Here is a 57,256-nt window from a genome sequence, read left to right as displayed (position 1 = left end):
GTGGTGCAGGCGCTCGGCAACAACTACGGCTCGCTCGGCTCCCCGCCCTTCATCGAGCTGGACGGCGACGACCGCAGCGGCGGCTCGGTCGGCGGCGAGACCATGCGCATCGATCTCGGCCGCCCCGAACAGTTCCGCCGGGTGCTGATCTTCGCCCTCATCTACGAGGGCGTGCCGAACTGGGCCGCCGCCGACGGCGTGGTCACGCTCGTCCCCACCAGCGGCCCGCAGATCGAGGTGCTGCTCGACTCCCCGGTGAACGGCGCCCGCTCCTGCGCCATCGCGCTGATCGGCAATACCGGCGGCCGGATCTCGGTGCGCCGCGAGGTGAACTACATCAGCGGGGCCCAGCAGGCGCTGGACGAGGCGTACGGCTGGGGGATGCAGTGGCGCGAGGCGCGGAAGTAACCCGGTCGTCGCGCTGCGCCGCCCGCACGAACAGCACGAAGAACACCGCGAGCAGCACCGCCCGCCCCCAGACCCCGAACTGCACCACGTTCTCCAGCGGCTCGACCCCCTCGCCGGTGCCGAGCGCGTAGAAGTAGCGGAAGACGCCGACCCCGATCGCCACATCCGCCACCAGGTACGCGCCGACCAGCCACCACGGCACCACCAGCAGCACCAGGAAGGGGATGAGCCAGAGCGTGTACTGCGGGCTGTGCACCTTGTGGAAGAGCAGGAAACCGCAGAGCATGGCGCCGCTCACGCCGATCCACGGGTACACCCCGGTACTCCGCCCGCGCCGCCACCCCAGCCACAGCGCCAGCGCGAACGACACCAGGATCAGCAGCGGCGAGGCGATCGAGACGGTGTGCTGGAAGTTCTCCTCGCCCGCTTCGCTCGCCGGATAGAGCGGGCGCAGCCCCCAGTACCAGAGCGAGTTCGTGGTGATGTCGGCGCGGCGCAGCTGCTGGAAGGCGAAGGACGCCCGCCAGCCCTCGAACCCGGCCAGTGCGAACGGCAGGTTCACCAGGATTACCGTGCCCGCCGCGGCGGCGCCGGTGAGCAGCGCGCCGCGCACATCGCGTTTCCCGTCCGGCTCGGCGCCGCCGGTGAGCACGTACGCCATGAGCGGGAGCACGAAGATCCCCGGATAGAGCTTGAGACAGAAGCCGAGCCCGAGCAGCACCGCCGCCGCCACCCCGCGGGTACGCAGCGACCAGCGCGGCACCGCCACCACGTACACCGCCGCCACCGCGGCGCAGACCACCGGCAGCTCCCAGTTGTGGAATGCGTAGAGCACCAGCGGAGTGCCGATCGCCCACAGCAGCGCGGCGCCGCCGGCGAGCCGGGCCAGCATCCACGCCGTGAGCAGCGCGAACGGCGCGAGCAGCAGCGCCGACCAGCGCAGGAATTCGGCATCGCTGTGCGCCGGGAGCGCGCCCAGCCACATGAGCACCCCGCTCAGCACCGGGTACTCGACGACGCCGCCGATCAGCGCGCCGTCCGGGGTGATCGTTCCGTCGATGTACGGGAAGACGTGGTTGTCGATATCCCGGCCGAGCCAGAGGAACTGGATGTCGGAATAGCAGACGTCGGCGTCCTTGGCCATGTCGAAGACCGCGCTGCGGCCGTCCGGGTGGAACGGGGCGCCCGCGCACCTGGCCTTGTTCAGGTAGCCGAGTATCAGGGTGAGGGCGCAGAGGAGCAGCACCGCCGTCGCGAGCGCCGCACGGCGGGTGACCCGGCGCTCGTTCGGCATGGGGCCCACCCTAGAGGAGGGGGTCCGTGGGGACGGGGTCGTCCCCACGGACCCCCATCGCGCCGCGACCGGGGCTCACCGGCTCCGAGTTCGCCTTCGCCAAGGCGTTAAGCGCGCGTACGGCACTGCGCCGGGGCGCTACCGCAGGCGGGGCATCGATTTCGCCGGTCAGGGGCCGGTCGGGTAGCCTTGCCGGGTTGCTGACGCAACGACCCTCCTGCCACGGAACGTCCGTGGCCGATTCGAGTCCACAGGAGGTGAATGGTCCGTGCGTCAATATGAAGTGATGGTCATCCTCGATCCGAGCCTGGATGAGCGCACCGTCGGTCCGTCGCTGGAAAATCTGCTCAGCGTCGTCCGCACCGATGGCGGCAAGATCGACAAGGTCGATATCTGGGGCCGCCGCCGGCTCGCCTACGAGATCAGCAAGCAGGCCGAGGGCATCTACGCCATCGTCGACCTCACCGCCGAACCGGCGACCGTGAGCGAGCTCGACCGCCAGCTCGGCCTGAACGAGACGGTGCTGCGCACCAAGGTGCTGCGCCACGGCAAGAAGTAATCGCGCCGCTGCCCCTTCGGAATGCGTCGGTGCCTGTCTCTAGGCTCTAGCGCAACCGAGCGAGCAATCGCTGATCCCCCCTCTCCAGGAGGAACCACAATGGCAGGCGACACGGTCATCACCGTCATCGGAAACCTGACGGCCGACCCCGAACTCCGATTCACACCCGCGGGCCAGGCGGTGGCGAACTTCACCGTGGCCTCCACCCCCCGCGTGTTCGACCGCAATTCGAACGAGTGGAAGGACGGCGAGGCCCTCTTCCTGCGCTGCAATATCTGGCGGGAGGCCGCGGAAAACGTCGCCGAGAGCCTCACCAGGGGCGCGCGGGTGATCGTCAGCGGCCGGCTCAAGCAGCGCTCCTACGAAACCCGCGAGGGTGAGAAGCGCACCGTGGTCGAGCTGGAGGTCGACGAGGTCGGCCCGTCGCTGCGGTATGCCACGGCCAAGGTCAACAAGACCAGCCGCGGCGGTGGCGGGGGCGGCGGTTTCGGCGGTGGCTCCGGCGGGGGCGGCGGATACAACGCGAACAGCGGGGGCGGCGGCAACCGGGGTGGCGGCGGCGGTGGCACCAACAGCGCCGACGACGATCCCTGGGGCAGCGCGCCCGCGGCAGGCTCCTCCTTCGGGGGCGGCGGCCGCAATGACGACGAACCGCCGTTCTGACGAACGGCTTCCCGGCCCTGGCGATCAGGGCCACATGAAAACGGAGTAGAAGACCATGCCGAAAGCGCCCGCGCGCGAAAAGGTGCTGAAGAAGAAAGCGTGCCAGTTCTGCAAGGAGAGCAAGACCGGCACCGTGCACATCGACTACAAGGACACGACGCTGCTGCGCAAGTACGTCAGTGATCGCGGCAAGATCCGCGCGCGCCGGGTGACCGGCAACTGCGTCCAGCACCAGCGCGATGTCGCGGTCGCCGTCAAGAACTCGCGTGAGGTGGCGCTGCTTCCTTACGTGTCCACCGCTCGCTGAGAAGGAGGCACGCAGATGAAGTTGATTCTTACCGCTGACGTGGACAACCTCGGTGCCCCCGGCGACACCGTGGAGGTCAAGGACGGATACGGCCGCAACTACCTGCTGCCCCGCGGCCTGGCGATCGTTGCCAGCCGCGGCGCGCAGAAGCAGGTCGAGGGCATCCGCCGGGCGCAGGATGCCCGCCGGGTGCGCGACCTCGGCCACGCCAACGAGCTGAAGCAGGCCCTTGAGGGGCTGACCGGGGTCTCCCTGTCGGTCAAGACCGCGGGCTCCGGCAAGCTCTTCGGCTCGGTCACCCAGTCCGACGTGGCCTCGGCCATCAAGACCGCCGGTGGCCCGGTGATCGACAAGCGCAGCATCGAGCTGCCGAAGTCGCACATCAAGAGCACCGGCAAGCACGACATCGTGGTGCACCTGCACCCCGACGTGGCGGCCAAGCTCGGCGTCGAGGTCGTCGCCGCGAGCTGATTCGCACTCTCGGACAGGCCGTTCCCGGAGCATCTCCGGGAACGGCCTCTCCGTGCGCGCGCCCGGTCATGCATGCGGGGGCGCCGGCGCGAATCCCGCCACACTTCCCGGTTGCGGCCGATTAGCCTCACCCCCGGTGCTACCGCGCGGAACCTTCCCGGTGCCGTCACCTGCACACACTCCCCACTGTGGGACAGCCCTGTGGATTACCGGAAAAACCGACCGGCACTGCTGTGATTCAGGTCATGTTTCTTCCATGTCCCGTTCACTCAACACGCCCGGCTGTTCATCTCCCCCGACACGCCGCAGTAAATTTGATCCACACCTGTGAGACCTCGTAAATAGCCGTTCATCTGGGCATTTTCGCGCTGTGACCTGCGTTTTCCCCAAGTTATCCCCAGGGGCTGCACATCGATTGGTTAACAGTCCCCACGTTATCCACAGGTACATCCCCAAGTCGGTTTGGCAGGGGTCCGCGGGCTCCCCTAGGTTCATCGCCGCGGCCGTTTCCGGCGGCGGCGTCCGGGTGGCGGCACGGCGGTAACTGACGTTCCGGTTCCGGCGGCGGCGTTCCGGATCCGCCCCGGCGCGCCGAGCCACGACCTGTCGTACCCACGCGGTAGAACCGAGGCAGTCGCGGACCAGCAGGTGGTTTCACGGGCCGCGCTCGTGCGGAGAGAGGACGGTCGAGTCAGGTGGCAGTCGTCGACGACCGCGGGCACGCCGAGTACCCGCCGGATGCCCCCGGCGAGGATTTCGGCAGGCAGCCGCCGCACGACATGGCGGCCGAGCAGTCGGTGCTCGGCGGCATGCTGCTGAGTAAGGACGCCATCGCCGACGTGGTCGAGGTGATCCGCCCCGGCGATTTCTACCGCCCCGCGCACCAGGCCATCTACGACGCCGTGCTCGACCTCTACGGCCGCGGCGAGCCCGCCGATCCGGTCACCGTCTCCGCCGCCCTCGACCGCCGCGGCGAGCTCAAGCGCATCGGCGGCCCGCCCTACCTGGTCACCCTCACCCAGACCGTACCCACCGCCGCCAACGCCGGCTACTACGCCGAGATCGTCGCCGAGAAGGCCGTGCTGCGCCGCCTCGTCGAGGCGGGCACCAGGATCGTCCAGTACGGCTACGCCGGCGCCGACGGCCAGGACGTCGCCGAGGTCGTCGACCGGGCCCAGGCCGAGGTCTACGAGGTCACCGAGCGGCGCACCACCGAGGACTTCCTGCCGCTGGAGGAGCTGCTCCAGCCCACCATGGACGAGATCGACTCCATCGCCAGCCGCGGTGGCATCTCGCTCGGCGTGCCCACCGGGTTCTCCGAGCTCGACGAGGTGACCAATGGGCTGCACCCGGGGCAGATGATCATCGTCGCGGCCCGTCCGGGCGTCGGCAAGGCGCTTGCCCTCGACACCCCCCTGCCGACACCGACCGGCTGGACCACCATGGGCGAGGTGCGCGCGGGCGACCTGCTGCTGGACGCCGACGGGAGGCCGACCAGGGTGGTCGCCGCGACCGAGGTGCTGCACGGCAGGCCCTGCTACGAGGTCGAGTTCTCCGACGGCACCGTGCTGGTCGCCGACGAACAGCACCAGTGGCTCACCGACACCCGTGCCTCGCGCCGCTCCCGCCGCACCCCGGCCGCGGTGCGCACCACCGCCCAGATCGCCGCCACCCTCCGCTGCGAGACCGCCGACCGCCGGATCAACCACTCCATCCGCACCACCCGCCCCCTCGACCTCCCCGCCGCCGACCTCCCCGTGCCCCCGTACACCCTCGGGGCCTGGCTCGGCGACGGCTCGCCCGACAGCGCCACTCGCACCAGCGCCGACCCGGAGATCGCGGTGCGGATCGAGGGTGAGGGGTTGGTGCGCACCTGCGGCGGCCGGGCCCGCTTCGTCTCGGCGCCGGTCGCGGCTCCGGCCTGCCCGCAGCGCGGTGGCCCGTCCATCGGCCTCCGGCTGTGCCAGGGCTGCCGCCGGGCGGTCGGCTCGGTCCAGGCTCGGCTGCGGACTCTCGGTGTGCTGAACGCCAAGCACATTCCCGGCCCGTACCTGCGCGGGTCCGAGGCGCAGCGGCGGGCGCTGCTGGCCGGCCTGCTCGATACCAACGGCACGGTGACATCCGGCGGTTCGGTGCAGTTCAGCGCGGTCGACGAGCGGCTCGCCGCCGATGTGCGAGAGCTCGTGGTGAGCCTCGGCTACCGGGTGCGGCTGAGCACCGGAAGGGCCGACGGCCGCACCGAGCAGAGCAGCACCGCCTCCATCCTCACCTTCGCCACCGACGACGAGGTGTTCGGCCTGCACCGGAAGGCGCTGCTGCACAAGCAGCGCCGGGCCGTGGCGAGCAGCACGCGCTCCGAGTGCCGCTACATCGTGGACGTCCGCCCGATCCCGAGCGTCCCCGTGCGCTGCGTCGAGGTCGACAACACCGAGCACCTGTACCTGGCAGGCCGCGCCATGGTGCCGACGCACAACTCCACCCTCGGCATGGATTTCATGCGCAGCTGCTCGATCAAGAACGGGCTGGCCAGCGTGATCTTCTCGCTGGAGATGAGCCGCACCGAGATCGTCATGCGGCTGCTCTCCGCCGAGGCGAAGATCAAGCTGGGCGATATGCGCTCCGGGCGGATGAGCGACGACGACTGGACCAAGCTGGCCAGGCGGATGAGCGAGATCAGCGAGGCGCCGCTCTTCGTGGACGACTCGCCGAACCTCACCATGATGGAGATCAGGGCCAAGGCGCGGCGGCTCAAGCAGCGGCACGATCTCAAGCTCGTGGTCGTCGACTACCTGCAGCTGATGACCTCGGGCAAGAAGGTGGAGTCCAGGCAGCAGGAGGTCTCCGACTTCTCCCGGAATCTCAAGCTCCTCGCCAAGGAGCTGGAGGTGCCGGTGGTGGCGATCAGCCAGCTGAACCGTGGTCCGGAGCAGCGCACCGACAAGCGCCCCATGGTGTCTGACCTGCGCGAATCGGGGTGCCTGCCAGCCTCGGCCCGGGTGTTGCGCGCGGATACCGGTGCGGAAAGCACGCTGGGTGAGCTGCTCGAGTCCGGAGAGCAGCCTTTGGTCTGGTCGCTGGACGAGCGGATGCGCATGGTGGCGCGGCCCATGGTGAAGGTGTTCCCCAGCGGGCGCAAGGAGGTGTTCCGGCTGCGTCTCGCGTCGGGACGCGAGGTCGAGGCCACCGGCAACCACCCTTTCCTCACCGTGGACGGATGGATCCCGCTGGACCGGCTCGGGGTGGGCGATCGGCTGGCCACGCCACGCCTGGTGCCGGAGCCGGTACACACCGAGCGCATGCCCGACGCCGAGGTGGTCCTGCTCGCGCACATGATCGGCGACGGTTCGTGCGTGCGCAGGCAGCCGGTGCGGTACGCCAGCATCGATGAAGAGAACCTCGCCGCGGTCAGCACGGCGGCCGAGCACTTCGGTGTCGCCGCGGTGCGCGACGACTACCCCGCCGCCCGGGTCACCACGCTTCGATTGCGTGCCCCGTATCGGCTCACCCGCGGGAAGCGGAACCCGATCGCGGAATGGCTCGACGGCCTCGGGCTATTCGGGTTGCGCAGCTATGAGAAGTTCGTACCCGCGCGGATCTTCGCGCTGCCGACCGAGCAAGTCGCGCTCTTCCTGCGGCATCTGTGGGCCACCGACGGCTCTGTACGTTGGGACGAGAAGGGCAACCAGGCCCGCGTCTACTACGCCTCGACCAGCAGGCGGCTCGTCGACGACGTTGCGCAGCTGCTGCTGCGGGTCGGTGTGCACGGCCGCATCAAGCAGGTACGCAAGCCGGACTATCGGCCGTGCTGGCATCTCACCGTCGATGGTTCGGAGAACCAGACGATCTTCCTCCGCGATGTCGGCGTCCACGGTGCCCGCGGCGTTGCTGCGGAGCGCACGCTCGAGCAGCTGGCGCCGCTGGCCCGCAACACCAACGTCGACACGGTGCCGAAGGAGATCTGGTCGCAGGTAAAGACGCTGCTCGCTACGAAGGAGATGACCCACCGCGAGTTCGCCTCCGCGATGAACTCGCGGTTCTGCGGCTCCACCATGTGGAAGCGCTCGCCCAGCCGCTCCCGGCTCGCCCGGGTCGCGAACGTGCTGCAGGACGCCGACATCGAGATGTTCGCGACCAACGACGTGTTCTGGGATCGCGTCGTCGACATCACCAGCCTCGGCGAGCAGGACGTCTTCGACGGCACGGTGCCCGGCACACACAACTTCGTGGCGAACGGCGTCGCGCTGCACAACTCGCTGGAGCAGGACGCCGACATGGTGATCCTGCTGCACCGCCCCGACGCCTTCGAGCGCGACGACCCGCGCGGCGGCGAGGCGGACCTGATCCTCGGCAAGCACCGCAACGGCCCGACCGCGACCATCACGGTGGCGCACCAGCTGCACCTGAGCCGGTTCGTGGATATGGCCAGGGGCTAGAGCTCCTCCGCCAGCCCGACCACGATCCCCTCCGGCCCGCGCAGGTAGCAGAGGCGGAAGAGCTGCTCATAGCGCTCGATGGTGCCGACGAGTTCGGCGCCGCGGGCGCTGAGCCGGGCGACGGTGTCGTCGATGTCGTCGACGGCGAACATGATGCGGCGGAGGCCGAGCGTGTTGGTCGGCGCGTCGACGGGGGTGCTGCGCCGGGCGGCCGGGGCGTGGAACTGCGCGAGTTCGACCTTGCCGTGCCCGTCGGGGGTGCGCAGCGTGGCGACCTCCTGCCGGACGTCGTCGAGCCCGATGATCCGCTCCACCCAGCGCCCCTCGGCGGGGCCGCGGTTCGCCAGCTCCATCCCCAGTTCGACGAAGAAGCCGATGACGGCGTCGAGATCTTCGACCACGATGAGCACGTTGTCCATGCGTTGGATCGCCATCCGGAGAAAATATCGCCCGGCGATGTCGAGAACGCGCGGGCCGCTCCGTCCCAGGGGTACACGAACCGAACGAAGGAGCACGACATGGCCAAGTACCTGCTGCTGAAGCACTACCGCGGCGCCCCCGCCTCGGTGCACGACGTGCCCATGGACCGGTGGACGCCGGAGGAGATCACGGCGCACGTGCGGTACATGGAGGATTTCGCGGCCCGGCTGGAGCGCGACGGCGAGTACGTGGATTCGCAGTCGCTCACCGCGACCGGTACCTGGGTGCGCTCGGACGGGCCGGGCAGGCCGCCGGTCACCGACGGCCCGTTCGCCGAGACCAAGGATCTGATCGCGGGCTGGATGATCATCGACGTGGACTCCTACGACCGCGCGCTGGAGCTGGCGGGCGAGCTCTCCGCGGCGCCGGGCAAAGACGGCATCCCGATCCAGGAGTGGCTGGAGATCCGGCCGCTGATGACCGCGCACGGCCCCACCGCGGAGTGATGACCGAGCTCCGCGAGCTGATCCCCGGTGTGCTGGCGGCGCTGGTGCACCGGGGAGCGGATTTCGCGACGGCCGAGGACGCGGTGCAGGAGGCGCTCATCCGCGCGCTCGGCACCTGGCAGGCCAAGCCGCCCGCCGACCCGAAGGGCTGGCTCATCACCACGGCATGGCGCTGCTTCCTCGACCTCGCCCGCTCGGACGCCGCCCGGCGCAACCGGGAGGTCATGGTGTTCGACGAGCCGGAGCCGGGGCCCGCGGCGAGCACCGACGAGACGCTGCGGCTCTACTTCCTGTGCGCGCACCCGAAGCTGACCCCGGCCTCGGCGGTGGCGCTCACGCTGCGCGCGGTCGGCGGCCTCACCACCGCGCAGATCGCGCGGGCGTACCTGGTGCCGGAGGCGACCATGGCGCAGCGGATCAGCCGCGCCAAGCGCACGGTCAGCGGGGTCCGGCTGGACAGCCCCGGCGATCTCGGCACCGTGCTCCGGGTGCTGTACCTGGTGTTCAACGAGGGGTACAGCGGCGATGTCGACCTCGCGGCGGAGGCCATCCGGCTGGCGCGGCAGCTCGCCGCGATCAGCGACGATCCCGAGGTCGCCGGGCTGCTGGCGCTGTTCCTGCTGCATCACGCGCGGCGACCGGCCCGCACCAGCCCGGACGGCAGCCTGGTCCCGCTCGCCGAGCAGGACCGGAGCCGCTGGCAGCGCCCGCTGATCGCCGAGGGGATCGATATCCTGCAGGCCGCACTGGCTCGCGACCGGCTCGGCGAATTCCAGGCTCAGGCCGCCATCGCGGCGCTGCACGCGGACGCGCAGACCGCAGGCGAGACCGACTGGGTGCAGATCGTCGAGTGGTACGACGAGCTGGTCCGGCTCACCGGCAGCCCGGTGGTGCGGCTGAACCGCGCGGTCGCGCTCGGTGCGGCGGACGGCCCGCGGGCCGGGCTGGCCGCGCTCGCCGAGCTGGATCCCGCGCTTCCCCGCTACCTCGCCTCCGCCGCCTACCTGCACGAGCGGGCAGGCGACCTCGCCACCGCCGTGCGGCTGTACGTCGAGGCCGCCGGCGCCGCGCACATCCTGGCCGAGCGCGACCACCTCACCCGCCGGGCCGCCGAGCTACGCGGACGGCTATGACCCGGCGCGCCCGCCGTAGGTCGCGATCTTGTACTCGGTGGCGGCCAGCGAGAGGGTGAGCTCGCGGATGCGGCGGCGGATGGTGTCGCGGTGCTCGAGCAGCATGTCGAGCCGCTCCGGCACCGTGTCCTCGCCGGTGTCGACCAGCCGGACGTAGTGCTGCAGGTCGCGCATGGGCATGCCGGAGAGCCGCATCCGGGTGATGAAGACCAGCCTGCGGATGGCCTCGGCGTCGTAGCGGCGATAGCCGGCGCTGTCCCGGCCGACCTCGACCAGCCCGGCGCGCTCGTAGTAGCGCAGCGTGTGCGGCGAGATGTCGAGCAGCTCGGCCACCTCCGCGATGGACAGCGGCTGCGCGGGCTCGCTCGCCTCGGCCAGGCGGTGCAGCACCTCGATCGAGGCCGCGGCGTCGTCCTCGTCGCCGAGCATGCTCAGCGCCCGGTCCATGAGTTCGTCGGTCGCCATCGGTTCAGTTTAGAACGGGCGGACGGCGGGAGCGGCGTCGGCGAAATCGGCGCTGCGGGCGGTCTCGGCCCAGCGCTCGACCTCGGCGAGGTCGCGACGGTACCCCGCGGTGAGCCGTTCCACGGCCTCCCCGCCGAGCGGCAGCCGCAGCGGCACCTCCTCGCTGTGCGCGAGCCGCACGATGATGGCCGCGGCCTGTGCCGGATCACCCTCCTGTGCGCCGTCCACCCCGGCCATATCGGCGCGCATCGCGGCGAGCGCGTCCCGGTACTCGGCCGCCACCTCGGTGAACTCGAGCTCGGCGTTGAAGGCGGTGCGGAAGCGGCTCGGCTCCACCAGCAGCACCCTGATCCCGAACGGCGCGACCTCGGCGGCGAGCGCCTCGGACCAGCCCTCCAGCGCGAACTTGGAGGCGCTGTAGGCGGAGACACCGGGGAACGAGATCCGCCCGCCCTGGCTGCTCATCTGCACGATGGTGCCGCCGCGCCGCGCGCGCAGCGCAGGCAGCGCGGCGCGGACCAGCGCGGCGGGGCCGAAGAGATGCAGGTCCATGAGGTCGCGCAGCTGCGCGTCGCCGACCTCCTCGACGGCGCCGATCAGCCCGCGGCCCGCGTTGTTCACCAGCACGTCGAGCCGGCCGAACCGCTCGAGGGCGGCGTCGACCAGGGTGGCCGCGGCGGCGGTGTCGCGGGCATCGTGCCGGACCGGAAGCAGGGCGTCGCCCGCCAGGTCGGCGATGCTGTCCGGGTTGCGCACCGCCGCCACCACGGTGTCGCCCGCGGCCAGCGCGGCCTCGGCGAGCGCCCGCCCGAAGCCCTTGGAAGCACCGGTGATGATCCAGTTCAGTGTCGTCATGGCGGCGACGCTACGGATTCGAGCGCGCTCGAACGCAAACACCGGCCAGCAGAACTGAAACGTGTTACATTTCCGCTCCAGCCGGTTCACCGCCGACCCGGCACGGCGCTGCGGGAGGCCGGAATGGAGTCCATCCGAACGAGCAGGGCGCGCTCGCTCGCCGTGGTGACCGGGGCCTATGTGCTCGCCGTCGCGGTGGCGGCGGCCTGGCTGGTGGCCGGGCCGGACACCGGCATGCTCTGGCTGGACACGCTCATCGCGGACATCCTGGCCACCCTGGTGATCTTCGCCTGCAGCCGCGCCGTCGGAAATTCCAGCTGCTACGACCCGTACTGGTCGGTCATCCCGCCACTGCTGCTGCTCTACTGGTGGCTGGAGACGCCGGGGGCCGACACCGTGCGGTGCGCGCTGATCGCGCTGGTGGTGGTCGTGTGGGCGGTGCGGCTGACGGCGAACTGGGTGCTCTCGTTCCCGGGGCTCCGGCACGAGGACTGGCGCTACCCGCAGCTGCGGGAGCGGGCGGGGCGCGGGGAGTTCCTCGCCGATCTCTTCCCCATCCACCTGATTCCCACGGTGATCGTCTTCGCCGGAATGCTGCCGGTGTACGTGGCGGTCACCGCGAACGGGGACGATCTGGCCTGGCTCACCGGGGCGGCCGTGGTGGTCGGGCTGGCGGCGGTGTGGCTGGAGCTGGCGGCCGACACCCAGCTGCGGCGGTTCGCCCGGGATAGGCAGCCGGGCGACGTCATGGATCGCGGGCTGTGGGGGTGGTCGCGGCATCCGAACTACTTCGGCGAGTTCGGGTTCTGGGTGGCGATGGCGCTCTTCGGGATCGCGGCGGCGCCGAGCCAGTTCTGGTGGCTCTGGCTCGGGGCCGCGGCCATGCTGGCCATGTTCCTCGGCGCGAGCATTCCGATGATGGAGCAGCGCAGCCTGGAGCGCAGGCCGGAGTACGGCGCGGTGGTGGAGCGGGTTCCGCGCTTCGTGCCACGGCCGCCGCGCCGGGGCTGACGGTGACCGAAACGGGCGGCGCACGCGCCGGGCGCCGGGTGCTGATCGCCGGGCTCGGGGACAGCGGCGTGCTCACCGCCATCCGGCTGGCCCGGCACTTCGAGGTGGTCGGCGTCTCGGCGGCGCCGGGGCTGGTGAGCGGGCAGGAGCTGGGCTTCCGGCTCACCCGGCCGCGGGAGTGGGCGCGCGACTACTGGATTCCGTTCGACCGGTTCCGCGGGCTGGACCGGGTGCGCACGGTGCATGGCACGCTGACCGGCGCCGATCTGGCGGCGCGAACCGTGACGCTCCGGGATGCCGATGGGGCCGGAAAGCAGGAGCCGTACGACATCCTGGTGATCAGCACCGGTGTGCGCAACGGCTTCTGGCGGGTACCGGAGCTGCGCTCGGATACCGAGGTGGCGCAGCAGCTCCGGGCGGCCCACGAGCAACTGCGCGCGGCACGCAGGATCGCGGTGGTCGGCGGCGGCGCCGCCGCGGTCGGCACCGCCGCCAACCTGGCCCGCACCTGGCCGGAGAAGCGGATCGCGCTCTACTTCCCGCGCGACCGGGCACTCACCGCGCACCACCCGCGCATCTGGGACCGGCTGCGCCACACCCTCACCGCGCTCGGGGTGGAGCTGCACCCCGGCCACCGCGCGGACGAACCCGCCGACGCCATCACCACCGCTCCCGTGCGCTGGCAGACCGGCCAGCCCGACAGCACCGCGGACGCGGTGCTCTGGACCGTCGGCCGCACCACCCCGAACACCGGCTGGCTCCCCGCCACCCTGCTCGACGAGCACGGATTCGTCCGCACCACACCGGAACTGCGCGTCCCCGGCCACCCCGGCGTCTTCGCCATCGGCGACGTCGCCGCCACCGACCCGCTGCGCGGCTCCGCCCGCAATCGGGCCGACGGGCTGCTCGCCCGCAATATCCGCGCCGAGATCGCGGGCCGCGAACTGCGGAGCTACCGCCCACCCCGACGGCGCTGGGGCTCGGTGCTCGGCCCGCAGCCCGATGGCCTCGACGTCTTCGCACCGAACGGGCGGCCGTTCCACTTCCCCGGCTGGTCGCTCGACCGGGTGCTGCGACCGTGGATCGTGCGATGGGGTATCTATCGCGGGGTCCGCGCCAACGCGCCGCTGGATTGATCCGGAGGAACCCATGCCCGACGAAGCCGTCGCCGCAGCCTACGACGCGGTGGCCGAGCTCTACACCGACGTCACCCGCGACCAGGTCGCCACCGACCCGTACGGCCGCGCCCTCTTCACCGCCTTCGCCGAGCAGGTGCGCGGCCCGGTGCTGGACGCGGGCTGCGGCCCCGGCCGGATCACCGCGCACCTGCGCGACCTCGGGCTCGCGATCAGCGGGCTCGACCTCTCCGAGCGATTGATCGAAACCGCCCGGTCCGCGTACCCGGATCTCCGCTTCGACCTGGGCGATCTGAGCGCGCTGCCGCACGGGGACGGCACGCTCGGCGGGATCGTCTCCTGGTACTCGTTCATCCACATCCCGCCCGAGCGGCTGCCGAGCGTGTTCGCCGAGTTCGCCCGCGCGCTCGCGCCCGGCGGAAAACTGCTGCTCGGCTTCTTCGCCGAAGAGCCGGGGGCGCAACCGGCCCCCTTCGACCACCGGGTGATCCGCGCCTACCGCTGGGCGCCGGACCGGCTCGCCGAGCTGCTCGCCGCCGCCGGGTTGACCGCGACCGCCTGGCTGCTCCGGGAGCCGTACCCGAAGGAGCGGTTCCGGCAGGCGATCGTTCTGGCCGAGCGGCATCGGCCCGACGTGTTCCGGTGACCCGGACGGGTATCCGATCCGAGCACGTGATATCCACCACAGTGGGCGCACGCCTCGTGCACACCACCACTGTTCGAAGGGCCTACGCATGGAACTGATCGCACCGATCGACGCCGTTTTCCTGCTGGCCGAATCCCGCGAGCAACCCATGCATGTCGGGTCGGTGCAGATCTTCGAGCCACCGGAGGGGATCGGGCGCGAGTTCGCGCAGACCATCCACGACCACCTGCTCGACTGCGACGAGGTGCAGCCGCGCTTCCGCAAACGTCCGGCGACCATCTTCGGCGCCCCGCGCGCGGCCTGGACCTACGACGACCACGCGGACCTGAGCTACCACGTCCGGCGGGTCGGGCTACCGACGCCCGGCGGCCCGGAGCAGCTGCTCGACCTGGTCTCCGGGCTGCACGGCGCGCTGCTGGACCGGCATCGCCCGCTCTGGGAGTTCCACCTGATCGAGGGGCTGGCCGACGGCCGCTTCGCCATGTACTCGAAGATGCACCACGCGCTGATCGACGGGGTGACCGCGCAGCGGCTGCTGCAGCGCACCCTCTCGCCGGAACCGGCCGAGCCGGGCAATGTGCCGTGGAACCTGCCGCGCCGGGAGAAGGCCGAGAGCGCAAAGGGCAGCTTGCTCGGCGGCGCGCGCGAGCTGGTCTCGATGGCGGCCGGGCCGACGCTGGCCAAGCTGGTCGGGAAGACCGTGCTGAAGCAGCAGGTGGCGATGCCCTTCGACGCGCCGCGCACGCTGTTCAACGTGCCGATCGGCGGCGCGCGGCAGACCGCGGCGCGCTCCTGGCCGCTGGAGCGGCTACAGCAGGTGCGCAAGGCGACCGGCGCCACCATGAACGACGTGGTGCTCGCCATGTCGGCCGGCGCGGTGCGCTCCTACCTGCTCGACCACGACGCGCTGCCGGACAAGCCGCTGATCGCCATGGTGCCGATGTCGCTGCGCGCGCCCGGCGAGGCCGACACCGATGGCGTGAAGGTCGGCGCCATGCTCTGCAACCTCGGCACCGACCGGACCGACCCGGTGCAGCGGTTGCAGGTGATCTCGGAGTCGATGCGGGCCAGCAAGGCGGCCTACGACTCGCTCTCCGCCGTCCAGGCCATGGCGGTCTCGGCGCTCATGCTCAGCCCGCTCGCGGTGACGCTGGTGCCCGGCCTCATCCCGTGGACCAGCCCGCCGTTCAACCTGGTGATCTCCAATGTGCCCGGCACCAGGAAGCCGCTGTACTGGAACGGCGCCCGGCTGGACGCGGCCTACCCGCTCTCCATTCCGTTCGACGGCCAGGCCATGAACATCACGCTGGCGGGCACCGGCGACAACCTGGACTTCGGGCTGGTCGCCTGCCGTCGCACGGTGCCCGACCTGGAGCGCATGCTCGACCACCTGGAGAACGCCCTGAAAGAGCTGGAGCACGCCACCGCCTGAGCATCCCTGTACGGCAAAACTAGAACGTGTTACATTCGACCCGGGAGCCTCGAACGCGCCTGTGCGCGCGGCGGGGCCGCCGAGATTTTTGCAACCCGTTTCACGAGTGCTACAGGGAGACGAGCAGGCCATGCGCACCGAGATCTGTGATCGGCTGGGAATCGAGTTCCCGATCTTCGCCTTCACGCACTGCCGCGACGTCGCCGCCGCCGTGAGCAATGCCGGTGGCCTCGGTGTGCTCGGCGCGGTCGGCTTCACCGCCGAGCAGCTGGAGGTCGAGCTGGCCTGGCTGGACGAGCACGTCAACGGCGTCTACGGCGTCGACCTGGTGATCCCGTCCAAGTACGAGGGCAAGGGCATCGAGGGGCTGAGCCCCGAGGAGCTGGAAGCCCAGCTGGCGCAGATGGTTCCGCAGGGGCACCGCGATTTCGCGGAGAAACTGCTCGCCGACCACGGCGTGCCCGCGCTGCCCGAGGGCGAGCAGCACGCGCAGCTGCTCGGCTGGACCGCGACCACCGCGGGGCCGCAGGTCGAGGTGATCCTGCAGCACCCCAAGGCCAAGCTGGTGGCGAACGCGCTCGGCACCCCGCCCGCCGACGTGATCGAGCAGGTGCAGAGCTCGGGCCGGCTGATCGGCGCGCTCTGCGGCTCGGTCAAGCACGCGCTGAACCACAAGAACGCCGGGCTGGACTTCGTGGTCTGCCAGGGCACCGAGGGCGGCGGGCACTGCGGCGAGGTCTCCTCGCTGGTGCTGTGGCCGCAGGTGATCGACGCCGTCGGCGAGCTGCCGGTGCTGGCCGCGGGCGGCATCGGCAACGGCCGCCAGGTGGCCGCGGCCATGGCGATGGGCGCCGCGGGGGCGTGGACCGGCTCGATCTGGCTGACCGTCGAGGAGGCCAATGTGCCGCCCGCGCAGATGCAGAGCTACCTCGAGGCCACCAGCCACGACACCGTGCGCTCGCGGGCCTGGACCGGCAAGCCGGCCCGGATGCTCAAGAACGACTGGACCGAGGCGTGGGAGCAGGCCGACACCCCCGACCCGCTGCCCATGCCGCTGCAGATGATGGTCGCGCTGGACGGCGTGAAGCGGGGGCACCGCTACCCGGAGGCGGCGAAGGACGTGAACTTCAACCCGGTGGGTCAGGTGGTCGGCCAGCTCAACAAGGTCGAGCGCTCCGCCGACGCGGTGAACCGGCTGATCCAGGAGTACGTGGAGGCCTGCGACCGGCTCACCAAGCTGAACAGCTGACAGGAGTGCGCGCTGTGTAGTCGGCGGGCGCGAGGCGCCCCGGGATCAGGCGGTCGCCGCCCGGGGCGCGTCCTCCTCGGCGGGGCCGAGCAGCAGCTCCTCGAAGCGGGTGACCACCTTGTCGTGGTACATCCCGAAGAGATCCTCGAAGAGCGCGAGCTGCGCCTCGGAGGGCTCCGAGCCGGAATCCCAGACCGCGAGCAGCGCGCGCCAGACCAGCACGTGCAGGTCGGCGGCGCCGGCGAAGTAGGCCTGCACCGCGAGCGGCACCTCGAGCACCATCTCGCCGATGGAGTTCAGGATGGCGCGCTGCATGCTGGAGCCGAGCGCGGAGAGCAGCCTGCGCACCAGCCCGACCTCCAGCGCGAGGATCCGGTGGTGGTCCGGCTCGTCCTGCCTGGCCAGCGATTCCAGCTCGTCCACGGTGGCCTTGAGCTCGGCCGGGTCCAGCCGGTCGGCGCAGCCGGTGTAGGCGAGCAGCGCGTCCATCACGATGCCGCGCTCCACCTCGACGATGTCGTGGAACATCTCCACCGCGACCTCGGGCATCGGCACGGAGAAGCGGAAGAGGTGCCGGTAGACGTCGAGGCCGCCGGCCTCGCGCACGTCGCGAATGGTGAACCCCTTGCCGCGGCGGGCCTCGACGAAGCCGTAGGACTCCAGCCGGCCGAGGGTGAGCTGGGCAGTTGCCCGGTTCATCGAGAACTCCTCGGCCACCTGCCGCACCGAGGGCATGAGCTCCCCCGGGCGGTATTCCCCCGCTGCCACCCGCCGCGCCAGTTCGTCGGCGACATCGGCGACAACCGTTTGGGAACCCATTTCTTCGACAACCTCTCATCTGTGGCGCGTGTCACGTCCCAGACAGTCTAAGGCCTGCGAGGTTCGTTCGCACGTGTGCGAAACTGAGCATCGCACAATGTGAGGTGGCTCATGACCGAACGCGGGGGCACGAGCACTCCCGGCTCCGAAGCCGGTGGTGAGCGGGTTCGCCGATTCCGCAGGGGCGCGGGGTCGGCGGCGGGTTTCGGCCGCACCGGGAACCGGGATGCGGGGCGGTTGCCGGTGCGCTCGGCGGTGCGCGGGGCACGGATCGCCGTACTTCCGGTGGCGTACGCGGGGCGGCAGGCGGCGGGGCTGGGGCGCAAGGCGATCGGGCGCCCGGCCGACGAGGTCGACCGGGATATCCGGCTGCGCACCGCGCAGCACATCTTCGAGGTGCTCGGCGAGCTGAAGGGCTGTGCCGCGAAACTGGGCCAGCTGCTTGCCATCTACGAGCTGGCGCTGCCGGCGGAGATCGCCGAGCCCTACCGGATCGCGCTCTCCCGGCTGCAGGACTCCGGCCCGGTCATGCTGCCGTCGGTGGTGCGCGCCGTCATGGCCGAGAGCCTCGGCCCCGAGTGGCGTTCGCGCTTCCGGGAATTCGACGACCGGCGGGCCTGCGCGGCCTCGATCGGGCAGGTGCACCGCGGGGTCTGGCAGGACGGCACGCCGGTCGCGGTGAAGCTCATGTACCCGGGCGGGCGGGCCGCGGTGGCCGCCGACCTCAAGCAGCTGCGCCGGCTCAGCACGGTGGCGAAGGTCTTCCTGCCCAGCGCCGACGTGTTCGGGGTGACCGAGGCGATCTGCGACTGCGTCGAGCGGGAGCTGGATTTCGCGGCCGAGGCGGAGAGCCAGCGCGCCTTCGCCGCGGCCTACGCCGACGACCCGGACATCCGCGTCCCGCGGGTGATCGCGCAGTGCGGCGACGTGCTGGTGACCGAGTGGCTGGACGGCACACCGGTTCCGGCGGTGGTCGAGCGCGGCAGCAGGGAGCAGCGGGACCGGGTCGGCATGCTGCTCGTCCGCTTCATGGCCTCGACCTGGCTGCGCAGCGGGCTGCTCTACACCGACCCGCACCCGGGCAACTTCCGGCTGCTGCCGGACGGCAGGCTCGGCGTGCTCGACTTCGGCGCCTGCCTGCCCTGGCCGCCGGAGGGGTTCGACGCGCTCGCCGAGGACTACACCCAGGCGCTCTTCCGTGGCGGCCCCGACGATCTCGGCAGCACCGCGCGCAGGCACGGCTTCGCCGAGCCGGACCGGCCGATCGACGACGGCGCGCTCTACAAGGTGGTCTCGTCCTGCATGGAGCCGCTGCGCCACGACACCTACCGCCTCAGCAACCCGTGGCTGCGCAAACACGTGCTGCGGGTGACGAATCCGCGGCTCTCCAACATCATGCGGCAGCTGACCATGCCGGTCTCCATGACGCCGTTCGCGCGCGCGGTCCTGACCGCGGTCGGCGCGCTCTGCCAGCTGGAGGCGGAGACCTCGTACCGGGACGAGATCGCGCGCTGGTTCCCGCACCTCGACGCCATCGCGTACGGGACGGCGGAGCCGGGCGAGCCGGAGGACGCGCCGGGGCGGCTGCAGGGCCCGGTCGAGCTGGCGCTCGTGCGAGAACGCAGGCGTCAGGGCAGGCAGCCGCGCTCCTCCATCGAGCGAACCGGGTAATCGGGCGGGTCGTCTGAGACACATTGTCTCAAGATGATGTGACCACCGACACGCAGATCGACCGGCGGCATCGGACCGCCGCGTACCCGGCGCAACCACTGTGTGCTGGTATGTATCGTGCGCCTGGGAGCACGCGGCCCCGCGTCTCGAAGACGATCCGAAAGTACCGATACGCCATGCGAGTCGACGGGCGGGAAATTCCGGTCACCGGCAGCCTGTTGCCGCCGCTGACCAGGCGTACCAGCGATGTCATTCGCGTGGTGCTCGCCGCGCTCGGCGTCGGGGTGGTCGTGATCGGCTCGGTGATCACCCGGCCGGAGTGGCTGGCGCTGGAGCGCTCGGTCTCCAACATCATCGGCTTCCTGAACCCGGCGCAGTCCAATCTGGTCTATCTCTGCTATGGCGTCGCCATTCTGATCCTGCCCTTCGCCATCCTGATCGAGCTGGTCTGGAAGCGGCAGTGGAAGCTGATGGCCGGGTACGCGGCGGCCGGGCTGGTGGCCGGGCTGCTGCTCTCCATCACCGGCACCGGGCTCTCCGCGCCGCAGTGGCACCTGCAGGTACCGGACCGGCTGGACACCTTCCTCTCCCAGTTCCTCGACGACCCGCGCTGGATCGCGGGGGCCGCCGCGGTGCTCACCGTCTCCAGCCCGTGGCTGCCGACCAGGGTGCGGCGCTTCATGTGGTTCCTGCTGCTCGCCTTCGCCCCGATCCACCTGGTGGTGAGCACGGTGGTCCCGGCCCGCGCCATGTTCGGGCTGGCGGTGGGGTGGCTGGTGGGCGCGGTGATCGTGCTCGTGGTCGGGACGCCTGCGCTGGAGGTGCCGCTGGACGCCGCGGTGCGGCTGCTGGCCGGGCGCGGCCGCACCGTCACCGCGTTCACCGTGGTCCGCCCGGCCGGGCCGGGCCCGCTGGTGCTGGCCGCCGCGGTGGACGGCGCCGAGCGCGAGCTGATCGTCGACCTCTACGGCAAGAACCAGCGCAGCCACAGCGCGCTGCGCCAGCTCTGGCGCTGGCTCACCTTCCGCAGCAGCGAGACGCCGTCGCCGTACGGCTCCATGCACCGCGCGGTGGAGCACCGCGGGCTGCTCGCGCTCGCGGTGCGCGATGCCGGGGTCGCCGCGCACGAGCCGATCGCGGTGAGCAGGCTGGCCCGCGGCTGGTCGCTGTACGCGCACTCGGTGCCGCACGGCAGGCCGCTCGCCGAGTCCGACGCCGGGATCCTGCCCGCCGTCTGGGCGGCGCTCGGCGCCCTGCGCGAGCGCCAGATCGCCCACGGCGACCTGCGGCCGAGCGAGATCCGGGTGCGCGACGGCGCGGTGCTTGTCGGCGGCTTCGCCAGCGCCGAGTACGGCGCCAGCGACACCCAGCTGCAATCCGACATCGCGCAGCTGCTGGTGACCACCACCTCGCTCTTCGGCAGGGAGGCCGCGGTGCGCGCGGCCATCGACGCGCTCGGCGAGCAGGCGGTGCTGGAGGCCTCGCGGCGGCTCACCAAGTTCGCGCTGCCGCCCGGTATGCGGCGCTCGGTGCCGGACTGGAGCGACCGGATCGCCGAGGCCCGCTCCGAGGTGCGCAAGCAGACCGGGCAGGACCGGATCGAGGCACAGCAGATCACCCGGTTCAGCCGCAACCAGATCATCCAGCTGGTGCTGCTGGTCGGGCTGGTCTACGTGGCCTACCCGTTCATCAGCGCGGTGCCGACCTTCTTCACCCAGCTGCGCACCGCCAACTGGTGGTGGGCGCTGCTCGGGCTCGGCATCTCCTCGCTCACCTACGTCGGCGCCGCCGCCGCGCTCTGGGCCTGCGCATCCCGCGGGATCAGCCTGTGGGGGCTGATCGTCATGCAGATCGCGAACACCTTCGCCGCCACCACGACACCGGCCCGGGTCGGCGGGCTCGCGCTGAGCGTGCGGTACCTGCAGAAGGGCGGGCTGGGCGCGGTGCGCGCCACCGCGGCGGTCGCGCTGCAGCAGGCGGTGCAGGTGCTGACCCACATCGTGCTGCTGCTGGTGTTCAGCGTGGCCGCGGGCACCTCCGCCGACCTCTCGCACTTCGTGCCGGACGCCACCGTGCTCTACCTGATCGCCGGGGTCGGCGTCGGGATCGTCGGCACCTTCACCTTCGTGCCGAAACTGCGCGGCTGGCTCAACGATTCGGTGCGGCCGCAGCTGCAGGAGGTGCTCGGGGAGCTGGTCCTGCTCGCCCGCGACCCGAAGCGCTCGCTGATCATCGTGGTCGGCTGCGGCGCCATCACGCTGGGCCAGGCCGGGGCGCTGTGGGCCTCGGTGCAGGCGTTCGGCGGGGGAACCACCTTCATCACGGTCACCATCGTCACCATGATCGGCGGCACGCTGGCCTCGGCGGCGCCGACGCCGGGCGGGGTCGGGGCGGTGGAGGCGGCGCTGATCGGCGGGCTCGCGGCGTTCGGGCTGCCCGCCGAGGTCGCGGTGCCGTCTGTGCTGCTGTACCGGGTGCTGACCTGCTGGTTGCCGGTGTTCTGCGGGTGGCCGATCATGCGGTGGCTTGGGGCGCAGAACAAGATCTAGGCGGGTGTCAGGGTGCCGCGCAGGGTGGTGCCGAGCGGGCCGGGAAAGCTGTAGCCGATGCTGCCGTCCGGGTTGGCGGTGAGGGTGGAGACGCTGCCGTCGTCGGTGCAGTCGGCCGGGCCGCCGGTGAGGGTCGCGCGCAGCGAGACCTCGGTGTCGCTGGCGGCGAGCAGGGTTTCGGTCCGGCTGCAGGTCTGGCTGAAGATCACGCCGGTATTGCTGGACTCGCCGACCTCCTCGCCGACCTGGCCGGCGCGCAGAGTCAGCTCGATATCGAGCGCGGCCAGGCCGTCGGTGACGCGGCCCTTCCAGGTGCCCGCGAAGCGGTCGGGGAGGGCGGGGATCTCGCCGGTGGCCTCGGTGGTCTCGGTCGGGTCGTCGCCGGAGGTGGGTTCGGCGGTGGTGGTGCCGGTCGTCACGGTGACGTCACCGACGGTACCGCCGCCGCCGCGGAGCGCGAGCGTGACGCCCGCGGCGATGGCGAAGACCAGCAGCACCGCGGTCACGGCGAGGAGGGCGTTGCGGCGGACGGTCCTCCGAGGCGCCCGGCCGGGGACGGCGGGGGCGGTGCCGTGGTCGAAACCGGCCGGTGCCTGGACTCGGTAATACGCGGCGGGTGGAGTGTGCGGCGCACCGGGGTGGTTGTGCGCGGAGCCCGCCTGCGGGATGCCCGGGGCGTCGACGGTGGCGGCGAGGCGCTGATCGTGGCCCGTGGGCGGGGTGAACCGTGCGGCGGGCGGCGGGGTGTGCTCGGCGCCGGTCGCCCAGTTCACCGTGGCGGGGGCGACGGTGGCGGCGGTGCCGTGGTTCCAGGCGACCGGGCCGTCGGTGAGCGCGCGGCGCGCGGCGTCGACGAGCTCGGTGGCGGTGCCGAAGCGGTCGGCCGGGTCCTTGGCCAGGGCGCGGGCCAGCACGTCGTCCAGCGCGGGCGGGACGCCGGGGCGCAGCTCGCCGAGGCGCGGCGGCGGTTTGTAGAGGTGGCCGAAGATCTGCTCGGCGACGCTCTCGCCCGCGAAGATCTTGCCGCCCAGAATGCACTCGGCAAGCACGCAGCCGAGCGCGTAGATGTCGGCGGCCGGGCCCGCGACGCCCTCGAACCGCTCCGGCGCCATGTAGGCGATGGTGCCGAGCGAGGCGCCGGTGCTGGTGAGGCCGGTTTCGTCGTCCGGCTTGGCAATGCCGAAATCGATCAGGTAGGCGAAGCCGGTGCGGTCGATGAGGATATTGCCCGGCTTGATGTCGCGGTGCACCAGCCCGGCTGCGTGCGCGCCGTCCACCGCGGCGCCGATCTGGGCCAGTAGTTCCACCGCGCGCACCGGCGGCATGGGGCCGCGCTCGCGCAGCAGTGCGCTCACGTCGACGCCGTCGACCAGCGCCATATCGATGTAGAGCTGGTCGCCGACCCTGCCGAACGAGTGGATCGCCACCAGGTGCGGGTTGCTCAGCCGCGCCGCCACCCTGGCCTCGCGCTCGAAGCGGCGGCGGAACTCCTCGTCGTCCGCGAGCTCGGCGGGCAGCACCTTGAGCGCGACGAAGCGCTGGGTCGGCTGGTGGAAGGCGCGCCAGACCTGGCCCATGCCGCCGCGGCCGATCACGGAGTCCAGGCGGTATTCGCCGAACCACCTGGTTGCGTTCACAGGGGGGTGCCCGCAGGCAGCGGCGTCGGCTCGGTGGTCGAAGTGGTCACGTCGGAATCATGCCCCGGTGCGGAGCTGAGGGTGGGGGTACCGGTCACCCGCGCGGAGGTGGTGGTCGGCTCGGTGACCGGACCGGATGCCGCGGTGCCCGGCGCCGGACCGCCGGGCTCGGTGACCGGGCCGGATGCCGCGGTGCCCGACGTCGGACCGCCGGGCTCGGCTACCGGGATCGGTGCGGGCTCGATGGGGGCGGCGGCGGGCTGGGTGGGGAGGCTCGGCTGGGTGGTGGTCTCGGTCGCCGTCGTGGTGGCGGGGGCCGTCGTCGTCGGCGGCGTGGTCGGTGGCTCCGTCGTGGTGGGCTGGGGCGTGGTCGGCGGGAGCGTGGTCGGCGGCGGGACGGTGGTCGGCGGCGGTGGCGGCGGCTCCGGCCTGCTGGTGATCGGGGCACCGGCAGGCACCGAGGGCAGGGGCGGACGCACGGCCCCCGCCGGCGGTGCCGGTATCGCCGCTTCGCCCACCGGCGCCGGTACGAGCACGGGTTCGGGGCGCGTGCCCGGCATCTCCACCGCGATCGGCGCGCCCGAGGTGGGCGCCGAGTGCGGCGACGGCGCGGCCACGCCGGGGAGCTGCGGGCCGGGCGAGCTTTCGGCCGGGCCGATGATCGAGGTCGGGGCGGTGCCCGCCTCCTCACTCGGGCCGTCCGGAGCTGCCAGCAGCAGGGTCGTGGTCAGCACACCCGTGCCGAGGACGCCGAGCACCACCGCCGCCGCGCGGACCGGAAGCGGTTTCGGGATGGGCGGTTTGGGCGCGACGTCGATCGGGTCGCGCAGGATCACGCGGTTGCGGCCGATGGGTGGCGCCGGAACCGGCTCGGGCAGCACCGGCGTCGGCTCGCCCGCGCTCGGGCGGTCCGATTCCGGCTCCCCGGCAGGTGGCTCGACGTCGTCCGCCGACGGCGCTGCCTTTTCGGCGGCGGGATCCGGAGCGCCGTCCGCAACCGCGAGAACCGGCGCCGCAGCGTCACCCGCGAGCGCGGGCGCCTCCGCGTCGGCGGCCGCGGGCGTGGGCGCTTCCCCGTCGGCGCCCGCGAACGCTTCCGAGTCGGCAGCGGCGGGCGTGGGCAGCTCCGCGTCGGCGGCGCTCGAGACGGCAGCGGCGGGCGTGGGCAGCCCCGCGTCGGCGGCGCTCGAGACGGCAGCGGCGGGCGTGGGCAGCCCCGCGTCGGCGGAGCGCGAGACGGGATCGGCGGGCGTCGGCGCGAGCAACTTCGCGACGGCATCCGGCTCCACCGCGTCCGCAGGCACCTCCGCCGCACTCGGCACCGGCTCGGCAGCCGCGGGCGTTTCCGCGACGGCGTCCGCGGGATCAGCTTCGCCGGCGACTTCCGGCGCGGGATCATCGTCGCCAGCGACTTCCGGCGCGGGCTCGGCAGCCGCGAGCGCGGGCGTCAGCGCCGCGGAATCCGCGGGACGGCCCTCGGAAACGGACTCCGAATCATCCGGCAGCACCGGCGTCGCGGCGGCTTCGAACTCCGCCGAAGCCACGGACTTCGCCGCACGCGCGGGCGACTCCGTCTCGTCCCCCGCCCCGAGCACAGGCGTAGCAACCCCGCGCACCACCAACCGCTCGGCCCCGGACTCCGCCGAACCCGGCGACGGCGAAACCACCGCAGGCAGCACCACCGGCTCGGAGAGGGGCACTTCATCCGCCTCCAGCGCCGCCCAGGCGGCCAGCGCGAACTCGGTAGCGGTCGCGAACCGGTCCTCCGGCTTCTTGGCCAGCGCCTTCGCGATCACCCGATCCAGCGCGGGCGGCACGCCTGCGACCACCGTGCTGGGCCGGGGCGGCGCGTGGTTGAGGTGCGCGTTGATCTGCTCGGCATGGCTGTCACCGGGAAAGGCCCTGCGCCCGGTGAGGCACTCCACCAGCACGCAGCCGAGCGAGTAGATATCGCTGCGCGCCGTCGCCACGCCGTCGAACCGCTCCGGCGCCATGTAGGCGATGGTGCCGATGGCGACGCTGCCGGTGGTGAGCGCCGTCCCGTCCCGCGGCCTGGCGATCCCGAAGTCGATGAGGTACGCGAAGTCGTTGCGGCTCACCAGCACATTGCCCGGTTTGATGTCGCGGTGCACCAGCCCGGCGGCGTGCGCGGCGTCCACCGCGGAGGCGACCTGACCGAGCAGGTACACGGCCCGCTCGGGGGCGATCCGCCCGCCGTCGATGAGCAGCGCGGCGAGATCGTCACCGTCGATCAGCGCCATATCGATGTAGAGCTGGTCGCCGACCCGCCCGTAGGAGTGGATGGCGACCACGTGCGGATCACTGAGCCGCGCCGCGACCCGCGCCTCCCGCTCGAAGCGACGGCGGTACTCCTCGTCGTCGGCCGCGGCGGCGGGCAGCAGTTTGAGCGCGACGAACCGCTCGGTCGGTGCGTGCCAGGCCCGCCAGACCCGGCCCATCCCGCCCCGGCCGACTTCCCGGTCGAGCCGATACTCGCCGAACCAGCGCTCCCCCGCCTCTGTCATTCCTTCTCAACCTGCCGATCGCCGTCGGCCCACCACGCGCGCGACGGGCCGACCCCAATTGTTCCACGATCGGCCCTTCCGGTGCCCGCCGGATTCCGCCGGGCACCGGAACAAGATCAGGACGAGAACTCTTTCCGCAACTGCACCTTCACGACCTTGCCGCTGGCATTGCGCGGCAGCTCCGCGACCACCACCAGATCCTTCGGGTGCTTGTACCGGGCCAGGCTCTCGTTCAGGAAGGGCTCCAGCTCCTCGAGCGTGAGCTCGGCATCGGCGTCGAGCAGCGCGACCACCGCGACCGGCACCTCGCCCCACTTCTCGTGCGCCCGCCCGATCACCGCGGCCTCGCGGATCTTCGGGTGCGCGAAGAGCACGTTCTCCACCTCGGCGCAGTAGATGTTCTCGCCGCCCGAGATGATCATGTCCTTCTTGCGGTCGACCACCCAGACGAAGCCCTCGTCGTCCTGCTTGACCAGGTCACCGGAGTGGAACCAGCCGCAGGCGAAGGCATCGGCGGTGGCCTCTGGCTTGTTCCAGTAGCCCTGCATGAGGGTCGGGCCGCGGTAGACGATCTCGCCGATCTCGCCGGGGGCGACGTCGTTCATCTCGTCGTCGACCACGCGGGCCTGGATGGTCGGGATGGGCTTGCCGACCGACCCCAGCTTGCGCAGCGCGTCCTTGCCCTCGAGCACGCAGGTGATCGGCGACATCTCGGTCTGCCCGAACACCGCGACATTGGAGGCGTTCGGGAAGCACTCCGCCATCGCCTCCAGCACGCTGTTCGAGGCGGGGGCCGCGCCCCAGCTCAGCACCTCGAGCGCCGTCTTGCGCTCCTTGACCCCTGGCACGGCGCAGATGGCCTGCCACTGCGCGGGGACGCAGAAGGCGGTGGTCGCGCCCTCGGCCTCGACCGCGTCCAGGAACTCGACCGGGTCGAAGGCGCCGAGCGGGTGCAGCACGGTCTTGGAGCCGAGCATGAAGGCGGGCGCGAGGCTGCCGAGCCCGGCGATGTGGAAGAGCGGCGAGGTGCAGAAGCCGACCGTGTCCGGGGTGGAGGAGAGCGCGCGGATACAGGTCAGCGCCTGCCCGTTCATGTTCGCGTAGGAGAGCACCGCGCCCTTGGGGCTGCCGGTGGTGCCCGAGGTGTACATGATGAGCGAGGGGGTGTCCTCCGGGATGTCGCGCGGGACGTGGCGCTCGCCCTCCTCGGCAAGCGCGTCGTCGAAGCCGATCACGCCGTCGCCGGAGGCGCCGTTGATCACGAAGACCGACTCCAGCCCCTGCGCCTGCGCCCGCACCGCGACGGCGAGCGGCTGCAGCAGGCTGTCGGTGACGACCGCCTTGGCGCCGCTGTCGCTCACGATGTAGGCGACCTCGGGCGGGGTGAGCCGGAAGTTCACCGGCACCGCGATGGCGCCGAGCGCGTTGATGCCGAACACCGCCTCCAGGTACTCGGGGTAGTTCAGCGCCAGGATGAGCACCCGGTCGCCGAAGCCGACGCCGCGGCGGGCCAGCGCGTCCGCGAACTTCAGCGAGCGCTCGTGCAGCTGCCGCCACGTGGTGTCGGCGCCCTTGAACCGCAGCGCCACCGCGTCCGGCCGCATCAGCGCGTGCGTCGCGAGCTGGTTGTTCCAGTGGTTGCGACGCGAGCGGATCGGCTCGTCCAGCGCCTGTGCACCTGTGGTCATCCCACGAACTCCTCTCGAACCGCCACCCGCGGTGAGTCCTGAGTGACCCACGCCACCGACGGCAGGTTTCGGGCCAGAATAACAACTAACTTTTCCGGTGGGCAACAGCTCCGGATGGGAATCTCGGTTCAGGAGACGAATCTGGGTTTTTCCTCTCAGTATCGAGGTGGAACTGCTGTTTTTCCCTCCCCTCCGGGTGATCTTCCCGGACAATCACGGAGGCCGATTGCGAATCTCGGCTCACTTGTGGGTTGTAGCCGGGTGGATCGCCGTGTCACGATCGTCGGGTGCGGGGCGATTTCCGGCACGCCCGCGCGAACACTGAGGAGAGAGCGCAATGCTGCGGACCAGGTTCACCGAGACATTCGGCGTGGAGCACCCGATCGTGCAGGGCGGCATGATGTGGGTCGGCCGGGCCGAGCTCGTCGCGGCCGTCGCGAACACCGGCGCGCTCGGCTTCATCACCGCGCTGACCCAGCCCACCCCCGACGACCTGCGCAAGGAGATCGCGCGGACCCGGGAACTCACGGACAAGCCGTTCGGCGTCAACCTCACCATCCTGCCCTCGATCAACCCGCCGCCGTACGAGGAGTACGCGCGGGCCATCATCGAGAGCGGCATCAAGATCGTCGAGACCGCGGGGAGCAACCCGGAGCCCTTCCTGCCCGCCTACCGCGAGGCCGGGGTGAAGGTGCTGCACAAGTGCACCAGCGTCCGGCACGCGCTGAAGGCGCAGAAGATCGGCGTCGACGGCGTGAGCATCGACGGCTTCGAGTGCGCCGGGCACCCCGGCGAGGACGACGTGCCCGGGCTGATCCTGATCCCGGCCGCGACGAGGGTGCTGGACATCCCGGTGATCGCCTCGGGCGGTATCGCGGATGCCCGCGGCCTGGTCGCCGCGCTGGCGCTGGGCGCGGACGGGGTGAACATGGGCACCCGCTTCCTCTGCACCGCGGAGTCCTCCATCGACCAGAAGGTCAAGGAGCAGATCGTGGCCAACTCCGAGCTGGACACCCAGCTCATCTTCCGCACCCTGCGCAATACCGCGCGGGTCGCGGACAATGCCATCAGCCGCAAGGTGGTCGAGATCGAGAAGGCGGGCGGCACCTTCGAGGACGTGCGCGAGCTGGTCGCCGGCGCGCGCGGTCGCAAGGTGTTCGAGGAGGGCGATCTGGATGCGGGCATCTGGTCGACCGGTCTGGCGCAGGGGCTGATCGAGGACATCCCGACCTGCGCGGTGCTCGTCGAGCGGATGGTGCGGGAGGCAACGGAGCTGATCACCGCGCGGCTCGCGGAGCTGGTCGCCCCCTAGGGACGTCGCCGCCGCGAACGGCGAAAAGCGGCGGTGACCTGGGTGCCGCGCAGGGGAGGCCCTGCGCGGCACCCGCATTTCTGCCGGGCGTGTCGGGCCGGCCCTGCGCTAGCGCTGCGGATTGCGGGCGGCGCGGGCGGTGACCGCGGCGTGGTCGTGGCTCGCGATGAGCTCGATGCCGTCGGGGAGCGTGTGCAGGCGGTGGATGGTGGCGAAGGCGGCGTCCCGGTCGGCGTCGAAGAGCTGACCCGGCATGGGAGCCTTCTCGCGCAGCGTGTCCACCTGGAGTTTGCTCCAGACGGCGTCGCCCGCGAGCAGCACCCGGCTGCCGTCGTCGACCGCGAGCAGCACGCCGACGCTGCCTGGGGTGTGGCCGTGCAGGTCGACCAGCAGCACCGAACCGTCGCCGAAGAGGTCATGGCTGCGCGGGAAGCCGAAGACCGGAGGGCCGTCCAGCTCGAGCGGCTCGGTGCCGCGGCCGCGCAGCGGGCCGCGGGCGACGCCGATGGGGGCGCGCGGCCCGGCCAGCGCCCAGTCCCGCTCGACGGCGGGCAGCCGCAGCGGCACCTGCTCGGGCAGCTCGAGCAGGCCGGAGACGTGGTCCCAGTGCAGGTGGGTGGGGAGCACGAAGTCGATCGAGTCCACCGCGACGTCGCGCGCGGCCAGCGCGTCGGCCAGCCCGAGCACCGGCTTATCCGGGGCGACCAGCAGCGGCACCGGGAAGGGCAGCTCGGGCAGCACCCGCTCGTGCACGCCGGAGCAGAGCGCCGGGTCGACGAGGAACCGCGCCTTCGGGTGCTCGATGAGGAAACTGCCCATGGCCAGCGTCGTGCGGCCGAGGTCGCGAACGCCCTCGGCGAGGATGGTGGTCGGCACGTGCATGGTGGCCTGGGTGATGGCGGTCAGCGCGACCGTCGCCCGTGCGGGCGGCGGGTCGGTGAGCCGTACTCCGGCGAGCAGCGCGGTGTCCGGTTTGCGGGGGCGGAGCAGCCGCCCCGGGGTCGCGGCGAGTGCGGCGCAGCAGCGCAGCAGGGTCGGCACCGTCGCGGTGCGGTCGTCTCCCGGCATGGGGCCACTGTAGCGACGCCCGGTCCCGGCGGGAGCGCTCGGCGGCCTGCCCGCGGCGGGCCGGGCCGCGCCTCGATGGCCCCGTGGCCTCGGCTTGCGCGGCAGCGCGGATCGCGCACCGCCCGCGCGCTGACCCTCCGCCGCCCCGATCTGCGGGGCCCGGCGTGAAAGACCCAGCTGCGCAGCGCATTCGCCACTTCCCTCGGGCATAATCGCTGAGGGATTCCCGGCCGCGAGCCGGGCAGAGGGAGGTCGCGATGCGCGCCGGGGTACCCGAGGGAAGGGCCGCACGGCGGGCGGCCTTCACGGCCGCGGCGGTCGCGGCGATCACCGCGCTGCTCCCGGCCGACGCCGGGCCGGTCTCGACCACCGCGCCCTTCACCGAACTCGGGCTGAACTCCACCCAGCTGGCCCGGCTCACCGGCGAGCTGGAGGAGGCGCTCGGCGTGGCGATCCCGCTCGTCGCGCTGTACGACCATGCCAGCATCGAGCAGCTGGTCGAGCACCTCACCGCATGACCCCGATCTCCCTCGTCGGCATCGGCTGCCGGCTTCCAGGCGCGGACGGCCCCGCGGAGCTCTGGCGGCTGCTGTCCACCGGGCTGGACGCCACCGGGGCCCCGCCGCCGGACCGCCCGCTCACCCGGCACGGCGGCTACCTGCGCGGTATCGACCGCTTCGACAACGGCCGGTTCGGCATCCAGGACCGGGAGGCCGCGGTGATGGACCCGCAGCAGCGGCTGGCGCTGGAGGTGACCGCCGAGGCGCTGGACGACGCCGGGATCGGCTATCGGGCACCGGGTTCCGGCGCCGCCGTGCTCTTCGGGGCCTGCACCTTCGACCACGGCATCTCGGTGCTCGGCGCGGGTGGCCACGATGCCCCGTTCGCGGTCACCGGGTCGGCGCTCAGCATTGTCGCCAACCGCATCTCCTACGCTCTCGACCTGCACGGCCCGAGCCTGGTGCTGGACAGCGCCTGCTCGTCCTCGCTCGCGGCGGTGGATCTGGCGGTGCGGCTGCTCGCCGACCCGGCGGTGCCGTTCGCAGTGGTCGGCGGGGTGAATCTGGTGCTGCTGCCGCACACATCGGAGTACCTGGCCGACGGCGGTTTCCTGGCGCCGGACGGCCGGTGCAAGCCCTTCGCCGCCGCCGCCGACGGCTACACCAGGAGCGACGGCTGCGCGGTGGTGGTGCTGCAGCGCACCGCCGACGCGGTGGCGTCGGGGGCGCGGATCTACGCCGAGATCGCGGGGAGCGCGGTCGGCTCGGACGGGCGCTCGAACGGGCTCTACGCGCCGAGCGGGAAGGCGCAGCAGGAGGTCGTGCGCGCGGCCTGGCGGCGGGCGGGGGTGGAGCCGGAGCGGGCCGGGTACGTGGAGTGCCACGGCACCGGGACGCCGCTCGGCGACGCCGTCGAGGTCGGGGCGCTGGCCGCGGTGCTGGGCGGGGAGCCGGATCGGGAGCCCGTGTGGCTGGGGTCGGTGAAGTCGAATCTCGGGCACCTGGAGGCGGCGGCGGGGGTGGCCGGGCTGATCAAGACGGCGCTCGCCGTCCGGCACGGGGTGATTCCGCCGACGCTGCACGCGCGCACGCCGAACCCGCTGCTGCGGTTGGGCGAGCACCGGCTGCGGCCCGCCGTGCGCGCGGTGGACTGGTCGGCGGTGCCGCCGGGTGCGCGGTGGGCGGGGGTGAGCTCGTTCGGGTTCGGGGGGACGAACGCGCACGTCGTCGTGCGTGGGGTGGCGGCAGGGCCGTCGGGGGTTGCGGGACCGGTATTGATTCCGCTGACCGGGCGGGATGCGGAGGAGGTGCGGCTGCGGGCAGGAGCCGTCGCCGACGCGCTCGCGGCGGGGATCGATGGCGACGCGCTCGCGGCGGGGATCGAAGGCGATGCGCTCGCACGGGGGGGCGAAGGCGATTCCTCCGGCGGTGCGCGGCTCGCCGCACTGGCCACCGCCGAGGCGCGCAGGCTGCCCGAACCCGCCCGCGCGGCGATACTCGCCACCGACGCGGATTCGGCGATCGAGCGGCTGCGCGCCCTCGCCGAAGCCAGGGACGCGCCGGGCGTACTCGCGCCAGGAACCCCGGCCCCCGGCGGCCTCCTCTTCGTCTTCTCCGGCCAGGGCGGACAGTTCGCGGGCATGGGCGACGCCCTCGCGGCCCGCTTCCCCGCCTTCGCCGCCGGGCTCGCCGAGGCGGCCGACGCGGTACTGGCCGCCGGTGGCCCGCGGGTCTGGACCCCGGACGGCGGCTTCACCGCCGACGAGGCGACGGCGACCGTGCAACCGGCGCTCTTCGTCTACCAGGTCGGCATGCTGCGGCTGCTCGCGCACTGGGGCGTCCGGCCGGACGCGGTCACCGGGCACAGCCTGGGCGAGGTCGCGGCGGCGGTCGCCGCGGGCGCGCTCCCGCTCGCGGACGCGGCCCTGGTCGCGGTGGCGAGGGGCGCCCTGCTCGGGCGGCTCGACGGGCGCGGCGCCATGGCCGTGCTGGAGGCCGAGCTGTCGGTGGCGGAGACGCTGGTGGAGCCGATCGCGGCGGAGGTGGCGGTGGCGGCGGTGAACGGCCCGCGCTCGGTGGTGATCTCCGGATCCCGCCGCTACGTGGACATCCTGCTGCGCCGGGCGAAGCGGCGCGGGCTCTTCGCGCGCCGGGTCGCGGTGCGCTTCGCGGCGCACAGCCCGCAGGTGGCGCCGGTGGCGCCGGAGCTGCGCGCGGCGCTGTCCAAGATCGAGCCCCTGGTGCCGCGGCTTCCGCTGTACTCCACCGCGCGGGCGGGCCAGACCATCGGCTCCGCAGGCACCGATGCCGGGTACTGGGCCGAGAACGCCGTCGGCACGGTGCATCTCGGCGCGGCGCTGGAGCGCGCGGGCGCGGACGGCTTCGGCACCGCGCTGGAGATCGCGCCGCACCCGGTGCTGCTGCCCGCCATCCGCGACATCCCCGCCTTCGCGCACAGCGCGCACGCCACCGCCGACCGCGCCGACGAGGTCGCGGCGCTCCTGGCCTGCCTCGGCGAATTGCACGTGGCGGGCCGCACCCCGGACTGGTCCGCGCTCGGCCCGCTGACCGAGCCGCCGCCGCGCCGCCGCTGGCAGCGCCGCCGCTTCCCGCTGCTGGTGCCGGCGCCGCCCGCGCTCACCGAGGCGGCCTTCCCGGCCGACGATCCGGCCGACCACGTGGTGGCGGGGGTGCCGCTCATCCCCGCGGTGTACTGGCTGCTGCGGCTGCTGCACGCGGCGCGCGCCCGGACCGGGGCCTCGGCGGTGCGCGGCTTCGCGGTGCACGAACTCACGCGCTCGGATGCGGTGCCCGCGGTGGCCTACCGGGAGGAGGCGGGCGGGCCCGGCCTGCGGGCGGGGGTCACGGGTTCCTCGGCGCTGGCTTCGACTCGGTCCGCCGGTGACCCCACGCCCGGGGATATCGTCGCATGGATGCGGGTGGTCGATACAAATCGAGCCGCCCGGCCGCGCATGCGGGACGTCCCGGTAGCGCGCTTCTACGCGGAGCTGCGCGAGCGCGGGCTGGAGTACGGCCCTGCCTTCCGCCCGCTGCGCGGGCTCGCGGTGGATCGGGATCGGGCGGTCGGCGAGCTGGACGCCGCCGACCCACAGCGCTCGGCCACCCTCGACGGGTGTCTGCACGTGCTGGCCGCGGCCGCCGACGGGCTGCCGGAGGGGCGGGTGCCGCTGCCCATCGGCATCGAGAACGCCTGGCTCACCACCGAACCCGGGCGCACCGTCGGCGAGGCGCACGCCCTGGTTCGGGAGCGGTCGGGGGCCGGGCTGGTGGGCGATGTGGTCGCCACCGACCAGCACGGCATTCCCATGCTGGCGCTGCTCGGGGTGCGGGTGCGGTTCACCGATCCCGCGTTGCCGGTGCACTCCGCGCCGCACCGCGCCGACGTCCTGCGCACCGAGCACTGGGTGCCGCTGGCGGTGACCGCTCAGGGGTGGCCCTCGGCAGACCCCGGGGCTCGGGCGGTGGCCGCCGAGGGGGACGAGCCGCAGGCGACGGCCCGCGCGGTCACCACACCGGGCAGTGCCGCCGCGGGCAAGCCCGCGACGGACATTCGCCGCGCGCTGGTGATCGGCGACTCCGAGGACGCCGTCCGGTTGGCCCGCGCCCTCGCGCGCACCCTGCCGACCGAGCGGATCGCCCGCGACCCCGACGCCGCGCTCCCCCTGGTCCAGGCGGTGCTCACCGGCCACACCGCCGCGGCCCGGCTCGCCGTGGTCCTCGCCTGGCCCGCGAACCCGCAGCCCGAGAGCACCACCGTCGCCGCCCTCACCCGCACCCTCGCCCTCCTCCAGCACGTGACGGCGGCCCCCGCGACGGCCGCACTGACCGTGCTGCTCCCGATCGACGAGGCGCCGTCGGCAGCCGGGTTGCACCCCGCCGCCGCACTGGCGGGGCTGGTCCGCAGCCTGCAACTGGAGTCCGCGCTCCGAATCCGCCTGGTGTGGCGGGCCACCCGCACCGACGACGCCCTGCTCCGCGCGGTCACCGACTCCGCGCTCCCGCCCGAACTCCGCGTCGCCGGAACGACTTCGGTGCGCCGTTTCGTCCGCGCCGACCCGGAGGCGGCGACCCCGGTCTCGATCGATGCCACCGGCACCTACGTGGTCACCGGCGGCCTCGGCGCGCTCGGTTCGCTCGCGGTGCGCTGGCTGCTCGCCGAGGGCGCCCGCGACGTCGTGGTGCTGACCAGGGCGCCGCGCCCCATGCCCGCCGTCCTCGACGGCCTGGAGGACCGCATCGTGGTGGTCCGCTGCGATGTCACCGACCGCGCCGACCTGGCCGCGGCGCTGCACGACATCCGCGAGTGGGGCTCGACGGTACGCGGCGTCATCCACGCCGCGGGCACCCTGCGGGACGCCGCCTTCCCGGATGTGACGCCGGAGCAACTCACCGGCATGCTCGCAGCGAAGGCCACCGCCGCCAAGCACCTGCTCGAACTCACCGCCACCGATCCCACCGACTTCGTCCTGCTCTTCTCCTCCGCGACCGGCGCCTTCGGCTCGCCGGGCCAGGCGGCGTACGCGGCCGCGAACGCCGCCATGGACGCACTCGCCGCCGCGCAGCGCGGCCGCCGGGTGACCAGCGTGGGCTGGGGCGTCTGGTCGTCCGGGCTGACCGAGGCGGCGGGCGGCGCGGGCCACCTGCGCCGGGCCGGCATCCGGGCCTTCGATCCGGAGTGCGGCGCCGCGCTCTTCGCGGAGGTGCTCCGGCACGAGGCGCCGTACCTGCTCGCCCTCGACTGGGCCGGCCAGGGCGACCACTCCCCCGTCGGCGAGCGGCTCACCCAGACCCTCGGCGGCACAGCGGAATCCACCGCGCCCATCCATCCCGACGCCCCGCCCCGCCCCCTGACCCAGATCGTGCGCGCCGCACTGGCCGCCGCCCTCGACCGCCCCGCCGACGAGGTCGACCCCGCCGCCGACTTCAACGATCTCGGCCTGACCTCGCTGCTCGGCATCGAGCTGCGCCGAGTCCTGGAATCCCGCCTGCAGGTGCGGCTCTCCACCGCCGAGATCTTCGGCCACCCGACCGTCGCCGCGCTGGCGGCCATGCTCGCGGAGCGGCTGGGCCGCGGTGACTGAGAGTCTTGTCGACCGGCTGGCCCGCTGGGCCCGCGAGCGTCCGGATGCCCCCGCCTACACGGCCCTCGGCTACCCCGCCCCCGGCAGCCGGGACGGCACCGACTACATCCCGCACACGCTCACCTACGCGGAGCTGTCCGCCGCGGTGGCCGGACTCGCACGAGACATCCGCGCCCGCACGGCACCGGGCGCTCGGATCGCGCTGCTCACCGGCCACGGCCACGGCTATGTGCTCGCCTTCCTCGCCTGCCTGGCGGCGGATCGCCTCGCCGTCCCGCTCTTTCCCGTCGGCAGGCACCCCGAGCGGCTGACCGGGATATTCGCCGACGCCACACCGCAACTCACCCTGATCGACCCCGGCGACGAGATCTCCGCGCAATTCGCCGGGAGTGTGCTCGCCATCGAGCCGAATCGCACGGCGGATTCCCCCGAGCTACCGAAGGGCAAAGCTCCCGCATATCTCCAGTACACCTCCGGCTCCACCGGAGCACCGACCGGAATTCGCGTGGAATCGGCGAATCTCACCGCCGCACTGGAACAACTCCGCGCGGTAATCCCCGCCGCGCGACACAAGCCCATCGTGGGCTGGCTCCCCTTCTTCCACGACATGGGGCTGGTACTCACCCTCGCACTACCGATCTGGTCCGGGGTGCATGGCATAACCCTCGCCCCGGTCGATTTCGTGAAACGCCCCATCCGCTGGCTCCGCGCCTGCTCCGACTTCGGCGCGGGCACAACGGGCGCACCGGATTTCGCGCTGGCGCTCACGACAGCGACGACCACGAAACGTCAAGTGACGGAATTGAATCTGACGTCCCTGGATGCCATCCTCAACGGCGCCGAACCGATCCGCGCCGCCACCCTGCGCGCCTTCACCGAAACATTCACCCCCGCGGGCTTCCGCCACCGCGCGCACGCCCCCGGCTACGGCCTCGCCGAGGCCACCCTCACCGTCACCCTGACCCCGCAGGACCGCGAGCCGACCTTCCTCGACCTGGACAGAGCGGCCCTGAGCACCGGCTACGCTCGACCGGCGAGCACCGAACCCGCTGTCACGCTGGTCGGCTGCGGCCCACCGGCGGGTCAGCGCATCAGAATCGTCGACCCGGAGAATGGCAGACCGCTGACTGCGAACCAGGTGGGCGAAATTCAGGTATCCGGCCCGAATGTCTGCGCCCCCGATGCCGAGAACTGGCTGCACACCGGCGATCTCGGCTTCGAGCACCATGGCGAGCTCTACATCGTCGGCCGCGCGAAAGACCTGGTGGTGCTGGACGGCCGTAACCACCACCCGGCCGATCTGGAGCAGACAGCGGCGACGGCTGCGCCGAATATCCGCCTGGTAGCCGCCTTCGGCCACGACGACGGCCACCGGGAATCCCTGGTGATCGTGGCGGAGACACCGAGCGTCGACATCGAGACAACGACCAGGATCCGATCCGCCATCACCCGCGTCCACGAGGTGGTGCCGCGAACGGTGCTCCTGGTCCCACCGGGAGAGATCCCGCGAACATCCAGCGGAAAGATACGGCGCGGCGAATGCCGCAAACGCTTCGCGGCGGGAGAGCTACACCCGCACTAGTTCTCGGTACGCCCGAGCAGCCGATCGGTCTCGCGGCGCTCCCGCTTGGTGGGCCGGCCACTTCCCCGATCCCGCCGCGGCTGGGAAGCGAGAACTTCCCTCGACGGCGGCGGCGGGCTGCGGTCGATCAGGCACTGAGCGGCAATGGGTGGCCCGACTCGCTTCGTGACGATGCGTTCCACGATGACGATGCGTTCCACTCCGGCGGCCCGGATCCGGACTTCGTCGCCGAGCTTCACCTGCTGCGCCGGTTTGGCGGTGGCGCCGTTCACCCGGACGTGTCCGCCGCGGCATGCCTCCGCGGCGGCCGAGCGGGTTTTGAACAGGCGCACCGCCCAGGTCCAGGAGTCGACCCGGGCCTGTGCCGGTGCGCTCTGCTCAGGGGGCAATCGTCAGAGCACGCGGCGGGCGGTGACGACCTCGTCCGCGGAGAGGTTGGTGTAGGAGACCGGGGTGCCGGACTGCACCGCGTTCAGCAGCTTGCCGTCGCCGGCGTAGATGCCGACGTGGCCGCCGCCATTGGTGATCACGATGTCACCGGCGCGCAGGTCGTCGAAGGCGACCGGGGCGCCGACGTGCGACTGCTCGAAGCTGGTGCGCGGCAGCTCGACGCCGGCCTGCTTGAAGGCCCACTGCACCAGGCCGGAGCAGTCGAAGCTGCTCGGGCCGGTGGCGCCCCAGACGTAGGAGGCGCCCACCTTGGACTTGGCGGCGTCGAGCGCGATGTCGCCCGCGGTGCTCTCCACCTGCGGGGCGAACATGCCCTGCAGCTCCGGCGCGGCGAAGCCGGGGAGTGCGGGCGCGCCCTGCGGGGCCGCGGGCAGCGAACCGAGCGCGGCGGTCAGCTGCTGCTCCAGCTGCTGGGCCGGCTGTTCGAACTCCTGCGGGACGTCGAACGAGCCGAGACCGGGAATGTCGATGGTGGCCGCCATGGCAGGGATCGCGGGCATGGCGCCCGTCGCCGCTACCGCACCCATGACCAGAGCACCCTTGACGGAACCCGGAACGCGTGAATCCCGCTGCAAGCTGTGTTTACCCACCGAGCCGATTCTCCCTCTTTGCGCATCACCCGCCAACCGGCGCTCCCGGCGCGACGAAGCCGGCGAACCCAACGGGCCCCGACAGCCGCTATGACGGCGACCAAGCGGCGCCGCTCCTTCCTCACGAAGCGACAGACTCCACTAAGTCACGAGAAGATTACGACCCGCGCGCGTTGTTGTCCAGCCCAAAGAGCAGGCACTTTTACCCCACTTATTTCAAAACAAGCCCCAAGCTGGGACATGGCGATTCCAGTCAATATCACGGACTGGTCACGGTGCGCCTGCGGTGCCCGTCACCGCTCGATAGTGCTCTCTAGCACATTGCTTAGAAATACCCAGATTCCGCGGACGAGGCACTAGCGTGTCGGGGCATGGACCCCGTGCGGAACCCGTATGCGCCCGGCGCCGGGCAGCGCCCGCCCGAGCTCGCGGGCCGAGGAAAGCAACTCACCGCGTTCGACGTCGTGCTGGAGCGGATCGCGCGCGGCAGGCCGGAGCGCAGCGTCGTGCTCACGGGGCTGCGCGGGGTCGGCAAGACGGTGCTGCTGAACCAGCTGCGCTCCGGCGCGGTCGCCAGGGGCTGGGGCACCGGCAAGCTGGAGGCGCGGCCGGACCAGGAGCTGCGCAGGCCGCTCTCCTCCGCGCTGCACATGGCGGTGCGCGCCATCGCCACCTCGCACCGGAACCCGGAGCGGGTCGACGATTTTCTCGGCATCCTCAAGGCCTTCGCGCTGCGCGCCACCGCGGACCGGGGCATGCGGGACCGCTGGCAGCCAGGCATCGATGTCCCGGCGGTGACCGGGCGCGCCGATTCCGGCGATATCGAGATCGACCTGGTCGAGCTGCTCGGCGAGGCCGCGGCGCTGGCGGGCGATATCGGCGTCGGCATCGCGATCTTCATCGACGAGATGCAGGATCTCGGGCCCGCGGACATCTCCGCGATCTGCGGCGCCTGCCACGAGCTGAGCCAGGACGCCGCGCCGCTGATCGTGGTCGGAGCCGGGCTGCCGCACCTGCCCGCGGTCCTCTCCGCCTCGAAGAGCTACTCGGAGCGACTATTCAGCTACCACCGCATCGACCGGCTGGACCGGGACTCCGCCGACCAGGCGCTGATCGCCCCCGCCGAGCGCGAGGACGTGGAGTTCACCCCGGCAGCGCTCGACCTGCTCTACCAGAAGGCCGACGGCTACCCGTATTTCGTGCAGGCCTACGGCAAGGCGACCTGGGATCAGGCGCCGCGCAGCCCGATCGAGGCCGAGGACGTCGAGGTGGCCGCGCCCGCCGCCGAGGAGGAGCTGGCGGTCGGCTTCTTCGGCTCCCGCTACGAGCGGGCGACCCCGGCCGAGCGGGAATACATGCGGGCCATGGCCGACCTGGCGGGCGACGACGGCCCGGTGGCGACGGCGGCGGTGGCCAAGGAGCTGGGCCGCAAGCCGGCCTCGCTCTCTCCGGCCAGGGACGGGCTGATCAAGAAGGGGCTCATCTACTCGGCCGAGCGCGGCAGCATCGGCTTCACCGTGCCGCACTTCGGCCGGTATCTCAGGACTGTCTAAGCGAATCTAGGACACAGCGAATACTGCGCGATACTCGCATGATCTCGGCACGACTCGGTTCGGCCACGGCTGCGTAACGGCAGGTGCGGGGGGTTAACGGCGGGCTTGCGGGGGGCGACCATCCAGGCAAGGAAACGTCCAAGCCCCGGAGGTGTTGCCATGACCACGTCGATCGCTCCCGTCGCGGACCGTCGGGTCACCGTGGCCGCCGACGACGGCACCCCGCTGGCGGCCAGGGTCATCGGCGCCGACAGCGCGGAGGTCACCCTGGTCTTCGTGCACGGCCACTGCCTGCGCGCCGACACCTGGTCGTTCCTCGGCGAGCGGCTGGCGCGGGAGTGGGGCGGCAGCGCGCGGCTGGTGAGCTACGACCACCGCGGCCACGGCCACTCCGGGGCGGGCGCGGCCGCGAGCTATACCATCGACCAGCTGGCGCACGACCTGGAGGCGGTGCTCCGCACGCTCGCCCCGACCGGCCCGATCGTGCTGGTCGGGCACTCCATGGGCGCCATGACGGCGCTCGCGCATGCCCGGCTCTTCCCGCAGTCGGTCGGCACCAGGATCGCCGGGCTCGCGCTCATCGCCACCGCCGCGAGCGGCCTCACCGAGGTCGGGCTCGGCCGGTTGCTGAACCGCCGCGCCATCGGCGCGCTGCAGCGGGCGGTGCTGCGGGCGCCGCGGTTCATGGGCGCCTCGCACCGGCTCTCCCGGCGGCTGCTGGAGCCGATCATGGGCGAGGCGAACCTGGGCACCGCGCCGGTGAGCCCGCGGGTGCGGGCGCTCGCGATCGCCATGTTCAACGAGACCCCGCTGCTCACCATGACCAGCTTCCTGGAGCCGCTGCGCACCTTCGACGAGACCGATGGGCTGCACCGGCTGGCCGGGATCCCGGCGCTGGTGCTGGCGGGCTCGGCCGATCTGGTGACCCCGTTCGCGCACTCCGTCGTGCTCGCCTCGCAGCTCGCCGGGGCGGAGCTGGTGCGGGTCGACGGCGCCGGGCACGGGGTGATCATCGAGCGCGTCGACGAGGTGGCCGCGGCGCTGTCCGGGCTGGTCCGGCGGGTGCTGGCCGGGTCACGCGGGTACGCCATGGCGGGCTGACAACGCCGACCGGTTCCGCCCCGATTCGAGATCGCACGGACACGAGGGGTTTCCTCGGTTACTGTGTTGTAGATCACGGTGTGCGGTGGGTCACATGATCTTGTGGGCCACAACAACCCTGGGAGGTAACGATGACACGCAGCGATATCGCGGAACTCCGCTACGCGGTCGGTCAGCTCCAGCGCTCCATCGGGGCGCTGCGCTCGCACTACGGCGATGCGTCGCCGGTCCGTCGGCTGGAGAACGACCTCGAACGGCTCGTCATCGACGCCGACGAGTTCGAGCAGACGCCGCCGCCCGAACTCGGCCGCAGGCCGCGCGACACCATCTACGTGCCGGACAGCAAGAGCGACGAGTCCGCCTGGATGGGCGCGCAGGACGAGGGGCTCGGCTTCCACTCCCGGCCGCGCACCCCCTGACCCGCGCTCAGGCCCGGTGCCGCCCCGCCCGCCGGGACGGCTGCACGCCGTGGAACCGGGCCCCGCGCGGCGGCGCGGCGGGCGGCGCCGCCACCGCCGACTCGAAGAGCGCCGCGATGCCGTGGTCGTGCCCGAGCGCGATGGCCTCCAGGCCGTAGTGACCGCCGCTGCGCTCGAGTTCGTGCAGCATCGTGGTCATGATGCGCAGCCCGGTGGCGCCCACCGGGTTGCCGAGCGCGATCGAGGAGCCGTTGACGTTCAACCGGTCCGCCGGGTCCAGGTCCCACTCCCTGGCCAGCGCGAGCACCTCGACCGCGAAGCCCTCGCTGACCTCGATGAGGTCCAGGTCGTCCATGGTGTAGCCGTTCCGGCCGAGCACCTTCGCGACGGCGGGAGCGGCGCCGAGCGAGGCGATATCGGAATCGCAGCCCGCGGCGGCCCAGCCGACCAGGTAGGCCAGCGGGGTCAGCCCGAGTTCGTCCAGCCGGTCCTCGGCGACTACCAGGCAGGCGGCGGCGCCGTGCCGGTGCGCGCTCATATTGGCGCTGGTCACCACGCCACGGGGGAGCAGGGGGCGGAGGTTGGCGAGGGTGTGCGTAGTGAGATCCGCGCGCACCCCCTCGTCCCTGGCGATGCGGTGGCCGGGGTCGAAGTCGGCCGTGGTGCGGGCGTACGGGTCGGCGGTGACGCCGACCGGCACCACCTCGGCGGCGAAGGCGCCCTGTCGCCAGGCCCGCGCGGCCCTGCGGTGGCTGGCCACCGCGAACTCGTCCGCCTCGGCCCGCCCGATCCCGTAGTGCCTGGCCAGCTCCTCGGCGTTCACCAGGTCGGCGCGGTGGCCCGGGTCGCGGGAATATTGACCGCCGACCGCGTTGTATTGGGCGCCTCCGGCATCGGAGGAGCACTCGACGCCGCCGGCCACGACCACGTCGGCCGCGCCGGTCTGCACCATCATGGCCGCGGTGATCACCGCCTGCAGCCCGCTGCCGCCGCGCCGATCGGTGAGGAAGCCGGGCACCGCGAAGGGCAGCCCGGCACCGCGCGCGGCCAGCCTGCTCAGGTGCGGCACCGTCGGCCTCCGCGGATCGATACACGCCATGGCGACGTCCTCGATGCGTAGCGGGTCGATCCCGGAGCGGTCGATCACCGCCGAGAGCACCGTGGTCGCCAGCCATTCCGGCGGCATCCCGGAGAGCGCCCCGCCCGCGACCCCACCGGGGGTGCGAACCGGAGCCACGATCGCGGCCCTTCTCATCGTGGTGGCCCCTTCCTGCCGATTTCCACGCGTCACCGCACGTCAACGGGCGATTTGTCAGGAAAAGGGCACCATGCGGCTGTTACCGGAGTGTGACAATCAGGCCGCGATTGCGGTTGTGTCGAAGATCACTGCTGGGCGGATGCGCCAGGAATGGCGGTACCGGACTCGAGCGATAGCGCCCCTGTCGTAGGGTGCTCGTCATCACATCGGATCGCGGGCCAACCCGACGAGCCCGCAGAGCAGATCAGCGAGGCATCCACCGTGACTGCCGCACCCACCGGCGTCTACACGACGACCAGAGCACGGATCTCCGCACGCACCCTCCGCACCGACCGCTGGTGGCTACCACCGCTGATCACCGTGCTCGGCCTCGGTGCGTTCGTCGTATACGCGACGGTCAGGTCGTTCGTGCGCACCGCCTACTACGTTGCCGACTACCACTACCTGACGCCCTTCTACTCACCGTGCCTGAGCACCTCGTGCGTGGCGGGGGCGAGCCACTTCGGGACGCCGTTCGGCGACCTGCCCGGGTGGATCCCGCTCGGCTTCGTGGTGCTCCCGTTCCTGCTCGGCTTCCGGCTCACCTGCTACTACTACCGCAAGGCCTACTACCGGGCCGTGTGGTTCTCCCCGCCCGCCTGCGCGGTCGCCGAGCCGCACGCCAAATACACCGGCGAGACCAGGCTGCCGCTGATCATCCAGAACGCGCACCGCTATTTCTTCTATGTGGCGCTGCTGGTCTCGCTGATCAATACCTACGACGCGATCGTCGCCTTCCACGGCAAGAGCGGCGGATTCGGTTTCGGCCTCGGCAATCTGGTGCTGCTGCTGAATGTCGTCCTGCTCTGGGCATACACGCTCTCCTGCCATTCCTGCAGGCACATCGCGGGCGGCCGGCTGAAGAATTTCTCGGCGCACCCGGTGCGCTACTGGTTCTGGACCCAGGTGTCGAAGCTGAACACCAGGCACATGGCCCTGGCCTGGACCACGCTCGGCACGCTCGTGCTCACCGACTTCTACGTCATGTTGGTGGCCAGCGGCACGATTTCGGACCTGCGGTTCATCGACTGACCGCCTCATACAGGAGTTTTCCTCGATGCCAGAAGTTGAACGGCACAAGTACGACGTGGTGGTCATCGGCGCGGGTGGCGCCGGGCTGCGCGCGGTGATCGAAGCACGGGAGAACGGCTACAGCGTCGCGGTGGTCTGCAAATCCCTGTTCGGCAAGGCACACACGGTCATGGCCGAGGGCGGCTGCGCCGCGGCCATGGGCAATGCGAATTCCAAGGACAATTGGCAGACGCACTTCAAGGACACGATGCGCGGTGGCAAGTTCCTGAACAACTGGCGGATGGCCGAGCTGCACGCGCAGGAGGCACCGGACCGGGTCTGGGAGCTGGAAAGCTACGGCGCGCTCTTCGATCGGACCCCGGACGGCCGGATCAGCCAGCGCAACTTCGGCGGCCACACCTACCCGCGGCTGGCGCACGTCGGCGACCGCACCGGGCTGGAGCTGATCCGCACCATGCAGCAGCGGATCGTCGCGCTGCAGCAGGAGGATTTCGCCGAGACCGGCGATTACGAGTCCCGGATCAAGGTTTTCGCCGAGTGCACCGTGACCGAGCTGCTCAAGGAGGGCGACCGGATCTCCGGCGCCTTCGGCTACTGGCGCGAGTCCGGCCGCTTCGTGCTCTTCGAAGCGCCCGCGATCGTGCTGGCCACCGGCGGCGTCGGCAAGTCCTACAAGGTCACCTCGAACTCGTGGGAGTACACCGGCGACGGCCACGCGCTCGCCCTGCGCGCGGGCGCCTCGCTGATCAATATGGAGTTCCTGCAGTTCCACCCGACCGGCATGGTCTGGCCGCCGAGCGTCAAGGGCATCCTGGTCACCGAGGGGGTGCGCGGCGACGGCGGGGTGCTGAAGAACACCGACGGCAAGCGCTTCATGTTCGACTACATCCCCTCGGTCTTCAAGGGGCAGTACGCCGAATCCGAGGACGAGGCCGACCAGTGGCTGAAGGACAACGACTCGGCCCGCCGCACGCCGGACCTGCTGCCCCGCGACGAGGTCGCCAGGGCGATCAACTCCGAGGTCAAGGCCGGGCGCGGCACCCCGAACGGCGGCGTCTACCTGGACATCGCCTCCCGGCTGCCCGCCGACGAGATCCGGCGCAGGCTGCCGTCGATGCACCACCAGTTCAAGGAGCTGGCCGACGTCGACATCACCGCCGAGCCGATGGAGGTCGGGCCGACCTGCCACTACGTCATGGGCGGGATCGAGGTGGTGCCGGACACCGGCGCCGCCACCGTGCCCGGGCTCTTCGCCGCGGGTGAGTGCTCCGGCGGCATGCACGGCTCCAACCGGCTTGGCGGCAATTCCCTCTCCGACCTGCTGGTCTTCGGCCGCAGGGCCGGGCTCGGCGCCGCCGAGTACGTGCGCGCGCTCGGCGATCAGCGCCCGGCGGTGACCGACGCCGACATCGCCGCCGCCGCACAGGCCGCGGTGGCGCCGTTCGACCCGCCGGAGACCGGGCAGGGCGAGAACCCCTACACCCTGCACACCGATCTGCAGCAGGTGATGAACGACCTGGTCGGCATCATCCGCACGGAGCAGGAGCTGCACCAGGCCGTGGAGCGGCTGGAGCGGCTGCGCGAGCGGTACGCCGCGGTCACCGTGGAGGGGCACCGGCAGTTCAACCCCGGCTGGCACCTCGCGCTCGACCTGCGGAACATGCTGGTGGTGAGCGAGTGCGTGGCGCAGGCCGCGCTGCTGCGCACCGAGAGCAGGGGCGGGCACACCCGCGACGACTACCCGGGCATGGACCCGGGCTGGCGGAACACCCTGCTGGTCTGCGAACTCGACGGCGACGACCGCGGCGCCACGGTGCCTGGCGTCGCGGTGCGCCCGGCCGACCAGGAGCCCATGCGGGCGGACCTGCTCGCGCTCTTCGAGGTCTCCGAGCTGGAGAAGTACTACAAGGGAATCGAATTGGCGGGACACCCGGAGAACGCGCGCCCTGCCCCGGAAGGCGAGGCGTGACATGGGATACGACGCCAAATTCCGCGTCTGGCGCGGCGATCTGGACGGCGGCGAGCTGCGGGACTTCACCGTCCAGGTGAACGAGGGCGAGGTGGTGCTGGACATCATCCACCGGCTGCAGGCCACCCAGGCCCCCGATCTCGCGGTGCGCTGGAACTGTAAGGCGGGCAAGTGCGGCTCCTGCTCGGCCGAGGTGAACGGCAGGCCCAAGCTGCTCTGCATGTGCCGGATGTCGACCTTCACCGAGGACGAGGTCATCACGGTGACCCCGATGCGCACCTTCCCGGTGATCAAGGACCTGGTCACCGACGTCTCGTTCAACTACGAGAAGGCCAGGCAGATCCCCTCGTTCACGCCGCCCGCGGATCTGAAGCCGGGTGACTACCGGATGAAGCAGGTGGATGTCGAGCGCTCGCAGGAGTTCCGCAAGTGCATCGAGTGCTTCCTCTGCCAGAACACCTGCCACGTGGTGCGTGACCACGAGGACAACAAGGAGGCGTTCGCCGGGCCGCGCTACCTCATGCGGATCGCGGAGCTGGAGATGCACCCGCTGGACGTCGCGGATCGGCGGGATCTTGCCCAGTCCGAGCACGGCCTCGGGTACTGCAACATCACCAAGTGCTGCTCCGAGGTGTGCCCCGAGCACATCGCGATCACCGACAACGCGCTCATCCCGATGAAGGAGCGGGTGGTCGACCGACGCTACGACCCGATCGTCTGGCTCGGGAACAAGCTCTTCCGGCGCTGAGCGCGGGGTGGTCGCGCTACAGCAGCGCGACCACCCCGACGGCCACCGCCCACACCAGCGCGCCGACGAGCAGCGCGGAGAGCCACGAACCGGTGAGCACGAAGACGCCCACCGATGCCACCGCCACCAGCAGTCCCACGATCAACCACTCCACCCAGTAACGGGGATGCGGTGTCCGGTACCGGGGTGGGGAATTCTTCAACCCACGGTCCATGAAGAAGGGTGTACCCGACCGGCTTTCCGGGCAAACCGCGATATCAGCTCGGCGGGTCGAACTCCCCGTCCAGCACGCCCGCGGTGAAGGCGTCCCACTCGCCGGGGGTGAAGATCAGCACCGAGCCCTCCGGGTCGCGGCCGTCGCGCAGCGCCACGTGCCCCTCGGCCAGGAACGCCACCTCGACCACGGCCTCGCTGTCCGGCGCGGTGCCGGAGGCTGCCTGCCAGCGCGCCCCCGCGATATCGATCTGCGCGCCCTCGCCGATACTCATGCCGCGTACTCCTTCGCTACCCGCCGCAGCAGGTGCCGGCTGGATGGGATGTCGAGCGCCGAGCCGCGCAGGCACTCGTGCGCCGCATCGTACCGCCGGACGTCGCGCTCGGACTCCAGATACAGTCCGCCGGTGAGACCTTCGGTGTACACCACCGGCGGCTCGATCGACCGCCCCCTGCGGTCCGCGCCGAAATCCAGCACGGTGAACGGCGCGACCGTGCTGCCCACCGGCGCCCCCGCCGCGAAGGGGAGCACCCGCACCCGGACATTGCCCCTGGTACCGAGATCGGCCAGGTGCCGCAGCTGGGCGGCCATCACCCGCGGCCCGCCGACCATGCGGCGCAGCACCGACTCGTGCAGCACCGCGTCCACCGTCGCGGGCATTGCCTTGCGGGTGATCAGGCTCTGCCTGTGCAGCGTGCGCTGCACCCGGTCCTCCGCGCCGCCTGCCAGCGCGCGCAGGTACTCCGCGGTGCGGAAGAGGACGGGGACCAGCTCCGGCTGGTACGTGCTGAGGTGCCTGGCCGAGGCCTCCACGCTGCGGTACACCTCGAAGTGCTCCGGGATGAGCTCGCCGAAGGCGTGCCACCAGTGCGTGTCCGCGGCCTGCCTGGCCAGCCCCTGCAGCCCGAACGTGATCTCGTCCGGGATGCCGTATACCCGGCACAGCTCGCGGATGTCGATGGTGCGGATCCGGTCCGCCTGCCCCTTCTCCAGCCGCTGCAGGGTGGTCGCGCCCCACTCCATGAGCCGCGCCGCCTCGGCGATGGTCAGCCCGGCCCGCGTACGCCACTCGCGCAGGTGTCTGCCGAGCTGCCTGCGCGGCAGCGTCGACGAATCGTGCTGCGCCGCCACCCGTTCCGGCACCGGATAGATCTCCGCGCGCCCCGCCCGCACCGGTCTCGTCGCCACCCCGCACACTCCGTTCCACGCTTGTCGCATCACCGCAGTGCTCCGCGGACCTTCGTCCACAACGGATATTTTCGCTCCTCGGGACGGATTCTGTGCTGGGAATTCGCGGAATGCCGCTCCGGTGCGCGGATATCCGGCATCTACTCGGCGTACAGCTGGTGTGCTGGATGTGTGCCGAAGCCCGTCGTACCGGAGGTGACCGTGTCATTGGCCGAGTTCGATCCGCGCCTCGCCGCTCTGTACGCCTGCGCCGCCGACCCCGGCCCGCTCACGCCGGAGCAGGCGCACACCGCCATGCAGCTGCACCTGGACTGCACCGTCGACGAGTGCCTGGCGCGCAGGCGGGCGCGGCGCACGCTGGTGGAGGCCGGGCGCTGCGTGCTCGACGCCCGCGCCCTGCCCTCCTAGTGCCAGGAGTGGTCGGTGAGCGGGGTACGGGGTGCGAACTTCGGGCGGTGGGCCTGGCCGCTGATCTCCAGCAGCCGGACCGCGCGGTAGCGGTGCGGGCGTAGCGGTTCCAGGTACTCGACCATGCCCGCGTCGTCCAGGGGGCGGCCGAGCAGGGTCCAGCCGACGATGGCGGCGAGGTGGTAGTCGCCGACCGAGAGGGCGTCGGGGTCGCCGTAGGCGCGCTGGGCGACCTCGGCGACGGTCCAGATGCCGATGCCGGGGATGCTGCGGAGCCGCTGCGCCGCCGCGGCGGGGGTGAGGGCGGCGGTGCGGTCGATGGCGGCGGCGGAGCGGGCGGCGCGGACGATGGTCGCCGAGCGCTGCGGGCCGACATTGGCCTGGTGGTAGGCCCACGAGGGGATGTGCCGCCAGGTCTCGGGGGCGGGTGGGAGCAGGAGCTCGCCGGGGCCGGGGGCAGGTTCGCCGTAGCGGCGGACCAGGGCGCGCCAGGAGCGGCGGGCCGAGATGGTGTGCACCTTCTGCTCCAGGATCGCGGGGACCAGCGCCTCGAAGACCAGGCCGGTGCGGAGCATGCGGAGGCCGGGGTTGCTGCGGTGCGCCTCGGCGATCTTGGGGTGCTCCGGGGTGAAGGTGTCGAGGCATTCGTCCAGGCAGAGCATGTGTTCGAGGCCGGTAAGGAACTCGTCGGCGCCGGGGCCCCACGCGGTCGCCTCGATGCCCGTGCGGCCCGCCTGGCGGAGGCGGTAGGTGACCGGGCCGGTCGGGAGGCGGGAGGCGTGCCAGTGCGCGCCGTCCGGGGTGACGCGGTGGCAGGGGTCGCCGGTGCCGCGGGAGAGCGGGGCGAGGGTGGTCGCCAGGTCGAACGGGCGGTCCGCGGTGAGGGTGCGGGTGGTGCCGTCGGCAGGCACGCGGCGGTTGCCACCCCTGGTCACCTCCGCCTGCCGTCGCACCCGACCATTGTGCGGGGTCCGGCGCGGCGCCACCCGCGCGACCCAGGCGCCGCGCGATAGCGGTCCGCCGGGTGACTCTCAACATCTGTGGAAACTAACGGCGCCGGGTAAATTCCGGGATCATGGTTTCCGCTCGACGGCCACGCCAGGATTCCGCGGAACGGCGTGCGCGAATCGCCGAGGCCGCATTGCGCGTGCTCGGCGAGCAGGGCCCCCGAAAACTGACCCACCGCAATGTCGACGCCGCCGCCGAACTTCCGCCCGGATCGGTCAACTACCACGCGCCGAATCGCATGCGGCTGCTGCAGATGGCCGCCGACGAGCTCTTCGCCCAGGACATGCAGATCGCGGCCAGGCACTTCTGGGAGCCGCACCCGCGCGCGCTCTTCACCGTCGCCGTCGCGGTGATCACCGAGATGACCGCGCCCGCGGCCAGGTACCGGGTGGTCGCCAGGCACCACCTGCTCGCCGAGGCACGCACCGACGAGGAGCTGCGCAGGCACTTCGACGACGGCCGCGCCGCCTTCGTCTCGCTGGTCAGGCAGGGGCTGGCGGATGCCGGGCTGGAGGCGACCACCTCGGCCGCCGAGCTGTGCGTCGTCACCCTGGACGGGCTGGTCAACCGGCAGGTCTTCTTCCCGGGGACGGCGCTGAACGAGTCCGAGGTGCGGCGGCTGGTCGCCCTGCTCGGCAAAGCGACCGGCCCCGGCACGCGGTGATCGCGCTGTGATCTGCGGCCGAATTCCCGACGAGTGGTAACACCGGTTGTGACCGCGCCGATATCAGCGTGATCGGCAAACTGCCGGCACTCGGTGGCGAAGGGTTATCCGCGATGATCACGAACCTGCTCAATTTCCTGCTCGACGCAGTCGGCGGCTTTGCCGCGGGTAGCAGCGGCTACCACATTCAGCCCGGCACCCTCCCCTTCGGGAGCTGACCGCGACGCCGGCTCCCTACCGCAGCGGGGAGCCGGCGCCGCCCTCAGTCCTCCCGGAGAAACTGGGCGAGATGGCGGGCTTCGCGGCCGGCCAGCTCCGCGGCCTGGGTCCGGCAGGAGAAGCCGTCGGCGAGCAGTACCGCATCCGCCGGGGCACCGTCCAGTGCGGGGAGCAATCCGTTTCCCGCGATTTTCACGGAAATGTCGAAATGGCCGGCCCGCATTCCGAAGTTGCCGGCGAGGCCGCAGCAGCCGCTGATCTCATGAACCCGCACGCCCATCGCAGCTAATATTTGGCGATCTGCCGAGAACCCCGCGGTGGCGTACTGGTGGCAGTGCGGCTGCACCACGACGGTCCGGCCGTCGCGGCGCGGCGGAGTCCAATCCGGCTGTGCCAGGAGAAATTCGGCGAGGGTGCGGACCGCGGCCGCCGTCGGCGCTGCGCGCGGATCCGCCGGGAGGAGTTCCGGCAGGTCGGCGCGGAGTGCGGCGGTGCAGGAGGGTTCGAGGCCGACCACCTGGCCGCCCGCCCGGATGTGGTCGTCCAATTCGTCGAGGGTGGAGCGCATTCGGGCGCGGGCGGTGTCGAGCCTGCCGGTGGTGATCCAGGTCAGGCCGCAGCAGACCCGGCGTGCGGGCAGCCGGACGCGGTAGCCGAGCGATTCCAGGAGTTCGGTGGCGGCGGTGGCGATGGCCGGATCGAAGGCATCGGTGAAGGTGTCGATCCAGAGCAGGACCTCGGGGCCTGCGCCGCCGGTCACTCGCGACCGGTCGACCCGGCGCTCGGCCAGCCGGGGGATCTGACGGCGCGGGTCGATCCCGGCCGCGCGCAGGCCGATCCGGCGCAGCGGGCCCACTCCCGCCAGCGCGTTCGCCAGCCGTGGAACGCGGCGGGCGAGTGCCAGCCAGCGCGGTAGCCCACCCAGCGTGTAGTGGTCGATCGGGCGCGGTCTCCCCCGGTAGCGGCGGTACAGGACCTCGGACTTGTAGGTCGCCATATCCACCCCGGCCGGGCAGTCGGTCGCGCAGGCGCGGCAGGCCAGGCACAGGTCGAGCGAATCCCGCACCTCGGGACCGGCGAGGGGGAGCGTGCCGCGCACCACCTCCTGCAGCACCCTGGCCCGGCCGCGGGTGCTGTCCTTCTCGTCCGCGGTGGCGCGGAACGAGGGGCACATGAAGCCGCCGGAATCCGCGCGGCACGAACCGACCCCGACGCAGCGGTGCACGGCCGTGGCCAGGTCGCCGCCGTCGCCGGGCAGCGCGACCCCGCGCGCGGGCACCGGGGCGAGCCCGGCCACCCGCAGGTCGGCGTCGATCGGCCGGGGCGCGACCAGCACCCCGGGATTGAGCAGGTCGAGCGGGTCGAAGAGCGCCTTGAAGCCGCCGAACGCCCCGAGTACGGCGGGGGAGTACATGCGCGCGAGCAGCTCCGAGCGGGCCCGCCCGTCGCCGTGCTCGCCGGAGAGCGAACCGCCGTGCCGCACCACCAGATCGGCGGCATCGAGCAGGAAGGCGCGGAACCGGCGCGGCGCCTCGGCGATCGGCAGGTCCAGCCGGACGTGGATGCAGCCGTCCCCGATGTGCCCGTAGAGCAGCCCGTCCACCCCGTGCTCGGCGGTGAGCGCGCCGAATTCGCGCAGGTAGGCGCCGAGCCGCTCGGGCGGAACGGCGGCGTCCTCCCAGCCCGGCCACGCGGGCTTGCCGTCGGGGGAGCGGCCGGCGAGCCCGGCGCCGTCGGCGCGGATCTGCCAGAGCGCGGCGGTGGCGGCGCGGTCGGTGACGATCACGCTGTCGAGTGCGCCCGCGGTGCGGCAGAGCTCGCCCGCGGCGTCGCGGGCGGAATCGGCGGTCTCGCCGCTGGTCTCGACGAAGAGCCAGGCGGCGCCGCGGGGCAGCTCCGGCACGGTGCCGCGCTCGGCGCGCACCGCGTCGACCAGCCTGGCGTCGATGCCCTCGACCGCGGTCGGCCGGACGGCGAGCACCGCGGCCACATCGTCGGCGGCGGCGGCCATGTCGGGGTAGCCGAGCACGCTGAGCACGGTCGCGCCGGGCAGCGGAACCAGGTCGACGGTGGCGTCGAGCAGCACCCCGCAGGTGCCCTCGCTGCCGACGAAGGCGCGCGCCACCGCCGAACCCCGCTCGGGGAGCAGGTGTTCCAGCCCGTAGCCCGATGCCTGGCGGTCGAAGCGGCCCAGGTCGGTGCGGAGCAGCGCCAGCTGCGCGCGGGTGAACTCCGGGAGCCCGGGAAGCGCCGCGAGGTCGGTGCCGAGCAGCCGCTCCGTGCCGGTGCCGTCCAGAATCCGCAGCGTGCGCACATTGTCGGCGGTGCGGCCCCAGGCGACCGCGCGCGGCCCGCAGGCATTGTTGCCGATCATGCCGCCGAGCGTGCAGCGGCTCTGGGTGGAGGGGTCGGGGCCGAAGCGCAGGCCGTGCGCGGCGGCCGCGCGCTGCAGCCGCGCCAGCACCACGCCCGGCTGCACCGAGACCCGGCGGCCGTCCGGGTCGATCGCTCCGATGGCGTGCATGTGCCTGCTGAAATCCAGGACCAGGCCGGTGCCGACGGCGTTCCCGGCCACCGAGGTACCCGCGCCGCGCGCGGTCAGCGGCAGCCCGTGCTCGCCGGCGAAGGCGAGCGCGGCGGCCACGTCCGCGTCGTCCCGCGGGAAGACGACGGCCGTTGGCGGCACCCGGTAGTTGGAGGCGTCCGAGGAGTACTCGGCCCGCCGCCGCGCCGACCCGTCCACCTCGCCGCGCAGCCGCGCGCCGAGCGCCCGAGCGATGAGTTCGGGCTCCTCCGGCCGTCCTTTCACCTGCACCAGGGTAGGCCCGGCCGGAGATCCCTTGCTCTCAACCTTTGTTGAGGTCTTAGTGTCGGTGGCCCGGGGTGGAATGTCCCGGAGCGGGAGAGGAGCGATCGGATGAGCATCGAATCCGTGGCGTGGAGTCAGATGTACCGGCAGATGAACGCGCCGGACGAGCGGCGGCCGTTCCGGCGGGCGACGGCGGCGCGGATTCTGCGGTTCGCCACGCCGCACCGGCGCACCATCGCGCTGTTCCTCGGGTTCAGCGTGCTCTCGGCGCTGATCTCGGTGGCGACGCCGGTGCTCGCCGGGCGGGTGGTGAACGACATCGTCGGCGGGGCCGCGGCGCGGGTGGTGGTCACGCTGGCGCTGGTGATCGGCGTGCTCGCGGTGGTCGATGCCGGGCTCGGGCTGGTGGTGCGGCGGCTGTCGGCCGGGATCGGCGAGGGGTTGATCCTCGACCTGCGCACCGCCGTCTTCGACCACGTGCAGAAGATGCCGGTCGCCTTCTTCACCCGGACCCGGACCGGCGCGCTGGTCAGCCGCTTGAACAACGATGTGATCGGCGCCCAGCGGGCCTTCAGCGACACCCTCTCCGGCGTGGTCACCAACCTGGTGACGCTCGCGCTGACGCTGGTGGTGATGATCGGGATCTCCTGGCAGATCACCCTGCTCGCGCTGGTGCTGCTTCCGGTCTTCGTGCTGCCCGCGCGGCGCATGGGCACCAGGCTCGCCGGTATCCAGCGCGAGGCCGCCGACCTGAACGCCGCCATGAGCACGCAGATGACCGAGCGCTTCTCGGCGCCGGGGGCGACGCTGGTCAAGCTGTTCGGGCGGCCGGAGCAGGAGTCGGTCGAGTTCGCGGCGCGGGCTCGGCGGGTGCGCGATATCGGGGTGCGCACGGCCATGCTGCAGACCGTCTTCGTCACCGCGCTCACCCTGGTCTCGGCGCTGGCGGTGGCGCTGGTCTACGGCCTGGGCGGCTGGTACGCGCTGCGCGGGCAGCTGGACGCGGGCGCGGTGGTGGCGCTCTCGCTGCTGCTGACCCGGCTCTACTCGCCGCTCACCGCGCTGGCCAGCGCGCGGATGGAGATCATGTCCGCGCTGGTGAGCTTCGAGCGGGTCTTCGAGGTGCTGGACATGACGCCGCTCATCGAGGACGCGCCGGGCGCGGTGCCGGTGCCCCCTGGGCCGGTCGCGGTGGAGCTGGACGGGGTCGGGTTCGGGTACCCGTCGGCGGACAAGGTGTCGCTGGCCTCGCTGGAGGAGGTGGCGACGCTGGACACCAGGGGCGGCGTCCCGGTGCTGCACGAGGTGTCGCTGCGCGCCGAGCCGGGGCGGATGGTGGCGCTGGTCGGCTCGTCCGGGGCGGGCAAGTCGACGATCGCGCAGCTGGTATCGCGGCTCTACGACGTGGATTCCGGCGCCGTCCGGCTGAACGGGGTGGACATCAGGGAGCTGAGCACCGCCTCGATCCGGGAGACGGTCGGGCTGGTGACCCAGGACGGGCACCTCTTCCACGAGACCATCCGGGCCAACCTGCTGCTGGCCCGGCCTGCGGCGAGCGAGGCCGAGCTGTGGGACGCGCTCACCCGCGCCCGGCTGCGCGACCTGGTGGAATCACTGCCGGATCGGCTGGACACGGTGGTCGGCGAGCGCGGGTACCGGCTCTCCGGCGGTGAGCGGCAGCGGCTCACCATCGCCAGGCTGCTGCTCAAGCAGCCGCGGGTGGTGGTGCTCGACGAGGCCACCGCCTCGCTGGACTCCACCTCGGAGGCGGCCGTCCAGGAGGCGCTGACCGAGGCGCTGGAGGGGCGCACCGCCATCGTGATCGCGCACCGGCTCTCCACCATTCGCGCCGCCGACGAGATCGTGGTGCTCGAGCACGGGCGGGTCGTCGAACGCGGAACCCACCAGCAGCTGCTGGCCGCCGGTGGCCGCTACGCCGAGCTCTACCACACCCAATTCGCTGGGTCTTCTGGCCCGCCTCCGGCGGGCGTGTTCGCGGCCCTGTGAAGTCGCGAACGGGGGTTCGTAAGACTCACCCCGGGGGTGGCGCGGTCGGCTCAGAACTCGCCTGCGACCGCGAATATTGTGCGGCCGCGGTGGGATCCGTCTTGGATCGAGCGGAGCACTTGTTCGGCGTCGGTGATGGGGGCGACGGTGGTGAGGGCGGTGAGGTGCCGGGGGCGGAGGTCGCCCCCGAGCTGGGCCCACAGCTCCCTGCGGTGCTCGATGGGCAGGTTCACCGAGTCGATGCCGAGCAGCGAGACGGCGCGCAGGATGAAGGGCATGACGGTGGTCGGCACCCCGGGCCCGCCGGTGACCCCGCTGGCCGCGACCGCGCCGCCGTACCCGATGGCGCTCAGAATGTAGGCCAGCGAGGCGCCGCCGACGCTGTCCACCGCACCGGCCCAGCGGGCCGAGGTGAGCGGCCGCCGCTCGGCCTCCGGATCCTCGGGCAGCCTGCCGATCACCGCGTTGGCGCCGAGCTCGGCGAGCAGGTCGTCGGCATCGGTCTTGCCGGTGGAGGCGACGACCTCGAAGCCGAGCCCGGAGAGGATATCGATGGCGATGCCGCCGACCCCGCCGGTCGCGCCGGTCACCAGCACAGCGCCGTCGTCGGGGGTGAGGCCGTGCTCGAGCAGGGCGCGCACGCTGAGCGCGGCGGTGAATCCGGCGGTGCCGATGGCGGCGGCGTCCCGGGTGCTCAGCCCGTCCAGCTTCACCACCCAGTCGGCGGGCACCCGAGCCAGCTCGGCGAAGCCGCCGTTGCGCGAGACACCGAGCTCGTAGCCGTGCGCGAGCACCTGGTCGCCGGGGGCGAAGGCCTCGTCGTCGGAGGCGACGACCTCGCCCGCCAGGTCGATGCCGGGCACGATCGGGTACTGCCGCACCACCCCGCCGCGCGGCGTGATGGCAAGGGCGTCCTTGTAATTGGCGCTCGAGTAGTGCACCTCGATCGTCACCTCGCCCGCCCCGAGGAAGTCGTCGCCGACCTCCTCGCGAGAGAGGACGATCGCACCGTCCGAAGCGCTGGCCACCATCGCCGAGAAGGTCATGGCGGAAGCATACGAGGGGCTCACTCGGGAACGAGTTCCAGGCGCACGCCGAGCAGCCGGACCGGGCGGTCCAGCTCGAACCGGTCCAGCACCGCGACCGCGGTCTCCGCGATGAGCGCGATATCGGCGCTCGGCTCCGCGAGTTTGCGCTGCTTGCTGCGGGTGAAGAAGGTGCTGGTCCGCACGGTGACCGAGACCCTGGTGCTCACCCGCCCCGCCGCCGCCAGCTCCTCGGCCAGCCCGGTGGCGAGCCGCGCGACCTGGGAGCGGATCTCCGCGCGGTCGGTCAGGTCGGTGCGGAAGGTCTCGGAGCGGCTGCGCCCCACCGCGGCCCTCGGCTCGGTGCTCACCTCGGTGTCGCCCCTGCCATTGCCGAGCACCCACAGGTAGGGGCCGGTATTCGGGCCGAACTCGGCGGCCAGCCGCTGCCGGTCGGCGGCCATGAGATCGGCCACCGTGTGGATGCCGAGCGCGGCCATGCGGGCCGCGATCCGGCGGCCGACGCCCCACAGCGCGTCGGTCGGCCGCTGTCCCATGACCTCGACCCAGTTCGCCGCGGTGAGCCGGAAGGTGCCGGTCGCGGCCCCGGCCCGGTGCTCGGGCTCGGCGCCGGGGTTGGCCGCCGACGCCTTGCCGATCGACTTGGCGAAGCCGGTGGCGAGCTTGGCGGTGAGCTTGTTGTCGCCGATCCCGATCGAGCAGCTCAGCTCGAGTTCCGCGACGGCGGCGCGGATGGCGGCGGCGAGCGCCTCCGGGTCGTCGGTGTCGGCGGCCAGGAAGGCCTCGTCCCAGCCCCAGACCTCGACCCGGCCGGGGAAGCCGCGCAGCACCGCCATGACCTCGTCGGATGCCTCGTCGTAGGCGGCGGGGTCGAGCGCGAGGAAGACGCCGTCGGGGCACTTGCGCTTGGCGCTGCGCAGCGCCATCCCGGCCCGCACGCCGAAGGCCCGCGCCGGGTACGAGGCGCAGGTGACCACCTTGCGCGGCTCCTCCGGATCGCCGTTGCCGCCGACGATCACCGGCAGGCCGCGCAGCTCCGGGTGGCGGCGGAACTCCACCGCCGCCTGGAACTGATCGAGGTCGACGTGCAACA

General features: G+C 72.1%; 48 protein-coding genes (2 of these 48 only partly in view). 29 read left to right on the top strand and 19 right to left on the bottom strand.

Annotated elements, in window-relative coordinates; genetic code table 11:
- On the top strand, positions 1 to 408 hold the 3' portion of the coding sequence (locus tag NH2_RS05450; protein ID WP_084505255.1) for a TerD family protein. The gene continues 222 nt to the left of window position 1, outside the view; only the last 408 of its 630 coding nucleotides appear in the window; its start codon lies off the left edge, out of view; its stop codon occupies positions 406 to 408.
- Here the strand turns inward: NH2_RS05450 and NH2_RS05445 are convergent.
- Entirely contained in the window at positions 338 to 1,702 is a 1,365-nt protein-coding gene (locus NH2_RS05445; protein WP_067648994.1) for a glycosyltransferase family protein, read from the bottom strand. The genes NH2_RS05450 and NH2_RS05445 overlap by 71 nt on opposite strands.
- Positions 1,703 to 1,970: 268 nt before the next feature.
- Between NH2_RS05445 and rpsF the strand changes: the two genes are divergently transcribed.
- From rpsF to NH2_RS05420, 5 genes are all read left to right on the top strand, one after another.
- On the top strand, positions 1,971 to 2,261 hold the full coding sequence (gene rpsF / locus NH2_RS05440) for a 30S ribosomal protein S6 (RefSeq protein WP_067648991.1): 291 nt from the start codon (positions 1,971 to 1,973) through the stop codon (positions 2,259 to 2,261).
- 99 nt (positions 2,262 to 2,360) lie between these two features.
- Positions 2,361 to 2,924 carry a single-stranded DNA-binding protein gene (locus NH2_RS05435; RefSeq protein WP_067648988.1) on the top strand — a complete coding sequence of 188 codons (564 nt, stop codon included), beginning with the start codon at positions 2,361 to 2,363 and terminating at the stop codon, positions 2,922 to 2,924.
- 55 nt (positions 2,925 to 2,979) lie between these two features.
- Complete coding sequence (gene rpsR / locus NH2_RS05430) at positions 2,980 to 3,231, top strand: 30S ribosomal protein S18 (RefSeq protein ID WP_067648985.1); 252 nt, start codon at positions 2,980 to 2,982, stop codon at positions 3,229 to 3,231.
- A 15-nt stretch (positions 3,232 to 3,246) separates the two neighbouring features.
- The gene (rplI, locus tag NH2_RS05425) at positions 3,247 to 3,702 is read left to right on the top strand and encodes a 50S ribosomal protein L9 (protein ID WP_067648982.1); all 456 of its coding nucleotides are present in this window, start codon (positions 3,247 to 3,249) and stop codon (positions 3,700 to 3,702) included.
- 695 nt (positions 3,703 to 4,397) lie between these two features.
- A complete protein-coding gene (locus tag NH2_RS05420) occupies positions 4,398 to 8,135 on the top strand; it encodes a replicative DNA helicase (RefSeq protein ID WP_067648979.1) in 3,738 nt (1,245 codons plus the stop codon).
- Here the strand turns inward: NH2_RS05420 and NH2_RS05415 are convergent.
- Complete coding sequence (locus NH2_RS05415; RefSeq protein WP_067648976.1) at positions 8,132 to 8,569, bottom strand: VOC family protein; 438 nt, start codon at positions 8,567 to 8,569, stop codon at positions 8,132 to 8,134. The two genes, NH2_RS05420 and NH2_RS05415, sit on opposite strands and share 4 nt — an antisense overlap.
- Before the next feature lie 84 nt (positions 8,570 to 8,653).
- Here NH2_RS05415 and NH2_RS05410 point away from each other — a divergent pair, with 84 nt between their 5' ends.
- Together NH2_RS05410 and NH2_RS05405 are read left to right on the top strand one after the other, a co-directional pair.
- The gene (locus NH2_RS05410) at positions 8,654 to 9,061 is read left to right on the top strand and encodes a YciI family protein (protein ID WP_067648974.1); all 408 of its coding nucleotides are present in this window, start codon (positions 8,654 to 8,656) and stop codon (positions 9,059 to 9,061) included.
- On the top strand, positions 9,061 to 10,194 hold the full coding sequence (locus NH2_RS05405; RefSeq protein WP_067648971.1) for an RNA polymerase sigma factor: 1,134 nt from the start codon (positions 9,061 to 9,063) through the stop codon (positions 10,192 to 10,194). Before NH2_RS05410 ends, NH2_RS05405 begins: the two co-directional genes overlap by 1 nt.
- On the opposite strand, the gene NH2_RS05400 is transcribed toward NH2_RS05405, so the two are convergent.
- Together NH2_RS05400 and NH2_RS05395 are read right to left on the bottom strand one after the other, a co-directional pair.
- Positions 10,189 to 10,659: a MerR family transcriptional regulator gene (locus NH2_RS05400; protein WP_067648968.1), complete on the bottom strand. Its 471-nt coding sequence runs from the start codon at positions 10,657 to 10,659 to the stop codon at positions 10,189 to 10,191. The genes NH2_RS05405 and NH2_RS05400 overlap by 6 nt on opposite strands.
- Before the next feature lie 9 nt (positions 10,660 to 10,668).
- Positions 10,669 to 11,514, bottom strand: a complete 846-nt coding sequence (locus NH2_RS05395) for an SDR family NAD(P)-dependent oxidoreductase (RefSeq protein WP_067648965.1) — start codon at positions 11,512 to 11,514, stop codon at positions 10,669 to 10,671.
- Between the two features lie 123 nt (positions 11,515 to 11,637).
- Between NH2_RS05395 and NH2_RS05390 the strand changes: the two genes are divergently transcribed.
- From NH2_RS05390 to NH2_RS05370, 5 genes are all read left to right on the top strand, one after another.
- A complete protein-coding gene (locus tag NH2_RS05390) occupies positions 11,638 to 12,525 on the top strand; it encodes a DUF1295 domain-containing protein (protein WP_084505228.1) in 888 nt (295 codons plus the stop codon).
- Between the two features lie 2 nt (positions 12,526 to 12,527).
- A complete protein-coding gene (locus NH2_RS05385; protein ID WP_067648962.1) occupies positions 12,528 to 13,661 on the top strand; it encodes an FAD-dependent oxidoreductase in 1,134 nt (377 codons plus the stop codon).
- A 13-nt stretch (positions 13,662 to 13,674) separates the two neighbouring features.
- The gene (locus NH2_RS05380) at positions 13,675 to 14,307 is read left to right on the top strand and encodes a class I SAM-dependent methyltransferase (RefSeq protein ID WP_067648959.1); all 633 of its coding nucleotides are present in this window, start codon (positions 13,675 to 13,677) and stop codon (positions 14,305 to 14,307) included.
- A gap of 88 nt (positions 14,308 to 14,395) precedes the next feature.
- Entirely contained in the window at positions 14,396 to 15,739 is a 1,344-nt protein-coding gene (locus tag NH2_RS05375; protein WP_067648956.1) for a WS/DGAT/MGAT family O-acyltransferase, read from the top strand.
- Between the two features lie 130 nt (positions 15,740 to 15,869).
- Complete coding sequence (locus NH2_RS05370; protein ID WP_067648953.1) at positions 15,870 to 16,988, top strand: nitronate monooxygenase; 1,119 nt, start codon at positions 15,870 to 15,872, stop codon at positions 16,986 to 16,988.
- A gap of 45 nt (positions 16,989 to 17,033) precedes the next feature.
- Here NH2_RS05370 and NH2_RS05365 read toward each other — a convergent pair whose 3' ends face one another.
- Entirely contained in the window at positions 17,034 to 17,807 is a 774-nt protein-coding gene (locus NH2_RS05365) for a GntR family transcriptional regulator (protein WP_067648950.1), read from the bottom strand.
- A gap of 111 nt (positions 17,808 to 17,918) precedes the next feature.
- Here NH2_RS05365 and NH2_RS05360 point away from each other — a divergent pair, with 111 nt between their 5' ends.
- Positions 17,919 to 19,478 carry an ABC1 kinase family protein gene (locus NH2_RS05360; protein ID WP_169811447.1) on the top strand — a complete coding sequence of 520 codons (1,560 nt, stop codon included), beginning with the start codon at positions 17,919 to 17,921 and terminating at the stop codon, positions 19,476 to 19,478.
- Positions 19,479 to 19,654: 176 nt separating this feature from the next.
- Positions 19,655 to 22,027, top strand: coding sequence for a lysylphosphatidylglycerol synthase transmembrane domain-containing protein (locus NH2_RS05355; protein WP_067648944.1), 2,373 nt, complete (start codon positions 19,655 to 19,657; stop codon positions 22,025 to 22,027).
- Here NH2_RS05355 and NH2_RS05350 read toward each other — a convergent pair.
- The 3 genes from NH2_RS05350 to fadD5 all read right to left on the bottom strand — a co-directional run bounded on the left by NH2_RS05350 (position 22,024) and on the right by fadD5 (position 27,877).
- Positions 22,024 to 23,664, bottom strand: coding sequence for a serine/threonine-protein kinase (locus tag NH2_RS05350; protein WP_067648942.1), 1,641 nt, complete (start codon positions 23,662 to 23,664; stop codon positions 22,024 to 22,026). The genes NH2_RS05355 and NH2_RS05350 overlap by 4 nt on opposite strands.
- Positions 23,661 to 26,189, bottom strand: coding sequence for a serine/threonine-protein kinase (locus NH2_RS30090; protein WP_067648939.1), 2,529 nt, complete (start codon positions 26,187 to 26,189; stop codon positions 23,661 to 23,663). Before NH2_RS30090 ends, NH2_RS05350 begins: the two co-directional genes overlap by 4 nt.
- Before the next feature lie 116 nt (positions 26,190 to 26,305).
- Positions 26,306 to 27,877: a fatty-acid--CoA ligase FadD5 gene (gene fadD5 / locus NH2_RS05340; protein WP_067648936.1), complete on the bottom strand. Its 1,572-nt coding sequence runs from the start codon at positions 27,875 to 27,877 to the stop codon at positions 26,306 to 26,308.
- A 337-nt stretch (positions 27,878 to 28,214) separates the two neighbouring features.
- On the opposite strand from fadD5, the gene NH2_RS05335 reads away from it, so the two are divergent.
- Complete coding sequence (locus NH2_RS05335; protein ID WP_067648933.1) at positions 28,215 to 29,189, top strand: NAD(P)H-dependent flavin oxidoreductase; 975 nt, start codon at positions 28,215 to 28,217, stop codon at positions 29,187 to 29,189.
- Between the two features lie 108 nt (positions 29,190 to 29,297).
- On the opposite strand, the gene NH2_RS05330 is transcribed toward NH2_RS05335, so the two are convergent.
- Entirely contained in the window at positions 29,298 to 30,257 is a 960-nt protein-coding gene (locus tag NH2_RS05330; RefSeq protein WP_067648930.1) for an MBL fold metallo-hydrolase, read from the bottom strand.
- A gap of 257 nt (positions 30,258 to 30,514) precedes the next feature.
- Between NH2_RS05330 and NH2_RS05325 the strand changes: the two genes are divergently transcribed.
- Genes NH2_RS05325 through NH2_RS05315 form a run of 3 tightly spaced genes read left to right on the top strand, consistent with a single transcriptional unit; the run spans position 30,515 to position 37,441 of the window.
- Positions 30,515 to 30,775: an acyl carrier protein gene (locus tag NH2_RS05325; RefSeq protein WP_067648927.1), complete on the top strand. Its 261-nt coding sequence runs from the start codon at positions 30,515 to 30,517 to the stop codon at positions 30,773 to 30,775.
- Positions 30,772 to 35,859 (top strand): type I polyketide synthase, encoded by a 5,088-nt coding sequence (locus NH2_RS05320; RefSeq protein ID WP_067648924.1) that lies wholly within the window; start codon positions 30,772 to 30,774, stop codon positions 35,857 to 35,859. The genes NH2_RS05325 and NH2_RS05320 overlap by 4 nt, the downstream gene beginning before the upstream one ends.
- On the top strand, positions 35,852 to 37,441 hold the full coding sequence (locus NH2_RS05315) for a fatty acyl-AMP ligase (RefSeq protein ID WP_084505227.1): 1,590 nt from the start codon (positions 35,852 to 35,854) through the stop codon (positions 37,439 to 37,441). Before NH2_RS05320 ends, NH2_RS05315 begins: the two co-directional genes overlap by 8 nt.
- Here the strand turns inward: NH2_RS05315 and NH2_RS05310 are convergent.
- Complete coding sequence (locus NH2_RS05310; protein ID WP_067648921.1) at positions 37,438 to 37,830, bottom strand: RNA-binding S4 domain-containing protein; 393 nt, start codon at positions 37,828 to 37,830, stop codon at positions 37,438 to 37,440. The genes NH2_RS05315 and NH2_RS05310 overlap by 4 nt on opposite strands.
- A gap of 3 nt (positions 37,831 to 37,833) precedes the next feature.
- Positions 37,834 to 38,418 (bottom strand): C40 family peptidase, encoded by a 585-nt coding sequence (locus NH2_RS05305; RefSeq protein WP_067648918.1) that lies wholly within the window; start codon positions 38,416 to 38,418, stop codon positions 37,834 to 37,836.
- A gap of 434 nt (positions 38,419 to 38,852) precedes the next feature.
- On the opposite strand from NH2_RS05305, the gene NH2_RS05300 reads away from it, so the two are divergent.
- From NH2_RS05300 to NH2_RS05290, 3 genes are all read left to right on the top strand, one after another.
- Entirely contained in the window at positions 38,853 to 40,034 is a 1,182-nt protein-coding gene (locus tag NH2_RS05300; protein ID WP_067648916.1) for an ATP-binding protein, read from the top strand.
- Positions 40,035 to 40,193: 159 nt separating this feature from the next.
- Positions 40,194 to 41,135: an alpha/beta fold hydrolase gene (locus tag NH2_RS05295; RefSeq protein WP_067648913.1), complete on the top strand. Its 942-nt coding sequence runs from the start codon at positions 40,194 to 40,196 to the stop codon at positions 41,133 to 41,135.
- Between the two features lie 131 nt (positions 41,136 to 41,266).
- The gene (locus tag NH2_RS05290; protein ID WP_067648910.1) at positions 41,267 to 41,554 is read left to right on the top strand and encodes an Rv0250c family protein; all 288 of its coding nucleotides are present in this window, start codon (positions 41,267 to 41,269) and stop codon (positions 41,552 to 41,554) included.
- A 7-nt stretch (positions 41,555 to 41,561) separates the two neighbouring features.
- Here NH2_RS05290 and NH2_RS05285 read toward each other — a convergent pair whose 3' ends face one another.
- Positions 41,562 to 42,791 carry an acetyl-CoA C-acyltransferase gene (locus NH2_RS05285; RefSeq protein ID WP_369690027.1) on the bottom strand — a complete coding sequence of 410 codons (1,230 nt, stop codon included), beginning with the start codon at positions 42,789 to 42,791 and terminating at the stop codon, positions 41,562 to 41,564.
- Between the two features lie 264 nt (positions 42,792 to 43,055).
- Between NH2_RS05285 and sdhC the strand changes: the two genes are divergently transcribed.
- The 3 genes from sdhC to NH2_RS05270 are packed head-to-tail and all read left to right on the top strand — an operon-like array spanning position 43,056 to position 46,600.
- Positions 43,056 to 43,883: a succinate dehydrogenase subunit SdhC gene (sdhC, locus tag NH2_RS05280; RefSeq protein ID WP_067649389.1), complete on the top strand. Its 828-nt coding sequence runs from the start codon at positions 43,056 to 43,058 to the stop codon at positions 43,881 to 43,883.
- Positions 43,884 to 43,908: 25 nt separating this feature from the next.
- A complete protein-coding gene (locus NH2_RS05275; RefSeq protein ID WP_067648904.1) occupies positions 43,909 to 45,852 on the top strand; it encodes a fumarate reductase/succinate dehydrogenase flavoprotein subunit in 1,944 nt (647 codons plus the stop codon).
- Between the two features lies 1 nt (position 45,853).
- The gene (locus NH2_RS05270; protein ID WP_067648901.1) at positions 45,854 to 46,600 is read left to right on the top strand and encodes a succinate dehydrogenase/fumarate reductase iron-sulfur subunit; all 747 of its coding nucleotides are present in this window, start codon (positions 45,854 to 45,856) and stop codon (positions 46,598 to 46,600) included.
- A gap of 16 nt (positions 46,601 to 46,616) precedes the next feature.
- On the opposite strand, the gene NH2_RS30085 is transcribed toward NH2_RS05270, so the two are convergent.
- The 3 genes from NH2_RS30085 to NH2_RS05255 form a co-directional block, all read right to left on the bottom strand.
- Positions 46,617 to 46,739: a hypothetical protein gene (locus tag NH2_RS30085; RefSeq protein ID WP_269821755.1), complete on the bottom strand. Its 123-nt coding sequence runs from the start codon at positions 46,737 to 46,739 to the stop codon at positions 46,617 to 46,619.
- A 118-nt stretch (positions 46,740 to 46,857) separates the two neighbouring features.
- Entirely contained in the window at positions 46,858 to 47,088 is a 231-nt protein-coding gene (locus tag NH2_RS05260; protein ID WP_067648895.1) for a DUF397 domain-containing protein, read from the bottom strand.
- On the bottom strand, positions 47,085 to 48,002 hold the full coding sequence (locus NH2_RS05255) for a helix-turn-helix domain-containing protein (RefSeq protein ID WP_369690026.1): 918 nt from the start codon (positions 48,000 to 48,002) through the stop codon (positions 47,085 to 47,087). The genes NH2_RS05260 and NH2_RS05255 overlap by 4 nt, the downstream gene beginning before the upstream one ends.
- 195 nt (positions 48,003 to 48,197) lie before the next feature.
- On the opposite strand from NH2_RS05255, the gene NH2_RS05250 reads away from it, so the two are divergent.
- Positions 48,198 to 48,410, top strand: a complete 213-nt coding sequence (locus NH2_RS05250) for a hypothetical protein (protein WP_245650431.1) — start codon at positions 48,198 to 48,200, stop codon at positions 48,408 to 48,410.
- Here NH2_RS05250 and NH2_RS05245 read toward each other — a convergent pair.
- Positions 48,407 to 49,363 carry a DNA-3-methyladenine glycosylase family protein gene (locus tag NH2_RS05245; protein ID WP_439951735.1) on the bottom strand — a complete coding sequence of 319 codons (957 nt, stop codon included), beginning with the start codon at positions 49,361 to 49,363 and terminating at the stop codon, positions 48,407 to 48,409. The genes NH2_RS05250 and NH2_RS05245 overlap by 4 nt on opposite strands.
- A 122-nt stretch (positions 49,364 to 49,485) precedes the next feature.
- Between NH2_RS05245 and NH2_RS05240 the strand changes: the two genes are divergently transcribed.
- Together NH2_RS05240 and NH2_RS28565 are read left to right on the top strand one after the other, a co-directional pair.
- Entirely contained in the window at positions 49,486 to 50,082 is a 597-nt protein-coding gene (locus NH2_RS05240; protein WP_157103603.1) for a TetR/AcrR family transcriptional regulator, read from the top strand.
- Between the two features lie 68 nt (positions 50,083 to 50,150).
- Entirely contained in the window at positions 50,151 to 50,300 is a 150-nt protein-coding gene (locus NH2_RS28565) for a hypothetical protein (RefSeq protein ID WP_157103602.1), read from the top strand.
- Positions 50,301 to 50,344: 44 nt separating this feature from the next.
- On the opposite strand, the gene NH2_RS05235 is transcribed toward NH2_RS28565, so the two are convergent.
- Positions 50,345 to 53,110: an FAD-binding and (Fe-S)-binding domain-containing protein gene (locus NH2_RS05235; protein ID WP_067649383.1), complete on the bottom strand. Its 2,766-nt coding sequence runs from the start codon at positions 53,108 to 53,110 to the stop codon at positions 50,345 to 50,347.
- 108 nt (positions 53,111 to 53,218) lie between these two features.
- On the opposite strand from NH2_RS05235, the gene NH2_RS05230 reads away from it, so the two are divergent.
- Positions 53,219 to 55,117: an ABC transporter ATP-binding protein gene (locus NH2_RS05230; RefSeq protein WP_067648882.1), complete on the top strand. Its 1,899-nt coding sequence runs from the start codon at positions 53,219 to 53,221 to the stop codon at positions 55,115 to 55,117.
- Between the two features lie 50 nt (positions 55,118 to 55,167).
- Here the strand turns inward: NH2_RS05230 and NH2_RS05225 are convergent, their stop codons facing one another.
- Complete coding sequence (locus NH2_RS05225) at positions 55,168 to 56,163, bottom strand: acrylyl-CoA reductase family protein (protein WP_067648879.1); 996 nt, start codon at positions 56,161 to 56,163, stop codon at positions 55,168 to 55,170.
- Positions 56,164 to 56,183: 20 nt separating this feature from the next.
- A protein-coding gene (locus NH2_RS05220; RefSeq protein WP_067648876.1) for a DNA polymerase IV crosses the window boundary here: on the bottom strand, positions 56,184 to 57,256 show its 3' portion. 13 nt of this gene lie beyond the right edge of the window; 1,073 of the gene's 1,086 nt are visible here — the last part of the coding sequence; its start codon lies beyond the right edge, outside the window; the stop codon is at positions 56,184 to 56,186.

The organism is Nocardia harenae NBRC 108248, from assembly GCF_001612885.1.
Lineage (GTDB): Bacteria > Actinomycetota > Actinomycetes > Mycobacteriales > Mycobacteriaceae > Nocardia > Nocardia harenae.
Note: the sequence above shows the minus strand (reverse complement) of the source record. Positions and strands in the feature narration are given on the sequence as shown.

Excerpts from the sequence above, each read along its gene's own strand:
- NH2_RS05240 (WP_157103603.1), top strand. The coding sequence starts at position 49,486 with ATGGTTTCCGCTCGACGGCCACGCCAGGATTCCGCGGAACGGCGTGCG.
- NH2_RS05325 (WP_067648927.1), top strand. The coding sequence starts at position 30,515 with ATGCGCGCCGGGGTACCCGAGGGAAGGGCCGCACGGCGGGCGGCCTTC.
- NH2_RS05395 (WP_067648965.1), bottom strand. The coding sequence starts at position 11,514 with ATGACGACACTGAACTGGATCATCACCGGTGCTTCCAAGGGCTTCGGG.
- NH2_RS05390 (WP_084505228.1), top strand. The coding sequence starts at position 11,638 with ATGGAGTCCATCCGAACGAGCAGGGCGCGCTCGCTCGCCGTGGTGACC.
- NH2_RS05330 (WP_067648930.1), bottom strand. The coding sequence starts at position 30,257 with ATGCCGGGAGACGACCGCACCGCGACGGTGCCGACCCTGCTGCGCTGC.
- NH2_RS05360 (WP_169811447.1), top strand. The coding sequence starts at position 17,919 with ATGACCGAACGCGGGGGCACGAGCACTCCCGGCTCCGAAGCCGGTGGT.
- rpsR (WP_067648985.1), top strand. The coding sequence starts at position 2,980 with ATGCCGAAAGCGCCCGCGCGCGAAAAGGTGCTGAAGAAGAAAGCGTGC.
- NH2_RS05300 (WP_067648916.1), top strand. The coding sequence starts at position 38,853 with ATGGACCCCGTGCGGAACCCGTATGCGCCCGGCGCCGGGCAGCGCCCG.
- NH2_RS05405 (WP_067648971.1), top strand. The coding sequence starts at position 9,061 with ATGACCGAGCTCCGCGAGCTGATCCCCGGTGTGCTGGCGGCGCTGGTG.
- NH2_RS05225 (WP_067648879.1), bottom strand. The coding sequence starts at position 56,163 with ATGACCTTCTCGGCGATGGTGGCCAGCGCTTCGGACGGTGCGATCGTC.
- rplI (WP_067648982.1), top strand. The coding sequence starts at position 3,247 with ATGAAGTTGATTCTTACCGCTGACGTGGACAACCTCGGTGCCCCCGGC.
- NH2_RS05305 (WP_067648918.1), bottom strand. The coding sequence starts at position 38,418 with ATGGGTGCGGTAGCGGCGACGGGCGCCATGCCCGCGATCCCTGCCATG.
- NH2_RS05355 (WP_067648944.1), top strand. The coding sequence starts at position 19,655 with ATGCGAGTCGACGGGCGGGAAATTCCGGTCACCGGCAGCCTGTTGCCG.
- NH2_RS05260 (WP_067648895.1), bottom strand. The coding sequence starts at position 47,088 with ATGAGTATCGGCGAGGGCGCGCAGATCGATATCGCGGGGGCGCGCTGG.
- NH2_RS05270 (WP_067648901.1), top strand. The coding sequence starts at position 45,854 with ATGGGATACGACGCCAAATTCCGCGTCTGGCGCGGCGATCTGGACGGC.
- NH2_RS05380 (WP_067648959.1), top strand. The coding sequence starts at position 13,675 with ATGCCCGACGAAGCCGTCGCCGCAGCCTACGACGCGGTGGCCGAGCTC.
- NH2_RS05295 (WP_067648913.1), top strand. The coding sequence starts at position 40,194 with ATGACCACGTCGATCGCTCCCGTCGCGGACCGTCGGGTCACCGTGGCC.
- NH2_RS05365 (WP_067648950.1), bottom strand. The coding sequence starts at position 17,807 with ATGGGTTCCCAAACGGTTGTCGCCGATGTCGCCGACGAACTGGCGCGG.
- fadD5 (WP_067648936.1), bottom strand. The coding sequence starts at position 27,877 with ATGACCACAGGTGCACAGGCGCTGGACGAGCCGATCCGCTCGCGTCGC.
- NH2_RS05335 (WP_067648933.1), top strand. The coding sequence starts at position 28,215 with ATGCTGCGGACCAGGTTCACCGAGACATTCGGCGTGGAGCACCCGATC.
- NH2_RS05415 (WP_067648976.1), bottom strand. The coding sequence starts at position 8,569 with ATGGCGATCCAACGCATGGACAACGTGCTCATCGTGGTCGAAGATCTC.
- NH2_RS05230 (WP_067648882.1), top strand. The coding sequence starts at position 53,219 with ATGAGCATCGAATCCGTGGCGTGGAGTCAGATGTACCGGCAGATGAAC.
- NH2_RS05445 (WP_067648994.1), bottom strand. The coding sequence starts at position 1,702 with ATGCCGAACGAGCGCCGGGTCACCCGCCGTGCGGCGCTCGCGACGGCG.
- NH2_RS05410 (WP_067648974.1), top strand. The coding sequence starts at position 8,654 with ATGGCCAAGTACCTGCTGCTGAAGCACTACCGCGGCGCCCCCGCCTCG.
- NH2_RS05320 (WP_067648924.1), top strand. The coding sequence starts at position 30,772 with ATGACCCCGATCTCCCTCGTCGGCATCGGCTGCCGGCTTCCAGGCGCG.
- NH2_RS05435 (WP_067648988.1), top strand. The coding sequence starts at position 2,361 with ATGGCAGGCGACACGGTCATCACCGTCATCGGAAACCTGACGGCCGAC.
- NH2_RS05370 (WP_067648953.1), top strand. The coding sequence starts at position 15,870 with ATGCGCACCGAGATCTGTGATCGGCTGGGAATCGAGTTCCCGATCTTC.
- NH2_RS05290 (WP_067648910.1), top strand. The coding sequence starts at position 41,267 with ATGACACGCAGCGATATCGCGGAACTCCGCTACGCGGTCGGTCAGCTC.
- NH2_RS30090 (WP_067648939.1), bottom strand. The coding sequence starts at position 26,189 with ATGACAGAGGCGGGGGAGCGCTGGTTCGGCGAGTATCGGCTCGACCGG.
- NH2_RS05275 (WP_067648904.1), top strand. The coding sequence starts at position 43,909 with ATGCCAGAAGTTGAACGGCACAAGTACGACGTGGTGGTCATCGGCGCG.
- NH2_RS05400 (WP_067648968.1), bottom strand. The coding sequence starts at position 10,659 with ATGGCGACCGACGAACTCATGGACCGGGCGCTGAGCATGCTCGGCGAC.
- NH2_RS05375 (WP_067648956.1), top strand. The coding sequence starts at position 14,396 with ATGGAACTGATCGCACCGATCGACGCCGTTTTCCTGCTGGCCGAATCC.